We start from the raw sequence: 54,775 nt of genomic DNA on the forward strand, positions 1-54,775 counted from the left end.
GTGGTCGGTCGCCAGGCCCACGACGTCGACCTCGGTCACCCCGCGGTCGTTGAGCCAGTCACCGAGCGGTGTGCCGGACTCGTTCGCGCTCGCGCCCTCGAACCCGGAGTAGGCGCTGGTGTAGGCGCCCTTGTCGAAGACGCACTCGATCGGCGCCACGTCCAGGGCCGGGTGGAACGAGGCCCCCGGGGTTCCGGCCCGGCAGTGCGGCGGCCAGGAGTCGACGAAGTCCGGGGTGTCGGAGAAGTGCGGGCCCGGGTCGACGTGGACGTCGCGGGTGGCGACGACGTGGTCGTAGCCCGTCCCGGCCAGAGCCCCGATCCCGGCCGCGACGGCCGCGCCGCCCGTCACCGCGAGCGCCCCGCCCTCGCAGAAGTCGTTCTGGACGTCGACGACGATCAACGCGCGTGCCATGGCTCAGCTCCCGGTGAGGAAGGTGGTCGGGATCGCGGGCTCGCCGCGGGACAGCTTCAGCCCCTCCCACGGTACGGCGACCAGCGCCGTCCGCAGCCGCTCGCGGGCGGCCTGCAGGTCGGTGAGCGGCTCGTCGGCGACGACCTTGCCGTCGCGGACCAGCGGCACCGCCAGCACCCGGTCGTGCGGCCCGGCGACGGGGTCGGAGCCGTAGGGGTACACGACCTCCTCCACCGCGGTGCCGGTCGGCTTGAACCGGCGCAGCGCCGCCTTGCGCCCGCCGCGGGACTCCTTCGCGCTGGACCGCTTCGAGACCGGCCGCCCGTCGACCTCGACGAGCTTGTAGACCATCCCGGCCGTCGGCGCCCCGGACCCGGTGACCAGCGAGGTGCCCACCCCGTAGGAGTCGACCGGCTCGGCGCGCAGCGAGGCGATCGCGTACTCGTCGAGGTCGCCGGAGAGCACGATCCGGGTGCCGGTCGCACCGAGCGAGTCGAGCTGGTCGCGGGCCTGGCGGGCCAGCTCGCCGAGGTCGCCGGAGTCGATGCGCACCGCACCGAGGCCGGGACCCGCGGCGGCGACGGCGTGGTCGATGCCGCGGCGGATGTCGTACGTGTCGACCAGCAGCGTCGTGCCGGTGCCGAGCGCGGCGACCTGGCTGGCGAACGCGGCCGGCTCGTCGTCGTGCAGCAGCACCCAGGCGTGCGCGGCGGTGCCCGCGGTGGGGATGCCGTGCCGGGCGCCCGCCGCGAGGTTCGACGTCGTCGCGAACCCGGCCAGGTACGCGGCCCGCGCCGCGGCCACCGCGGCCTCCTCGTGGGTGCGCCGCGAGCCCATCTCGATCAGCGGCCGCCCGGCCGCCGCGGTCACCATCCGCGCCGCCGCCGACGCGATCGCGCAGTCGTGGTTGAAGATCGACAGCGCCAGGGTCTCGAGGACCACCGCGTCGGCGAACGAGCCGGTCACGGTGAGCACGGGGGAGCCGGGGAAGTACAGCTCGCCCTCGGGGTAGCCGTCGACGTCGCCGGTGAAGCGGTAGTCGCGCAGCCAGTCCAGCGTGGCGGGGTCGACCACGGGCGCGAGCGAGGCGAGGTCGTCGGCGGAGAAGCGGAAGCGCTCCAGCGCCTCCAGCAGCCGCCCCGTCCCGGCGACGACGCCGTAGCGGCGGCCGTCGGGGAGGCGGCGGGCGAACAGCTCGAACACGCAGTGCCGCTCGGCGGTGCCGTCGGCGAGGGCCGCCGCCACCATCGTCAGCTCGTAGCGGTCGGTCAGCAGGGCCGTGCCGGTCATGGGCGGGAGCCTACGGTGGTTGTGCCACCATGGGGCGCATGTCCGCGCCGTTCCCAGCGCCGTCCCCGTCGCCCACCGAACAGGCCGTCCCGGACCTCGACGAGGCGGCGAGCCCCGACACGCCCTGGCAGGCGATCGTCTGGAACGACCCGGTCAACCTGATGTCCTACGTCACCTACGTGCTGCAGAGGGTCTTCCACTACCCGGAGCCGAAGGCGACCGCGCTGATGCTCGACGTGCACCACAAGGGACGGGCCGCGGTGTCCTCGGGGGACAAGGACACCGTCGAGGGCCACGTCGCCCAGCTCCACGCGGCCGGCCTGTGGGCCACCATGCAGCAGGCGTGAGCGTGAACGGCTGGAAGCGCAGCGGGCGCGGCGACCGCGTCCGCTACACGTCCGGGTTCTCCGGCGAGGAGGCCGCCGTCCTGCGCGGGCTGTTCACCGAGGTCCGCCAGATGCTCGCGGGCCGCGCCGAGCTGGCCCCCACCGACGAGCTCGCCGAGCTGACCGGCATCCGCACCGGGCCGACGTCGCGGCCGACCGACCGGGTGCTCGCCCGGCTGCTGCCGGACTTCACCACCGAGGACTCCGACCTCGCCGGCGGGATGCGCTCGCTGCACGAGCCCGCGCTCATCGAGGCCAAGGACGCGGCCGCCGAGACCGTGCTCGACAGCCTGCCCGAGGCCGGCGGGCGCCTGGAGCTGACCGAGGCCCAGGCCGACGCCTGGCTCGCCGCGCTGAACGACGTACGGCTGGCCCTGGGCACGGCGCTCGACGTCTCCGAGGACATGCCCGAGCAGCTGCCCGACGACGACCCGCGCGCCCAGCACCTGGGTGTCTACCACTGGCTGACCTACGTGCAGGACTCCCTGGTCCGCGTCCGGGTGCGCGGGCTCTGAGTCCGCGCACCCGCCGGATCGGGCGCGCTCAGCGCCGCACGATCCGGTCGGTCGGCGGGGCCGTCAGGCCGGGGTGCGCGCCCAGGTAGGAGACGACGGCGTCGAGGTCGACCGGGCCGCCGACCAGCTCGGTCCCGGCGGTGAAGGTGTCGAAGCCGTCGCCGCCCGCGGACAGGAAGTTGTTCGTCGCCACCCGGTAGCGGCCGTCGTCGGTGACCGGGGTGCCGCCGATCGTGATCTCGCCGACCCGGTTCCCCGCCACCGTGTAGCGCAGGTTCGACGAGCTCTGCAGCACCGTCGGCCCGTCCTCGACGGTGAACTGCTGGTCGAGCACCGCGCGCAGCCCGGCGCCGGTCAGCGTCATCGTCTGCAGGATGTTGCCGAACGGCTGGACGGTGTAGACCTGGCCGTAGGTGACCCGCCCGCCCGCACCGGGGACGAGGTCCGCGCGCACCCCGCCGGGGTTGGTCAGCGCGAGCTGCGCGCCGTCGCCGCGCGAGGCCGCGAGCTGCGCGTCGGCGATCACGGTGCCCAGCGGCGAGAGCCCGGACGGGTCCGCCGCCCGCAGCAGCGGCGCGGCGACGGTGCCGACCGGGCGCTCGGCCAGCGGCCGCGACTGCGCCACGGCGCGGTCGACGAGCCGGGCGACCGCCGGGTCCGGCGCGACGTCGCGGGTGACGATCTCGTTGCGGGCCGTCGTCGCGGCGCGGTCCACGTCGCCGTCGCCGGTCACCGCCAGGTCGACCACCGACAGCAGCCGGCCGAAGGACAGGCCCTGCACCAGCGGGCGCGGGTTCCCGGCCGGGTCGGTCGCCGCGCAGGAGTACTGCTGGTGGGTGTGCGCGGAGAACACCGCGTCGACGTCGGGCGAGACCGCCGCGGCGATCCGCGAGGCGGGACCGCCCGGCTCGACGGAGCAGGCGTCGGGCCCGGCGTCGCCCGCGGTCTCGTCGCCCTGGTGCAGCAGCAGGACCTGGGCGCGCACGCCCTGCGCGGTCAGCGCGCGCGACGCGGCGTCGACGGCGGCGACCTCGTCGCCCACCTCCAGGCCGCGGATGCCGTCGGGGGAGACCAGGTCGGGCAGCTCCGACAGGGTGGCGCCGATCACGCCGACCCGGGTCCCGCCCGCCTCCACCACCGTCGACGCGGCCAGCGCCGGGTCCCCGCCCGCGGTCACGTTCGCCGACAGGATCGGGAAGGCCGCGCCGTCGTAGGACGGGGTGAAGCGGCAGCCGTCGGTGGGGTGGCAGCCGCCGCGCTGCACACGGCGCAGCTCGGCGATGCCCTCGTCGAACTCGTGGTTGCCCGCCGCCGACGCGGCCACCCCCATCGACTCCAGCACGGCGACGGTCGGCTCGTCGTGGAACAGCGCCGAGGCCAGCGGGGAGGCGCCCACGTTGTCGCCGGTGGAGAGCACGGCGCTCGCCGGGACCTCCTCGCGCAGCCGGCGCACGTGCGCCGCGACGAATGCCGCGCCGCCCGCCTCGACCTCGGCGCCCGCGTCGTCGGTGACCCGGCCCGAGGAACCCGAGGGCGGCTCCAGGTTCCCGTGCAGGTCGTTCAGCGCGATCAGCCGCACCGTCCCGCCCCCGCCGGACCCCGCCGACGGCCGTGACGACAGGGACTCCACGGTGACCCCGACGACGAGGACCAGGGCGAACAGGACGGCGAGGACGACGGCGGCACGACGACCGGAGGAGGACACGCCGGAAGTATGCGGTACACCCGTCCGGAGTACCGTGGTGCGGATCACAGAACGACGTGTCCGGTGCGTGAACGCCGGGTGCGGCCCCGGCACCGGTGCCCGCCACCGGTACGGCCGCGTATCCTGCCGACGTGCTCGTCCTCCGGTCCGACCTCGTCGACGCGATCGTCGCGCACGCCCGCCGTGACTTCCCGGTGGAGTCGTGCGGTCAGCTCGTCGGCCCCGAGGCCGCCGCGCACCCCGAGCGCTACGTGCCGATGACCAACGCCGACGAGGTGGCCAGCGACTTCGCGTTCGCCCCGGCCGAGGACATCCGCCTGGAGCGCGAGCTCGACGCCGCCGGCGAGCGCCGGATGCTGGTCGTCCACTCCCACACCCGGCTGCCGCGGCGCCCGGTCGCCCACACCGGCCTGCCGGAGGCGTACCCGTCGCCCAAGGACGTCGCCCAGATGGAGTGGACCCCCGACCAGCACTGGCTGATCGTGGGCCTCGCCACGGCCGACGCCGAGCCCGAGGTGCGCTCCTACCACCTGGCCGACGGCGAGGTCGTGGAGGACGATCTGCAGGTCGTGGAGTCCTACATGTTCTCCCACACCGGCTCGGACGACGTGCCCGACCGGGCCTGATCCACCTCCCGCGCACCCGCGCCGGAGGCAGCGCGGGAATGTCGCCGGACCCCGGCCGCGTTGCCGCGTGCAGTACACCGCGCAGTACGCACTGCCCGAGCGACCCCACCAGGAGTGATCACCGACATGGCCGTCTCCGTGTCCGTCCCCACCATCCTTCGCACCCACACCGGCGGCGAGAAGACCGTCGAGGCGAAGGGCGACACCGTCGCCGCGGTCATCGACGACCTGGAGTCGCGTCACAGCGGCATCAAGGAGCGTCTGATCACCGACGGCAAGCTGCACCGCTTCGTCAACATCTACGTCGACGACGAGGACATCCGCTTCGCCGGCGGCCTCGAGGCCCCCGTCGCGGAGTCCTCCACCTTCACGATCCTCCCGGCCGTGGCCGGCGGTCGCTGAGCCCGGACCGACCTCGGTGCCGGGCGGTCCCGCCGCCCGGCACCGGTGCCTGAGGAGAACCCGTGCGTTACGACTCGCTGCTGCACGCCGTGGGCGACACCCCGCTGGTCGGGCTGCCGTCGCTGTCGCCGTCGGAGGACGTGCGGCTGTGGGCGAAGCTGGAGGACCGCAACCCCACCGGCTCGATCAAGGACCGCCCCGCGCTGGCCATGATCGAGGACGCGGAGAAGCAGGGCCTGCTCACCCCCGGCTGCACCATCCTGGAGCCCACCTCGGGCAACACCGGCATCTCGCTGGCGATGGCCGCCAGGCTCAAGGGCTACGAGATCATCTGCGTGATGCCGGAGAACACCTCCTCCGAGCGCCGCCAGCTGCTCGCCATGTACGGCGCCCAGATCATCTCCTCGCCGGCGGCCGGCGGGTCCAACCAGGCCGTCGCCGTCGCCAAGCAGCTCGCGGCCGAGCACCCGGACTGGGTGATGCTCTACCAGTACGGCAACCCGGCCAACACCGACGCGCACTACCGCGGCACCGGCCCGGAGATCCTGCGCGACCTGCCCTCGATCACGCACTTCGTCGCGGGCCTCGGCACCACCGGCACCCTGGTCGGGGCCGGCCGCTACCTGCGCGAGCAGAAGCCCGACGTGCAGGTCGTCGCCGCCGAGCCGCGCTACGGCGAGCTCGTCTACGGCCTGCGCAACCTGTCCGAGGGCTTCGTCCCCGAGCTCTACGACGAGACCGTGCTCACCGGCCGGTTCTCCGTCGGCTCCTACGACGCGCTGCGCCGCACCCGCCAGCTCGTCGAGCAGGAGGGCATCTTCGCCGGCATCTCCTCCGGCGCGATCCTGCACGCCGCGCTCGGGGTGGCGAACAAGGCGCTCGACGCCGGGCGGCGCGCGGACGTCGTCATGATCGTCTGTGACGGCGGCTGGAAGTACCTGTCCACCGGCGCCTACTCGGGCGACCTGGGTACCGCCGCGCAGGGCATCGACGGCCACCTCTGGGCCTGACCGCTCCGCACGCCGCCCGAAACGGGCATATCCGGCGGGTCGGCCGGTACCCTGGGGGCATGACCGCGCTCCCGGACGGCCGTCCCGCCCGCGTGCTGCCGCCCGCGCCCGGCCGCGCCGCGGTGATCATGCTGCTGTTCACCGCCGCCCTCTGGGCGATCGAGACCCTGGACCAGGCCTCCGGCGGCATGATCGACGCCGCCGGGGCGATCTACCCCCGCGACACCGGCGGGCTGGCCGGGATCCTCACCGCGCCGCTGCTGCACGGCGACTTCGTGCACCTCGCCGCGAACAGCGTCCCGTTCCTGGTCTTCGGGTTCCTCGCGATGTCCGGCGGGCCGGTGCAGTGGTTCGCCGTCACCGCGACCATCTGGCTGGTCAGCGGGCTCGGGGTGTGGCTCACCTCGCCGTCGCCGGTGCTGGGCGCGTCCGGGATCGTGTTCGGCTGGTTCCTGTTCCTGCTCACCCGCGGCTTCTACGCCCGCAACGGCCGCCAGATCCTGCTCGCCGTCGTGCTGTTCCTGTTCTACGGCTCGCTGCTCTGGGGCGTGCTGCCGACCGACCCGCGGGTGTCCTGGCAGGGACACCTGTTCGGGGCGATCGGCGGGGTCGTCGCCGCCTACTGGGTCGCGAAGGCCGACCGCCTACCCTCGGGGGCGTGACGACACCCGCCCTCGACGCCCCGATCGGCATCTTCGACTCCGGCGTCGGCGGGCTCACCGTCGCCCGCTCGGTCATCGACCTGCTGCCCGCCGAGCAGATCGTCTACGTCGGCGACACCGCGCACAGCCCGTACGGGCCGCGCTCGCTCGCCGACATCCGCCGCCTCGCGCTCGGCATCGGCGACGAGCTCGTCGGATCCGGGGTGAAGGCGCTGGTCATCGCCTGCAACTCCGCCTCGGCGGCGTGCCTCGCCGACTTCCGGGAGCGCTACCCGGTGCCGGTCGTCGAGGTCGTGCGGCCCGCCGTCCGGCGCGCCGTGGCCACCACCCGCAACGGGCGCATCGGGGTCATCGGCACCGCCGCCACCATCGCCTCCGGCGCCTACGCCGACGCCTTCGACGCCGCCCCCGCCGTCGAGGTCACCTCGGCCGCCTGCCCCCGCTTCGTGGACTTCGTCGAGCGCGGCACCACCAGCGGCCGTCAGGTGCTCGGCGTGGCCCAGGCCTACCTGGAGCCGCTGCAGCGCGCCGACGTCGACACCGTCGTGCTCGGCTGCACCCACTACCCCCTGCTGTCCGGGGTCCTGGAGATCGTCCTCGGCCCCGACGTGACGCTGGTGTCCTCGGCCGACGAGACCGCCCGCACGCTCGTGCGCACCCTGCACTCCCGCGGGCTCCTGCGCGACGACACCGCACCCCCCGCGCCGCACCGCTTCCTCGCCACCGGCGATCCGGAGCCCTTCCGGCGGCTCGGCCGCCGCTTCCTCGGACCCGAGATCGGCGACGTCGTCGGGCGCGCCGGAGCCGGTGCCGTGCCGTCCGCGAGCACCGGGGTAACGTCCGCGCCGTGATCGGAACGCTGGTCCTGGTGATCACCGTGGCGCTGTCGGCGACCGCGCTGTTCGGGCTGGTCACGACGGTGCTGAACCGCCCGCCGAGCCGGGTCCACACCGTCGCCGTCGGGATCTGCGTCGCGCTGGTCGTCGTACAGGCCGCCGTCGCCGCCTACCAGCTGTTCGTCGGCGGGGTCACGCTGCCGGAGCAGACCACGTTCCTCATCTACCTCGCCGTCGCGATCTGCGTGCCGGTGATCGCGCTGCAGTTCGCCACCGCCGAGCCGAGCCGCTGGGGCGGCGCGGTGATCGCCGTCGGCGCGGTCGCGACCCTGGTCGCCGTGCTGCGGCTGCAGGGGCTCTGGGTGGTCCCCGGTGCCTGAGCCGCGCGCGACGGCGACCGGCCCCGGCCGGATCCTCATCGCGGTCTACGGCGTCTTCGCGCTGTCCGCATCGGCCCGCGCCGGGGTGCAGATCGCCGAACGCTTCGGCGAGGCCCCGCTCGCCTACTCGCTGTCCGCGCTGGCCGGGTTCGTCTACGTCCTGGCCACCGTCGGGCTCGCCGGCACCGGCCCGGGCTTCCGCCGACTCGCCTGGTCGGCCGTGGTGTTCGAGCTGGTCGGCGTGCTCGTCGTCGGCGCGTTCACCACGTTCGTCCCCGCCGACTTCCCCCGCGACACCGTCTGGTCCCACTTCGGCATCGGCTACGGACTCGTCCCGCTCGTGCTGCCGTTCGCCGGGCTCTGGTGGCTGCGCCGCACCTCACGAAAGGGTTAGGGTCGCCCATGCGGCTGATCGTCCTCGGGTGCTCCGGCAGCGGCCCCGGCCCCGAGTCCCCGGCGTCCGGCTACCTCGTCGAGGCCGGCGCCACCCGCCTGACCCTCGACCTCGGCAACGGGACCCTCGGCGCGCTGCAGCGCCACGCCGACCCGTTCGCACTCGACGCCGCCCTGTTCAGCCATCTGCACCCCGACCACTGCTCGGACTTCCCGTCGCTGGTCGTGCACCGCCGCTACCACCCGCGGCCCCCGTTCGACGCGACCGTGCACCGGCTGCCCGTGCACGCCCCGGCCGGGGCGCACACCCGCTTCGCCCGCGCCGACGCCGTCACCGAGGCCGACTACGCGCGCGCCGACCTCACCGACGTCTTCTCCTTCCACGACCTCGTCGCCGGTGCCCCGTTCACCGTCGGCGCCGGCGAGGACACCGTGACCGTCACCGCGTACGAGGTCGTGCACGTCTGCCCCTCCTACGCACTGCGCCTCGAGCACCGCGGCCGGGTCCTGACCTACTCCGGCGACACCGCCGCCTGCGCCGGGCTCGTCGAGGCCGCCCGCGACGCCGACCTGCTGCTCTGCGAGGCCAGCTGGCCGCACGACGAGGCGGGCCCGCCCGGGATCCACCTGTCCGGCCGGGAGGCCGGCGAGCACGCCGCGGCCGCCGGGGCGCAGCGCCTCGTCGTCACCCACGTGCCCGCCTGGTACGACCGCGAACGCATCGGCGCCGAGGCCAAGGCCGCCTTCGGCGGGGCCGTCGAGCTCGCCCGGCCCGACGCGGTGTTCGACGTCTGAACCCGGTTCCTACGATGGCCGGGTGACACGAGCAGAGACCAGGGCGGACGGCCGGACCGACGACGAGCTGCGGCCGGTGCGGATCACCCGCGGCTTCCAGAAGCACCCGGCCGGATCGGTGCTGGTGGAGTTCGGGGACACGAAGGTCCTCTGCGCCGCCAGCGTCACCGAGGGCGTGCCGCGCTGGCGCAAGGGCTCCGGGCTCGGCTGGGTGACCGCCGAGTACGCCATGCTGCCCTCGGCCACCGACACCCGCTCCTCGCGGGAGTCGGTGAAGGGCCGGATCGGCGGGCGCACCCACGAGATCTCCCGGCTCATCGGGCGCTCGCTGCGCGCCTGCATCGACCTGCGCGCCCTCGGCGAGAACACCATCGCGATCGACTGCGACGTGCTGCAGGCCGACGGCGGCACCCGCACCGCGGCCATCACCGGCGCCTACGTCGCGCTGTGCGACGCCGTGACCTGGCTCGGCGAGCACGGCAGGCTGACCGACCCCAAGCCGATCTCCTGCCAGGTCGCCGCCGTGTCGGTCGGCGTGGTCGACGGCCGCGTCCGGCTGGACCTGCCCTACTCCGAGGACTCGCGGGCCGAGGTGGACACGAACGTCGTCGCCACCGAGACCGGCACGCTCATCGAGGTCCAGGGCACCGGCGAGGGCGCCACGTTCTCCCGCTCCACCCTCGACGCGATGCTCGACTCCGCGCTCGCCGGGATCACCGAGCTCGCCCGCCTGCAGGTCGAGGTGCTCGCCGCCCCGCACCCGAAGCTCGCCGCCGAGCAGGCCGACGAGCAGGGCGCGGGGGAGGAGGAGCAGTGAGGATCCTGCTCGCCACCCGCAACGCCAAGAAGCTCGTCGAGCTGCGCCGCATCACCGCCGCGGCCGGCCTCGACGGCGTCGAGATCCTCGGCCTCGCCGACGTCCCCGAGTTCCCGGAGGCCCCCGAGACCGGCGCCACGTTCGCCGCGAACGCGCTGGCCAAGGCCCGCGACGCCGCCGCCGCGACCGGGCTGCCCGCCGTCGCCGACGACTCGGGCATCACCGTCGACGCGCTGAACGGGATGCCCGGGATCTTCTCGGCCCGCTGGTCCGGGCGCCACGGCGAGGACGAGGCCAACCTGCAGCTGCTGCTCGGCCAGACCGCCGACGTGCCCGACGGGCGCCGCGGCGCCGCGTTCGTCTGCGCCGCCGCGCTCGTCACCCCGGACGCCGCCGCCGACGCCGCGTTCGACGGCGAGGGCGACGTGCCCGGCCGCACCGTCGTGCACGGCACCTGGCGCGGCACCCTGCTGCGCGCCCCGCGCGGGGCCAACGGCTTCGGCTACGACCCGGTCTTCGCTCCGGAGGGCTCCGACCGCTCCTCGGCCGAGCTCTCCGCCGAGGAGAAGGACGCCGCGTCGCACCGCGGTCTCGCGCTGCGCGCGCTCGTCCCGCACCTGCAGGCGCTGGCCGCCCGGGGCTGAGCCCACGCCCCCGGGGGAGCCGCGGCCCCGGGGGAGCCGCTACTCGGGGGCGGGCTCGGCGAGGACGCGCTGCGCGATCCGGAACGCGGAGTTCGCCGCCGGGACCCCGCAGTAGATCGCGGTCTGCAGCAGGATCTCCACGATCTCGTCGTGGTCGAGCCCGTTGCGCCGCGCGGCGCGGACGTGCAGCTCGAACTCCTCCCAGTGCCCGTGCGCGACGAGCGCGGTCAGCGTCACCGCCGAACGCATGCGCCGGTCGAGACCGGGGCGGGTCCAGATCTCGTTCCAGGCGTAGCGGGTGATCAGCTTCTGGAACTCGGCGGTGGTCGGGGTGACGCGGTCCAGGGCCGCGTCCACGTAGCCGGAGCCGAGCACCTGGCGGCGCACCGCGAGGCCGTCGGCGTCGAGCTCGGCGGGGTCGATACCGGGGTCGCTCATGGGGCGCAGCCTCTCACGGCGCCCGGCCCGGCGAGATCGCTCACGACCACGGGGAGGCGCCGCCGGCGCCGCGGACGATCTCGGTACGGTGGGCGCGTGCGGTGGTGGCGTGTGCTCCTGGGCTGCCTCGGGCTGGTGCTCGTGGCCGCACTCGTCGTCCTCGTCGCGCGGTCGCTGGGTCTGCCCGTCGTCCCGCGCTTCGGTGACCTGCGCCGCACCGTCGAGCTCGCCGGCGCCTGGGGCCCGGTGGTGTTCGTGCTCCTGCAGGTCGCACTCAACGTGCCGCCGTTCCCGCGCACGGTGTTCACCGTCTCCGCCGGGCTGCTGTTCGGCGCCGTCGGCGGGGCCGCGCTCGCGCTGCTCGCGACGGCGCTGTCCGCGGTCGTCGCGTTCGCCCTGGTCCGGGTCACCGGCGGGCGGATGGTCGCCCGCTACGCCGAGCACCCCCGGGCGGTGTGGGTGCGCCGGCGCCTGGACCACCACGGCGTGCTCGCGGTGACCTCGCTGCGGCTCATCCCGATGGTGCCGTTCGCGGCGATGAACTACCTCGCCGGACTGTCCCAGGTGCGGTTCTGGCCGTACCTGGTCGGGACGGTCGTCGGGTCGGCGCCGAGCACGATCGCCATCGTCGCCCTGGGCGACGCGGTGACCGGGCACGTGTCGCCCGCGCTGCTCACCGTCTCGCTGGTGTGCGGGGTGCTCGGGCTCGGCGGGGTGCTGGTCGCCGCCCGGCGGCCACTGCCCGACGAGGCGGACGAGCGGGCCGGCGCGTCGCCCACCGCCTGAGACGGCGGGCGACGCGGAGGTGCCGGCGGCGGGATTCGAACCCGCACTCGTGGCCACCTAAAGACCATGCCTCTGCCGTTGGGCTACGCCGGCCGACCTTTTCGGGAACACCACGTCGGCGTCTGCGCGTGGCAGTTCGGGCACAGGATACGGAGGTTCTCCAGCCGGTTGTCGGTGTGGTCGCCGTTCACGTGGTCCAGGTGCAGCGGGAGGGGGCGCTCCCGCCACCGGTCGATCCCGCAGATCTCGCACCGGGGCTCCTTCAGTCCGGCGGACACGAGCCGCTTGCGGAGATGTCCGGTGTTGCGCATCGGCGAGTCGCGGACCAGGACCTCCGACAGGGGGCGCACGGTCCGGGTGGCCGTCGGCCGCCCGCGGGACCAGGCCCGGCCGCGGAAGTGCGCGGTGTCCAGGCCGAGACGGCGGATGTGGCCGAGCAGGAGGCGGTGCATGCCGCCGCTCGGCGCGTAGCCCAGCCGGCGCAGGACCGCCGACACCGACTCCGAGTCCCGGACCGCCGCGGCCAGGTCCTCGTCGGTCCAGTGGTTCCGGCGCCGCTGGGCCCCCGGCCCCGGCAGATGGCGCGCGTCCGCTCCCACCCGCGCGATGTGGGCCCGCAGCCAGTCGTAGCGGCCCGGCCGCAGCCCGAGCGCGCGGCACACCTGCGCGAGCGTCGCCGACGACGCCACCGCCGCGACGAGTTGCTCGTCGGTCCAGCCGCGGGCGCGGGGCACGTCTCACCCCGCGCCCGCCGGCCGGGACGGCATCAGACCTTCCAGTCCCGCCGCAGCTTCGCCACGTGCCCGGTCGCCTTCACGTTGTACTGCGCGTCGGCGATCGTGCCCTTCTCGTCGACCAGGAACGTCGAGCGGATCACGCCGGTGACGGTCTTGCCGTAGAGCTTCTTCTCCCCGAAGGCGCCCCAGGCGGTGAGGACCTCGCGGCCGGGGTCGGACAGCAGCGGGAAGGTGAGCTGCTCGGCGTCGCGGAAGGTGGCGAGCTTCGCCGGCTTGTCCGGGGAGACGCCCAGGACGTCGATGCCGGCCTCGTTCAGCTCGGCCAGGTTGTCGCGGAAGTCGCAGGCCTCCTTGGTGCAGCCCGGCGTGCTCGCCGCCGGGTAGAAGTAGACGACGACCTTGCGGCCGCGGAAGTCCGCGAGCGAGACGGGCGTGCCGTCGGCGTCGTCGAGGGTGAAGTCGGGGGCGGGGTCGCCCGCCTGCAGCCGTGTGCTCATGCCGGTCAGCGTGCCACCCGTGGCACCGGCCGCCGCCACGAGTGCGTGGCCTGTGGACGGCACGGCCGGTCGTGGACGGGCGGGGGCTCAGGACCCGCCTGCGAGCCGTTCCAGCCGGCGCAGCTGCCCGTCCAGGTAGGGGCGGGCCCGGCGCTGCCCGCCCCGCTCGGCGATCGCGGCGGCGAGCGACCGCAGGGTGCCGAGCACGGCGTCGAGGTCGGGGTCCCAGCCGCGCCGGACGCACTCGGCGAACCAGTCGGCGGGGCTCGTGTGGCCGCGGTGGCGGTTGCAGCGGCCGCAGGCCACGACCTCGTTCTCCAGCCACGACGGGCCGCCCTTGACCTTCGGCACCAGGTGGTCGGTGGTCGCGCGGACCCGTCCGGTGCAGTCGCGCCGGCACCAGACGCAGTGCCCGCCGTCGCGCCGGGCGGCCCGGCGGAGGCGGTCGGCCCGGCCGGGCTGCGCGGCGGTCACGGGCGGGCCGGGGACGACCGTTCCCTGCACACCCCGCCAGTCTCCCGGTCCTGCGCCGATCCCGCCCGCGGACGCCGGATCCGCGGCGCGCCGGTGACCGGGGCGCGCGGACGCCGGGTCCGGTGGCTACGGTGTGTGCCACGCCGCTCGCGGTGCCCGGACACCGTCGTCCGGCGCCGGCGGGCGCGAGCAGCAGGAGTCCCGGGTGCCGAAGGCGTCCCGGCCGAGTCGGAGGTGGACGTGGTGGCCCGCGACCCCGAGAGCATCCAGCGCGAGATCGAGAAGACCCGGGACGCGCTGGCCGAGAGCCTGGACGCACTGGCCGACCGGGCGAACCCGAAGAACCTGATCGAGGGCGGCAAGGAGCAGATCGCCGAGCGCCTTGCCGACCCGAAGATCAAGTACTCGCTGATCGCGGTCGGCACCCTGGTCGGGCTGGCGATCGTCCGCTCGATCTTCCGGTAGTCCCGTTCCCGCACGACGCCCGGCCGGTGGACCCACCGGCCGGGCGTCGTCGTGTGCGGGACCGGGTCAGGACAGCTGGTCGCGCAGCTCCAGCGTGGCGGCGCGGTCGGCGCCCTCGGCCAGCGGCCTGCGGTAGCGGGCCACCAGGCGCGCGGCCCCGAACCCGGCGACGGCCACGAGCTCGTCGCCGCGCAGGTAGCCGAGCACGGTGCCCTTGACCGGCCCGCCGTCGAGCCCCTCGCCGTGCAGCGCCAGCAGCGAGTCCGCCCGGTCGGGCCGCCCGACGAGCTGGATCTTGAGCCCGAACTGGTCGGACCAGAAGAACGGCACCGCGGCCGGCGGGAGGTCGGAGCCGGTGATGTCCGCGGCGACGGCGGCGGCCTGGTCACTCGCCGAGGTCCAGTGCTCCAGCCGGGTCCGCGTCCCGGTGTCCGGATCGGCCCAGGCGGCCGCGTCGCCGGCCGCCCAGACGCCGGGCAGGCCGTCGACCCGGCCGCGGTGGTCGCACGGGACGCCGTCGGTGACGTCGACGCCGGCGGCCTCCAGCCAGCCCAGGTCGAGCATCCCGCCCACGCCGACGACGATCTCGTCGGCGCGCACGGTCGTCCCGTCCGACAGCGTGGCCCCGCCGGCGTCCATCGACGACACCGACACCCCGGTGCGCAGGTCGACCCCGGCGTCGGTCATGAGGCGGGCGACCAGGGCCCCGGCCTGCTCGCCGAGCAGCCGCGCCATCGGCACCGTCCCGGACTCGACGACGGTGACGGCGACGCCGCGGTCGCGCGCGGTGCTCGCGACCTCGGCCCCGATGAACCCGGCACCCACCACGAGCAGCGACGACGCCTGCGCGAGCGCGTCGCGCAGCGCCGCGGACTCGTCGACCGCGCGCAGCAGGTGCGCCGAGTCGGGCTGGTCGTCGAGCACCCGGGAGGTCACCCCCACGGCGAGGACGACGGCGTCGGCGTGCAGCACGGTGCCGTCGTCGAGCTCGACCTCGGAGCCGTCGTCGCCGGGGCGCAGCGCCGTCGCGGCGCGGCCCAGGTGGGTGCGGACGCCGAGCTCCTCGAGGTCCTCGGCGGTGCACAGGTCGACCTTGGTGCGCTCCCAGTCCCCGGCCAGGAACTGCTTGGACAGCGGCGGCCGGTCGTAGGGCAGGTGCTCCTCGGCGCCGACCAGGCTGATGCGCCCCTCGTAGCCGTCGCGGCGCAGGTTCTCCACCGTGCGCAGCCCGGCGAGCCCGGCCCCCACCACCAGCACGTGTTCCGGCACGCTCATCGTCTCCCTCCGATCCGCGGACGCGGGTGTCGCCGCGTCCCGCGCCGATCCTCGCCGAGAGGGGACGCGGGCGCCCGGCGACCGGCCGTCAGAAGCTGCGGTCGTCGGGGTCGAGCCGGTTGCGCAGCCGGGACAGGGTCTGGGCGAGCAGCCGCGAGACGTGCATCTGGGAGATGCCGACCTCACCGGCGATCTGGGTCTGGGTGCGGTTGCCGAAGAACCGCAGCATGACGATGGTGCGCTCGCGCGGCGCGAGCTCGGCGAGCAGCGGGCGCAGCGACTCGCGGTAGTCGACGCGGTCGAGCTCGGCGTCGGCGTCGCCGACCAGCTCGCCGACCGTGGCGCTGCCGTCCTCCGACGACAGCATCTCGTCGAGCGAGGAGCTGCGGTAGGCCTCGGCGGCCTCCAGCCCCTCCAGGACCTCGGAGACGGGCAGGTCGAGGTGGTCGGCGATCTCCGACGGCCGGGGCGCGCGGCCCAGGGTCTGCGACAGCTCCGACACCGCGCCGTTGATCGAGACGTGCATGTCCTTGAGCCGGCGGGGCACCCGCATCGACCAGCTCTGGTCGCGGAAGTGCCGCCGGACCTCGCCGGAGATGGTGGGCACGGCGAAGGAGAAGAACTCGCCGCCCTTGCCGGGGTCGAACCGGTCGATGGCGTTGATGAGGCCGACGGTGGCGACCTGGACGAGGTCGTCGAGCGGTTCGCCGCGGTGGTTGAAGCGGCGCGCGATGTGCTGGGCGACCGGGAGGTAGCCGGTGACGAGCTGCTCGCGGAGCCGTTCGCGGCGGGGGTCGCCCGCGTCGAGGCCCGCGTACTCCTCGAGCAGCGGGGTGAGGTGGGCGTACTGGGGGTCCGCCGTCACGTCACAGCCCGTGGCCCGCGAGTTTGTGCAGGCGGATGGTGAGGGCGGGGCGCCCGCCGTCCTCCTCACCGGTCTCGACGGCGACCTGGTCGGCCAGGGTCTGCAGCACCCGCCAGCCGAAGCTGTCGGTCGGCAGCTGGGCACCGGTGCCGGTCTCGACCCGGGCCGCGACGTCGATCCGCTCGTCGCCGACGGCGAAGGTGCACCGCAGCGAGGCGCCGGGGGCGGCCATCGCGACGAGCGTCGCGCAGGCCTCGTCGACGGCCATCCGCAGGTCGGAGATCGCGTCCAGGTCGAAGTCGGCCCGGGCGGCGAGGTCGGAGGCCACCGCGCGGACCGTGGGGATCAGCGCGGGACGGGCCGCGGTCCTGATCTCGACGGTGTTGTCGGTGCCGGCGCCGTGCACCGTGCCTGCCACGTCCTCCTGGGCCACGCTGGCGAGTCCTTTCGTGCGATCGGGGGTGTCGGGCCGGATCATGTCGTCTCCGGCGGTGCGGTGCAGGTCCGGGTGCCGCTCACGGCCCGGGAACACCGTCCCGGCCGGGGATGGCGTCCTGGTCGGCCAGCACGGTGAACAGCTGGGCGGACCCGGTGACCTCCAGCGGGCGCAGCACGGCCCGGTTGGTGGCGACCACGTAGAGCCGCCGGTCGTCACGGGAGGCGCGGCGGGCGGTGTGGATGAGGACGCCGAGGCCGCTGGAGGCGAGGAACGTGACGCCCTCGAGGTCGACGGCGAGGTCGCGGCCCTCGCCGTCGGGGGCGAGTGCGAGCAGCTCGTCGAGGGCGACCTCGAGGCGCGGGGCGGTGAGGGTGTCGACCTCGCCGCACACGGTGAGCACGGTCAGACCGGTGCGCGGTGAGGAGAACCGGACCCCGAGGTGGGCGGAGTCGGCGCCGTCGAGCTCGGCGTCGCCGTCCCCGCGGGACGGGTGCGCCGGCGCGGATCCGGGCAGAGGGATCACCTCCGTGTCGGGCGCCGGTCGGCGCGATGCGGTGCGGGCGCCGCCGTGCTCTCGACGGGCAGTACGGGTCGGACCGTGCCCGGCGCACCGGGCCGGGGGCGGGCCGCCGTGGCCCGACCGGGGTCCGGTCCACCTGCGACAGGAGACCGCGCCCGACGATACCGGCCGGGTTGGGCGGGCCGGTCACGGCGCCTGCCCTTAGGCTCGCCGGGGTGACCCGGTACTCCGACCTCGGTCCGGCAGGCCCCGCCGGACCTCCCGGCGACGCCGTGGACCGGGCCGTCGACCAGGCGGTCGCGACGTCCGTGCAGTCGCTCGGCGAGCAGCCCAGCACCCCGGCCATGCCGCACGTGCGCGGGGGCGCGCAGGTCGCCGTCCTGATGATCGACATCGAGGACCGCCGGATCGTCTACGCGAACACGACCGCGCTGGAGCTGGCGGGGGAGCGGCCGGTGCGGCTGCCGATCGGCGTGCGGGAGTGGAGCGAGGCCGTCCGGCTCACCGACCTCGACGGGCGGCCCCACACCGGGGAGAGTTCGCCGCTGGGCCGGATCGCGGCCGGTGAGGCCGTCTCCGGCGAGCCGGTGGCGCTGCACGGGCCGGGCCTGATGCCCGACCGCGACGGGCGGCCCGTCCCCGGCGACGGCGCCACGGCCAGCAGCACGCTGGTCTGGGTGACCGGGTTCGCGCTGGCCGACCCGAACGAGCAGGCTCGGGGCACGTTCGCGCAGGCGAGCGGGACCGGGCCCGGCCGGGCGCTGGCCGTACTGCTGCCGCTGGCGGACTCCCAGGCCGGATCCGGCGACGGCGACCGGGACCGCCTGGGCTTCCTGCGCGACCGCGCGGTGCTGGCGACCGAGATGTCGTTCACGATCTCCGACCCGAAGACCGAGGACGACCCGCTGGCCTGGGTGAACCCGTCGTTCGAGCGGCTGACGGGGTACCCGCTGGACGAGGTCGTCGGCCGCAACTGCCGGTTCCTGCAGGGGCCCAACACTGACCGGTCCGCGGTGCGCCGGGTGCGCGAGGCGCTCAACGACCGCCGCCCGATCACCGAGGTGCTGCTCAACTACCGTCGCGACGGCACCGCGTTCTGGAACCAGGTGTCGATCTCGCCGGTGCACGACGGCGACGGCGAGCTCGTCAACTTCGTCGGGGTGCAGAGCGACGTCACCGAGCGGGTCGTCGTCGAGCAGGAGCGGCGGGCCGCGCTGGCCGACGCCGAGGCCGCCCGCGCCCAGCTGCGGCTGCTCGCCGAGGCGACCACCCAGATGACCTCGGCGCTCGACGTCGCCGACGCGTGCCGGCGCTTCGCCCGGATCGTGGTGCCCGAGCTGGCCGACCTGTGCACGGTGGACCTGCTCGACACCCCCGACGGCGCGGCGCGCGAGCGGCTGGCCGTCGCCGCCCGCGACGACGAGGATGAGGCGCTGCTGTCACGCTCGGGCCCGCTGCGGACCTCCCGGATCGAGCAGCAGGCCGAGGTCGCGGTGCGCACCGGCAAGCCGTACCTGGTGCAGGAGCTGCCCGAGGACGGCGCCGAGGTGTACCCGGACGACCCGGCGGCCGCCGAGACCTACGAGCGGCTGCGGCTGCGCTCGGCGATGGTGGTGCCGCTGCTCGGCCGCGGCCGGGTGCTCGGGCTGGTCACGCTGTCCACCCAGTTCCCCTACGGCCGCCGCTGGACCCAGCGCGACCTGCACCTGGCCTCCGACCTGGCCGGGCGGGCCGGGCTCGCGGTGGACAACGCCCGGCTCTACGAGGTGGAGCGGGCGGCGGCGGCGACCCTGCAGCACAGCCTGCTGCCGGCCCTGCCGACCGTGCCGGGGATGCGGGTCGCGGCCCGCTACCTCGTCGGCGCGGACGGCAACCAGGTCGGCGGGGACTGGTACGACGTGCTGCCGATGCCCGACGGGTCGGTCGGCGCGGCGGTCGGCGACGTCGTCGGGCACGACCTGTCCGCGGCCGCGGCGATGGGCCAGCTGCGCGGTGTGCTGCGTTCCTACGCCTGGGGCGGCGACGCCCCGGGCTCGGTCCTGGACCGCTGCGACCAGCTGGTGCAGGGGCTCGACATCGCCGCGATGGCGACCGCGGTCTACGCCCGGTTCGGCCCGGCCGGCCCGGACGGCGCCCGCACCCTGACCTACGCCAACGCCGGGCACCCCGCCCCGCTGCTGCGCGACCCGCAGGGCCGGCTGCACCGCCTCGACGCGCACCACTCGCCGATGCTGGGCGCGGTGCCGGAGTTCGGGCGGGCCGGCGGCGCGCACCGCGACGAGGCGAGCACCCCGTGCACGGCCGGGTCGCTGCTGGTCTTCTACACCGACGGCCTCACCGACATCATCGGCGAGGACGCGGACGCCCGCACCGAGCTGATCGAGCGGACGCTGGCCGGCCTGCCGTCCGACGCCGACCCGGAACGGGTGGTGGAGCGGCTGCTCGAGGTGTGCCTGCCCGAGCGGCTCGACGACGACATCGCGCTGCTCGCGGTGCGGCTCGACCGCCCCGCCTGACCCCGCGACCCCGGCGCGGCCGGCCGGGGTGCGTGCCGCGGGAGCGACGCCGCGCGACGGCCGTCCGGCGGGGCGGCCGTGCCGCTCGACCGTCCGGCCCGCGCGGTCGACCGGCGGGCGGAACGGCCCCGCGGAGGCGGTGTCCTGCACCACGTCCGCGGGCCCGCCGGACCGGACGACACTCCGTTCGCGGCGCGGGTGACCCCACTCGTCCGTTCGGTGGCGAATTCGGCGCGCGAGCGGCGGATGCGGACGTTGTACTCGTCGGAGCAGGCAGGTGCGGGACGGGGGCAGTGGTGGGGCAGGGGACGACGCGGCCGCGGAGGCTGGTCGCCGTGGCGCTGACCGCGGCCGAGTCCGAGCGGGCCGGGAGCTCGCTGGTGGCGCTGTCGGGCGAGGCCGGGCGGACCGACCTGCTCGTGGTGCGCGACGAGCCGGCCCGGACGCGGCGCCCGCTGAGCCCGGCCGAGGCGCTCGAGCTCCTGGCGGCCGAGGACGACGGGGACGACGACACGGGGCCCGAGGGGCTCGACGTGCGGGACCCGCGGGTGCACGTGCACCGGCTCGGGCTGCGCTGGACCGTCGACGACGCCGACGAGGCCGATCTCGTCGCGGCGCTGTCGGAGCTGGTCGGGTTCGACCCCGACGACGACACCTGGTGCGTCGCCCCGGCCGGCGGCGGTGCGGTCGCCGACCCGGAGATCGCGGTCGTCCGGCGTGCGGTGCGCCGGGTCGCGCGGGTGTACGGGCTGCCGGTGCTGCCCTACCGGGCGCCGGGGACCGAGGTCGGGCCCGTCGTCGCGGCGCTGACGCCGACCGGCTGAGCGCACCCGGGTACGGGAACGGCCCGCCCGCAGCGGGCGGGCCGTGACGGACGGGGTCAGACGACGGCGGCGAGGCCCGGGGTCTCGGCGGCGATGCGGTCGGCGTCGCGGCGCTCGAGGATCGCGCGACGCTCGGACTCGCCCAGCCCGCCCCAGACGCCGAACGGCTCACGGCTGGCGAGGGCGAAGCGGCGGCACTCCTGCAGCACCGGGCAGCCCCGGCAGACCTGCTTGGCCCGCTCGGTGCGACGCGACCGCGAGGGGTTGCGCTCACCGTCGGGGTGGAAGAACACGGCGCTGTCCATGCCGCGGCACGCACCCAGACGCTGCCACTGCCACACGTCGTCCATCGGGCCGGGAAGCCGGGAAACGTCGCTCACGCGCTCACCTCGTCGATCGGGACCCGGGTGGACCGGGTTGGCTGTCCACCCGGTTCCCGACGGGCTCCGCGATCAAACCTGAGCGGATCCGCGGTGGACGCCCACGCGGCCGTGCCGTCCGCCGCCGCGGGGTGCCGGACGCCCGCGCGGACGTCCGGTCCGGGACCATCGGCCCTGTTCACGCCGTCGCAGGTGGCGCGAGGCACACTCCGGACGAATCGCGTCGCTCCGACACGAAACAATCGCGGGTTGTGACCCGGATCACAAGCGCTCAGGATTCGAGCGCGGCCCGGACGTCGTCGTGGATGTCGAACAGGTGGTGCAGCCCGGCGATGCCGATCGGGCGCAGCACCCGGCGCTCGGTGCAGGCCAGCCGCAGCTCGACCCCCGAGCGGTGGGCCTGCTCGCGCAGCTCGATCAGCGCGGCGAGACCGGAGGTGCCCAGGAAGCGCACGCCGTCGAGGTCGAGCACCACGAGCGAGGCGGCGGCGATCCGCTCGGCGACGGCGTGGCGCAGCTCCGGCGCGGTCAGCATGTCCAGCTCACCGGTCACCGCGACCACGGTGACCCCGGCGGACGGCTCGGAGGTCTCCAGCCGCAGCCCGTCGCAGGTGTCGGTGACCTCCGGGGACGTCCCGCCGGGGATGCCGTCGGAGGTGCCGGCGGCGGGCGGGCGGGAGTCGGTCATTGGGCCGACGGTAGGCACCGCGGCAGCCCGACGCCACTCGGGACCGGGCGCCGCGGCGCTCAGCGGACCCGGTGGGTGCCGTCCGGGGTCCGGACCGTCAGTCCCCTGCGGGCCAGCAGTTCCAGCAGCGGCACGACGACCCGGCGGCTGCTGCCCAGCGCCTGCCGTGCGGCGGCGACGGTGAACTCGTCGCCGAGCCCGCCGAGGACCGCGACCGCCCGCTCCGGGGCGTCCGGGGCGAGGACGACCTCGGGGGTGACCCGCAGCAGCTCCCCGGCCCGTTCGAGGACGGCGAGCTCGCGCGGCCCGAGGCCGAGCTCGGTCAGGCGCGCCGCCTCCGGGGCGGCGAACGGGGCGGCGTCGAGGTCCGCGCGCAGCCGGCGGGCGGCGGCGAGCAGCGCCTCCGGCGGCCCGGCGTCGGCGGCGGCGCGCACCCGGCCCCCGCGCAGGACCGGCCCCCCGGCGGGACCGCCCGCGGCGAGGACCACCCCGACCAGGGCGGCGTCCGGGAGCCCGGCGGCGCGGCGGGCGGCGGCCAGGGGGAGGCCCGGGTCCAGCGGGTCCGCCGCGTCGTGCGCGGCGACGGCCTCGGCGAGCGCGGCGCCGGCCCGGGCCGCGGTGGCCGGGTGCAGCAGCCATCCGGCGGCGCCGGGCACCCGCGCCGCGAGGTCCCGGACCTCGGGCCCGGGCACGCCCCAGCGCAGGAGGTCCTCCGCGCGCACGGCGCCGCGGCGGGCCAGCTCGCCCGCCGCGTCCGGGACCGCGCCCGCGTCCGCCAGCGCCGCGGCCCGGCGGCGGGCCGCGCCGCGGCGGCGCAGCGCGGGCGGCGCCGGGTCGAGCACGGTCACCCCGGCCACGATCCGGCCCGCCCCGGGGTCGCGCAGCACCGCGCGGTCGCCGATGCGCAGCGGGAGCGGGCGGGCCGGGTGCAGCCGCACCAGGGGCCCGCCCGGTGCGCCGGCGTCGAGCGGCCGGAGGCGGACCGGGACGGCCGCCGAGCCGACGTGCAGCGTCAGCCCGACCGGCGAGGACGGCACCTCCACCGGCCCGCCGACGCCGTGCAGCCGGACGTCGGCGTCCGCCGTCGCGGGCCAGGCACCGGGCCCGAGCAGCGCGTCCCCGCGCTCGACGCGCTCGCGCGGCACCCCGCGCAGGTTCAGCGCGACGCGGGCGAGCGCGCTGGCGGACCCGACCGGCTCGCCGAGCTCCTGCACCCCGCGCACGGTCACCGGGACGCGGCCGTCGGCGCCGTCGAGCTCCAGGGTGTCGCCGGGGCGCACGGTGCCGCTGCGCAGGGTCCCGGTGACGACCGTCCCGGCGCCGCGGACGGTGAACGCCCGGTCCACCCACAGCCGGACCGGGCCGGCCGGGTCGGGCGCGGGCAGCCGCCCGCACAGCGCGACGAGCGCCACGCGCAGCGCGTCGAGTCCGGCGCCGGTGCGCGCGGAGACGGCGACCGCGGGCCAGCCGCCGAGCCCGCGGGCGTCGAGCGCGGCGCGGGCGTCGTCGAGGGCCAGCTCGGGGTCGAGCAGGTCGGCGCGGGTGACGACGAGGAGCCCGTCGGTCACCCCGGCGGCGGCCAGTGCGTCGGCGTGCTCACCGGACTGCGGCATCCAGCCCTCGTCGGCGGCGACGACGAACACCGCCGCCGGCACGGGACCGGCCCCGGCGAGCATGGTCGCGACGAACCGTTCGTGCCCCGGCACGTCGACGAACGCGACCGTCCCGGCCCCGGGCAGCTCGGTCCAGGCGAACCCGAGGTCGAGGGTCATGCCGCGGCGCCGCTCCTCGGCGAAGCGGTCCGGCTCCATCCCGGTCAGGGCCCGGACCAGCGTGGACTTGCCGTGGTCGACGTGCCCGGCGGTGCACAGCACGTGCACCGCTCAGGCCTCCCGTCCGGCGGCCCCGGCGACGGAGCGGACGGCGCGGGCCAGCTCGGCGTCGGCGGCGGGCGGCAGCGCGCGCAGGTCGAGCAGGCAGCGGCCCTCGGCGGTCCGGCCGAGCACCGGCGGGTCGGCGTCGCGCAGTGCGGCGGCGTAGTGCTGCGGGAGCGCGACGGCCGCGCTGGGCAACGCCACCCCGGGGGCCCCGCCCCCGCCGACCCCGGCGACGGTGTCGGTGGCGACGGCGTCGATCCCGTCGGCGGCGAGGCCGGCCGCCAGCTGCGCGGCGCGGGCGCGCAGCGCAGCGGGGTCGGCGTCGAGGAACTCCCGCACCGGCGGCACCGGCCCGGCGACGGTGGCCTCCAGCGCGGCCAGGGTCAGCTTGTCGACGCGCATCGCGCGGGCCAGCGGGAACCGGCGCACCCGTTCCACCAGCGCGGTGCCGCGCTCGCCGCCGCCCAGCAGCAGACCGGCCTGCGGGCCGCCGAGCAGCTTGTCCGCCGACGCGGTGACGAGGTCGGCGCCGGCGGCGAGGGTGCCGGCGGCGTCGGGCTCGTCGGGCAGCAGCGGGTGCGCGGTGAGCAGCCCGGAGCCGATGTCGGCGACCACCGGCGGCCCGAGCCCGGACAGCTCGCGCACCCCGACCGCCGAGACGAACCCGGACACCACGAAGTTCGACGGGTGCACCACCAGCAGGAACGCGGTGTCCGGGCCGATCGCGTCGGCGTAGTCGCGCAGGTGGGTGCGGTTGGTCGTGCCGACCGGGCGCAGCCGGGCCCCGGTGGACTCGATGAGCTCGGGGATGCGGAAGCCGTCGCCGATCTCGACGAGCTGCCCGCGGGAGACGACGATCTCGCCTCCGGTCCCGGCGAGCGCGGCGCAGACCAGGGCCAGCGCCGCGGCGCCGTTGTTCGCGATCCAGGCCGCCCCGGCGCCGGGGACGGCGTCGCGCAGCGCGGCGACCGCCCCCGCGCCGCGGGTGCCGCGCCGCCCGGTGGCCAGGTCCAGCTCGACGTCGCAGGTCCCGGCGGCGACGCCGAGCGCCTCGACGGCCGCGGCCGACAGCGGCGCCCGGCCCAGGTTGGTGTGCAGCAGCACCCCGCTGGCGTTGAGGACCGGACGGATGCCGGTCGCGGCGGCCGGCAGCGCGGCGCGGGCCGCGGCGGCCACGTCCTCCGGTGCGATGCGGCCCTCGCGGGCGGCCTGCTGTGCGGCGATGACGGCCCGCTTGACCCGGTCGCGGCCCAGCCGGGCCGCCGCCCCGGCGAGGGCGGGGTCGGCGAGCACGGCGTCGGTCCGGGGCACGCGCCGGCGCGGGTCGGCATCCGCGGTGGTCACCGGGGCACGGTAACGCGGTGCCGGGGCGGGCGCGCCGCCCCGGCGGCGGGTCAGGACGTGCGGGCCCCGTCGTCCCCGGCGGGGGCGGCGCCGTCGGGATCGGGCTCGGTGTCGCGCTGCTCGGGCAGGCTGACCACGGGCAGCGGGGCGGGACCGGTGTCCGTGCCGTCCGGTCCGGTCCCGGCCGGGCGGGCGTCCTCCCGGGGGGCGGCGCCGTCGCCGCGCAGGGCGTGCGCGGGTCCGGCGGCCGGGCGCGGCACCCGGTCGGTGTCGGCGTCCGGGCGGGGCGCGCGGGGGTCCTCGGGCCGGGGCGCGCGGGTGCGGGCGACGGGCGCGTCGAGCCGGCCCAGCTCGGTGCCCAGCAGGGCGTGCAGCCGGGCGATCTCCTCGCGCACCGAGCCGCGCAGCGCGGACACGTGGGCGTGCATGGACGCGGCGGTGTCGGCGACGAGCTCGCTGTCCCGGCGCGCGGTGACCCCGGCCGCGCGCAGCCGGTCGACCTCCCCGCGGGCGTCGGCGACGATCCGGTCCGCCTCCGCGCGGGCGGCGTCGAGGACCCCCGCGGCGTCGGCCTCGGCGGCCCGGCGGCGCTGGGCCGCCTCGTGCTCGGCCATGCGCAGGACCTTGTCGGCCCGCATGCCGAAGGTCTCCGCGGGGCGGGAGCGGGCGTCGTCCAGGGCCGCGGCCAGTGCGTCGGCCCGCTGCTCGGCGGCGTCGCGGGCCCGCTCGGCGGCGGCCAGCCGGCCGAGCAGGTCCTCGACCGTCGCGTCGCCGGCGCTGCGCGCGCCGTCACCGCCGCGCGGGGCCCGCTGCGGCAGCCCGGACGACGTCCGCGGGGCCGGGACGCCGTCACCGGTGCGGGTCGTCTCGTCGTCGCGCACGTCCTCGGCCGTCATGTCGGCCCCGGCCTCCGTGACACCGTCGGTCACCTCGTCGTCCGTCCCCCCGTGCCGCCCCGGTACGGGGCCCGTGCTGCGTTCACGGTGCGTCAGTCTCCGTGTCCCCGGCGCGACCCGACAGCCCCCGTTCGGCGGACGGCTGCGACCCGGCGTCCGACGGTGCGTCACCGGACCGGCGCAGCGGGCGTCGCCGCGCGGGTGGCGGCGATCACGCTGCGCCGCTGCGAGGATGGCGGCATGGCCGACCCCGTCACCGCCCGCCGCCTCACCGAGTTCAGCCACGGGGCGGGGTGCGGGTGCAAGCTCGGGCCCGCGCAGCTGGGCGAGGTCCTCGCGGCGGTGACCCCGCCGTCGCACCCGGACCTGGTCGTGGGCACCGACACCGGCGACGACGCCGCCGTCTGGCGGCTGTCGCCCGACCGCGCGCTCGTCGCGACGACCGACTTCTTCACCCCGATCGTCGACGACCCCGCGACCTGGGGCGCCATCGCCGCCACGAACGCCGTCTCCGACGTCTACGCGATGGGCGGCCGCCCGCTGTTCGCGCTGAACCTGGTGTGCTGGCCGTCGGACCAGCTCGGCCCGGACGTGCTGGCCGCGGTCCTGGAGGGCGGCGCGGGGGTGGGCCGGGCCTGCGGGTTCGCCGTCGTCGGCGGGCACACCATCGACGACCCCGAGCCGAAGTACGGCCTCGCCGTGGTGGGGGAGGTGCACCCGGACGCGGTCCTGACCAACGCGGGGCTGCGTCCCGGCGACGAGCTGGTGCTGACCAAGCCGCTCGGGATCGGCGTCACCACCACCGCGGTGAAGCGGGGTGTCCCGGCCGACGTCGACGCCGCCGTCGCGGTGATGACCACCCCCAACGCCGACGCCGCCGCGGCCGCCCGCGAGGCCGGCGCCACCGGGTGCACCGACGTCACCGGCTACGGCCTGCTCGGCCACCTCACCAAGATGACCGTGGCCTCCGGGGTGGACGCGCACGTCGACGTCGCCGCCGTCCCGGTGCTCGACGGCGTGCGCGGCCTGGTCGCCGACGGCGTCGTCCCGGGCGGCACGCTGCGCAACCGGGCCTGGATCGAGGACCGCGTCGTCGCCGGCGCCGCGACCGAGGACGACCTGCTGGTCCTGTCCGACGCCCAGACCTCCGGCGGGCTGCTGTTCGGCGCCGCCCCCGGCCGCGGCGACGCGGCGGTGGCGTCGCTGCGCGCCCGCGGGCACCGCGCGGCCCGGATCGGCGGCGTCACCGAGGGGACCGGCCTGGTCCGGCTGTGAGCCCGTTCTAGGGTCTCGGGCGTGCAGCCCGTCGACCGTTCCTGTGCCCGTACCCGCGCCTGGGTCGACGAGGCGGTGCGCCGCGTCCAGGCCGACGCCAACCGCTCGGCCGACACCCACCTGCACGTGCTGGACCTGCCGGCCGGCTGGGGCGTGCAGGTCTACCTCAAGGACGAGTCGGTGCACCCCACGGGCAGCCTGAAGCACCGGCTGGCCCGCTCGCTGTTCCTCTACGCGCTCGCCTCGGGCTGGATCACCGAGGGCACGACGGTGGTGGAGGCCAGCTCCGGCTCGACCGCGGTGTCCGAGGCGTACTTCGCCCGGCTGATCGGGGTGCCGTTCGTGGCGGTCATGCCCCGCTCGACCAGCCCGGAGAAGGTCGCGCTGATCGAGCGCGAGGGCGGGCGCTGCCACTTCGTCGAGCACGGGCCCGACGTCTACGCCGAGGCCGAGCAGCTCGCCGCGCGCACCGGCGGGCACTACCTCGACCAGTTCACCTACGCCGAGCGCGCCACGGACTGGCGGGGCAACAACAACATCGCCGAGTCGATCCTCGCCCAGCTCGCCGAGGAGCCGCACCCGGTCCCGGAGTGGGTCGTGGTCGGCGCCGGGACCGGCGGCACGTCGGCCACCATCGGCCGCTACCTGCGCTACCGGCGGCTCGCGACGCGGCTGGCCGTCGTCGACCCGGAGGGCTCGGCGTTCCTGCCCGGCTGGACCGCGGGCGACCCGGGGTACGCGACCGGGGCGGCGTCGCGGATCGAGGGGATCGGGCGGCCGCGGATGGAGCCCAGCTTCGTGCCGTCGGTGATCGACCGGATGATCCCGGTGCCCGACGCGGCCAGCGTGGCCGCCGCCCGCCACCTGCGCGAACGCACGGGGCGCTGGGCCGGCGGGTCGACCGGCACCAACCTGTGGGGGGTCTACCAGGTCGTCGCGGAGATGCTGCGCGCCGGGCGCACCGGCAGCGTGGTGACCCTGCTCTGCGACGGCGGCGAGCGCTACCGCCACAGCTACTACGACGACGGCTGGGTCGCCGCGCAGGGCATGGACCTCGCGCCGTACACCGCGACGCTGGAGCGGTTCGTCGAGACCGGCCGCTTCGACCCGCCGGCCCAGCCGTCCGGTCCGGACGCCTAGCCCGGTCGGTCCCCGGCCAGCAGGACGGCGGTGGCGAGCAGCCGCCGTTCCGAGCCCGGGCGCCCGACCAGCTGCACGCAGCCGTGCTCGCCGGGGCGGTGCACCGGTGCGACCAGCGATGGCAGCCCGGCCAGGTTCCACGCGGCCAGCCCGGTGGTGCCCGCCCCGGCCGGGCCGGCGGGGGCGGGCAGCAGCCCGGCCTCGGCACCGGCGTCGTCGAGCCAGGCGACCATCCGCTGGCGCCACGACGCCGGGGTCGCCGGGCGCAGCCCGCCGAGGCGCCGGACCCGGCGGCCCCGCCGGACCAGCGTGCGCGCGCCCCGCGGCAGCCCACCGGGGTCGATGCCCAGGTCCTCCACGGTGCGGGCGAGCCCGGCCTGGCGGCGGCGCGCGGCGTGCACCCCCAGCACCGCCCGGTACGGCGGGTCGGCGGCGACCAGCCCGGCCCCGGACTCCTGCAGCAGCCGGATCGCGGCGTGCACGGCGCCGGCGGCGTCCGGGCCGGCGAGCCGGGTGCGGCCGGTGCGCAGCGACGCCGCGAGCGATCCCACGGGCACGGGCGGGCGGGGCGCGGCGTCCGGGCCGGCCGGGCGCAGCACCGACGACGGCGCGGGCGGCCCCGGTGCCGCGCTGGCGGACAGCGCGTCGAGCACCGCGGCGAGGTCGTGCGCGTGCCGGGCGACCAGGGTCGGCTCGGCCAGCCCGCTCCAGCGCCGCTCCGCCCCGGCGGGCACCGGCAGGACCCGGCGGCCGGGCTTGAGCGCGGCGAGCCCGTGCGCGGCGGCCGCGGCACGCAGCGCGCCGTCGCCGTCGAGGCCCAGACCCAGCGGGACGGCGCCCGAGGCGACCAGCGCGGCGGTGGCCCGCCCGCCCGGGGTGCCGTCGGAGCCGACGCCGTGCTCGGCCGTGCGGGCCCGGCCCGCGACGAGCGCGCCCGCGGCCCGCAGCCGCCGCACGACGTCGTCACCGCGGCCGGCGACGGAGATGCCGTCCTCGACCACGAGCGGGACGCCCGCCAGCGGCAGGGCGAACCGGTCGGTGCGCCGGTCGAGGGCGGCGGCCGCGAGACGCAGCGGCTCCGGGTCGACGACGGCCCGGCTGCCCGCGGGGTCCGCGGCGGCCAGCGCCGCGAGGAGCTCCTCGGCCACGGAGGCGGCGCTGCGCACGCCCTCGCGCACGGCCGCGGCGAGATCCGGCACGCCGGACGGGCCGTCGCCGGGTGCGGGGGACGGCTCGTCCAGGTGCAGGGTGCTCATCGCGGTGCGGTGCGTCGTCCCGGTCGTCGGGGGTGGTCGGCGGAGGCGGACGGGAATCGAACCCGCCTGGCCGAGATGCTCGGCCACGTCGGTGTTGAAGACCGCGGGGGCCACCAGGCACCCATACGCCTCCAGGTCCTCAGGCCGTGCGGAGCGCCTCCGGCACGCCGTCGGCCACGTCGAACAGGGACATCAGGTTCGTCGCCTCGAGCGCTCGGGTGACCGCGTGCGAGCCGCAGACCAGCCGCAGCCGGCCACCGGTCGTCCCGATCCGCTCCTTGGCCTCGACGAGCGCGGCCAGGCCGGCCGACCCGAGGAAGGTGACCCGGGACAGGTCGACCACGAGCAGGTCGGTGGAGCCGATCCGCTCGGCCAGCCGCTCGCTCAGCACGGGCGCGGTCATCGTGTCGATCTCGCCGTGCACGTGGACGACGACGGCGCCGTCACCGTGCTCGGCCACCTCGAAGCGGACGACCTCGCCGACGTCGGGGCCCTGGTCGTCCCCCACCCCGGTGGGCGTCTCACTGCTCATGTGTCGTGCTCCCTCGAGAGTCGTCGCCGTCGGCGACGCGCCGCGTGCCGGCCCGGACGGGGCCCACGCCGCGCATCACCGTGAGTGACAACCGGCCGCCGTTTCTTGACGGACCGCTCGTTCTGCCTCCGCCCCAGCCTAGTCCGCGCGGACGCCCACCCTACGACCGCGGTCGACGGTGGCACAAACCGTCCGCACCGCCCCGCGGCGCGGCTGCCGTACCGGCCGTCCGGGGCTGGCAGGGTGGGGGACATGAGCGCCGTGCCACCCCCGCCGTTCCGGGTCCGGATCGGGGTCCGCAGCTACGAGATGGACGTGAACGGGCACGTCAACCACGCCGTCTACCACCAGTACGGCGAGCACGCCCGGATGGAGCACTTCCGTGCGGCGGGGCTGTCCCAGCACGCGCTGGGGGCGCACGGGCTGACGATCGTCCTGCTGTCGACGACCGTCCACTTCCGGGCCGAGCTGCGTGCCGGCGACGAGCTGGAGATCGACTCCGTGATCGATTTCTCGGAGCGGAAGCCGTTCACGATGAGTCACCGGATCGTGCGGGTGGCGGCGGGCGACGGCACCCGCACGGACGATCTGTCCGCGGAGGTGCAGTGCACCCTCGGCGTGCTCGACACGACCACCCGGCGGCTCGCCGGAGGGCCGTACGGACGGCTGCGCGCCGCCGCGTCGGACCCGTCGCTGCTCGGACCGGGCCCGCGCGACGCGCTGCTCGGCCGCCCGTCGGACTAGGTCAGGCCCGGACGGCCGGGTCCCCGGCGCGGTCCGGCCGGCCCGCGGGGGTCTCGGCCGGGTGGGTGCCGGGTGCGCGGACGCCGGCGGGCGCGACCGCCGGGTGGCCGCCGGTCGACAGCACCCGGTGCGGGGCCGTGGTGCCCGCGCGGGTCGGCCCGATCAGCGGCGGCACCGCTCCACCGGCCCGCCGCACCTGCCGGCGCGAGCGGAGGTAGGCGCGGGGGCCGTTCAGCAGACCGCGGGTGCGCGTCTGGTCGGCGTCGGCGGGCATCGCCTCGCCGGCGCCGGACTCGCGCTCGGAGATGTGGCGCAGCCGTGCCATCGCCGCGGGCAGCCGGCGCAGCGCGACCGCGCGGCCCTGGGGCGAGAGCGCGACCTTGGCCAGGAAGCTGCCCAGCCCGACGGCGTAGCCCTCGAGCTGCGTGCGCAGGGCGGCCTGGTCGGGGCGGTGGTGGTGCCAGAGGTAGGCGCCGGGGGCGTAGCCCAGGACGTGTCCGGCCAGGATCATGCGGACGAGGAACTCGCAGTCCTCGCCGCCGTGGGTGGGGGTGCCGGGGCCCATGGCCTCGTCGAAGCCGCCGACGGCGCGGGCGGCGGCGGCGCGGACGGCGAGGTTGGCGCCGATGCCGAACAGGCCGGGGGCGAAGGGGAAGATCGGGGAGTCCGCGGGGGGCTCGGCGAGGGTGAAGCGGCGGGGGGTGAAGCCCTTGTTCCAGGCCAGGGCGATGTCGGCGGCGCGTTCCTCGGGGCTGGCGAGGCGGGCGGCGAGGACGGGGCCGGAGACGCAGGCGAGGTCGGGGTCGCCTGCGAAGGCGCCGGCGATGCGGGAGGCCCAGGCGGGGTCGACCTCGGTGTCGTCGTCGGTGAAGGCGACGAGCGCGGTGCGGGCCTCGGCCAGGCCGCGGTTGCGGCCCACGGACGCGCCGCGGCGGGGCTCGCGGACGTAGCGCACCCGCGGCGAGCCCGTGGCCAGCACGGCCTCACGGGTCAGCTCGTCGGTCGGGTCGTTGTCGACCACGACGACCGACAGCGCGGGGTGGTCGGAGGCCAGCACGGCGCGCAGGCAGCGGGCCAGGGAGTCCGGACGGCCCCGCGTCGCGACGACGACCGTGATCGGCTCGGTGCCGACCGGTGCCGGGGCGACCCGCTCGGGCGGCCCGAGCGTGATGAGCGCGGAGCGCAGGTCGGCGACGGTGGCCCGGCCCGCGCGCAGCGGCACGGTGACCTGGCCCTGCGGGGTGCCCCCGACGGTGACGAGCAGGCGGGCCGCGTGGAACCCGGGCCCGACCCGCAGGTCGCGCAGCGGAGCGAGCCGGTCCAGCTCACCCACCCAGATGGCGGCGTCGTCCGGCGCAGACTTCCCTGACATGGGACACAGTGTCGGACACCGGCGCCCGGGAAGCACGGAGAGTGCCGGGTCGCCGCGAAACGGACACGCTGTGTGTGGGACACCACGCAATTCACCGGATGCGGTGCGTATCCCCGGCGTCGCCGCAGGTCGGACCGGGCCCGCGCACCGCGGGTCCGCACGGACGACCGGCGTGCCGCCGGCCCGCCGGTTGCCCGGCACCCGGACGGACGACGACGAACGGCGCCGGACGTGCGGCGACACGCCGGGTCCGTCCGGTTCCGGGCGTGTCGGACGCCACGACCACCTGATCGGGTGACCGTGTCCACTGCGGACGGGCGGCGCGACCCCCGGGCCTGCACCGACGGTGGCCGGAACCGGAACGGGTGCGCACCGCCCCCGCGCGGGTAGGTTCGGATCATGAGCGAGCCCCGTCCCACCGCGTCGGTCCTGGTCACCGGCAGCGAGCTGCTGACCGGCCACGTCGCCGACGCCAACGGTCCCTTCGTCGCCCGCTCGCTGGGTGAGCTCGGCTTCGCCGTGTCGCGGGTCCTGCTGGTCGGGGACCGGCCGGAGGACCTGCGCTCGGCGCTGGAGTTCGTCGCCTCCGACGACCTCGTCGTCACCTCCGGCGGGCTCGGGCCGACCGCCGACGACCTCACCGCCGAGGTCGTCGCCGGGTTCGCCGGCGCGGCGATGGAGGTCGACACCGCGCTGCAGGGCCGGATCCACGACCGGGTGGCCGGGTGGGCGAGCCGCGCCGGGTGGGCCGGGCCCGCCCTCGACGCGGCGACGGCCAAGCAGGCGCGCGTGCCGCGCGGGGCGGCCGTGCTCGAACCGGTCGGCACCGCGCCGGGCCTGGCCGTGCGACGGCCGGGCGGGCCGCTGGTCGTCGTGCTGCCGGGGCCGCCCCGCGAGCTGCAGGGCATGTGGCCGGCCGCCCTCGAGGCACCGCCGGTGGCCGAGCTGCTGGCCCGGGTGCCGCGGGCGGAGGCGGTGCTGCTGCGCTTCGCGGGGCTGCCGGAGTCGGAGATCGCCGAGACCCTGCGCGACCTCGGCGCCGAGCTGGACCTGTCCGCGGTGGAGGTGACGACCTGCCTGCGCCGCTCGGAGCTGGAGGTCGACCTGCACCCGCTGCCCGGCGCCGAGCCGGTCGCCCGCGACCTCGCGGAGCGGATCGTGCAGCGGCACCGCCGCTCGCTGATCAGCGACGACGGCAGCAGCACCGACGAGCTGCTCGCCCGTGCGCTGACCGGGCTCGGCTGGACGGTCGCGACCGGGGAGTCGTGCACCGGCGGGCTGCTCGCCGGGCGCCTGGTGGACCGGGCCGGGTCCTCGGACTACGTGGCCGGCGGCGTCGTCGCGTACTCGAACGGGGCCAAGACCGCGCTGCTCGACGTGCCCGCCGCGCTGATCGAGCAGCACGGTGCGGTCTCGCCGGAGGTGGCCCGCGCGCTGGCCGACGGGGCGCGCGCCCGGTTCGGTGCGGACGTCGGCGTCGGCATCACCGGCGTCGCCGGCCCCGGCGGCGGCACCGAGGCCAAGCCCGTCGGCTACGTCTGCTTCTGCGTCACCACCGCCGACGGTCAGGTCGTCGCCCGCGACCCGCAGCTGCCCGGCGGGCGGGCCGACGTGCGCGAGCGCTCGGTGGACCTCGCGATGCACCTGCTGCTGCGCGCCACCGGGGTCACCGGTCCCGGGGCGCACCGCTGACACGCCCGCGCCCCGCCCGGACGGGTCCGGACGGGGCGCGGGTGCGGTGGCGACCGCGGGTGCCGGGTTCAGCCCTTCGCGGCGGCGAGGCGCTCGGCGGCGTCCGCCCAGTTCACGACGTTCCACCAGGCCTTCACGTAGTCCGGCTTCACGTTCTTGTACTGCAGGTAGAACGCGTGCTCCCACATGTCGAGCAGCACGATCGGGGTCTGCCCGGCGGGGAGCTGGGACTGCTGGTCGTAGAGCTGGTGGACCAGCAGGCGGTCCCCGAGCTGGTCGTAGCCGAGGATCGCCCAGCCGGAGCCCTGGATCGTGGTGGCGGCGGCGGTGAAGTGCGCCTGGAACGCGTCGAACGAGCCGAAGTCGGCGTCGATCGCGGCGGCGAGGTCACCGGTCGGCTTGTCGCCGCCGTCCGGGGACAGGTTCTTCCAGAACGCGGAGTGGTTGACGTGGCCGCCCAGGTTGAAGGCGAGCGTCTTCTCCAGGCCGACGATGGCGCCGAAGTCGTTCTTCTCCCGCGCCTCCGCCAGCTTCTCCAGCGTGCCGTTGAGGCCCTGGACGTAGGTGTTGTGGTGCTTGGAGTGGTGCAGCTCCATGATCTCCGGCGCGATGTGCGGGGCGAGCGCGGAGTAGTCGTAGGGCAGGTCCGGGAGCGTGTACTCGGCCATGGTCCTCTCCTGGGTCGGGGCGTGCGGCCCGACGCCGCACGTGATCACTTGCCAGTATCTCGCAACAGCCGCGTACCCGCGACGGGCGACGCGCACGCATGGACGGATCGATTCGCCAGGAGTAGCCTTCTGCAAGTCACTTGCAGCAGAGCTGTGGTGGCGGTGGTGATCGTTCTGGCAGCTCGACACCGACCGCCGACGGCGCCGCGCCCCACCGGGTCCGCGGCGCCGTCGTGCGCGCTCAGCCCAGCAGGTCGCGCAGCTTCAGCACGGTGGCCCAGTTGCGGGCGGTCCCGCCCTCGTCGGCGGCCCGGGTCCGCGCGGACAGCCGCGCGCCGAGCTCGCTGCGCCCGATCCCGCCGGGCAGGTGCAGGTAGACCACCCGTCCGACGACGGCGGCCTCGCCCGCCCCGCCCTTCGCCCGCTCCGCGGCCACGGCGGCGTCGATCCGGGCGCGCTCGTCGTCGCCGGGCGGGGCGGCCCGGAACACGGCGTGCAGCTCCTTGGGCTCGGTGACCTGCGGGAACGGGTTGGCGTCGACCGCGGCGGCGTACTCGTCGCGGCCGAGGACGACGACCGGGCGCGGCACCGCGAACCCGGTGCGCAGCACCTCGGCGACCGTCGTGGCGACCGTCCCGTCGTCGCGGTCGGTGCTCAGGACGACGTTGCCGGACGCGATGTAGGTGGCGACGTCGTCGAACTCCTCGCCCAGCAGGCGCCGGAGCTCGGCCATCGGGACCTTCCCCGACCCGCCGACGTTGATCCCGCGCAGCAGCGCGACGTGGGTGCGCACCCGGGCATCCTGCCGAACCGGGCGCGCCCCGTCACCCCTGCCCGGACATGCGACGGCGCCGGCCGCGGGGACGCGCCCCGCGACCGGCGCCGCCGGTGGCCCGAGGTCAGGCAGCCTGCTTGGTCTCCCAGAAGATCTTGTCGATCTGGGCGATGTAGTCGAGCAGCTCCTGGCCGGTGGCCGGGTCGTTCGAGCCCTTGGTGCCCGACGCGCCGGCGGCCTTGGTGGCCTTGTTGAACAGCTCGTGCAGCTCCGGGTACTTCTCGAAGTGCGGCGGCTTGAAGTAGTCGGTCCAGAGCACCCACAGGTGGTGCTTGACCAGGTCGGAGCGCTGCTCCTTGATCTCGATGGCGCGGGCGCGGAAGTCCGCGTCGTCGTTGCCCTGGTACTTCTCCTGGATCGCCTTGACCGACTCGGCCTCGATCCGGGCCTGGGCCGGGTCGTACACGCCGCAGGGGAGGTCGCAGTGCGCGGTGGCCTCCAGTCGCGGACGGAGAATGCGGGACAGCCGCATGGAATCCTCCCTGGTGGGTGATCGTTCTGGCACCGGCGACCCTACCCCCGCCACGGGGGCCGGGCAGGTCGGGCGGGACCGGGAGATCCACACTGGAGGGAGCGGTGATGCGGGTGCGCAGGGTGACGGTCCGGGGGCCGTCGATGTCGCCGGCGCTGGCCGACGGCGACGTCGTCCTGGCCCGGTTCGGCGCGCCCGTCCGGGCCGGTGACGTGGTGCTCGTGACCTGGGACGCCCGCCCCGGGCAGCTCTCGGTCAAGCGGGCGGTGCACCCCGACGGCGACGGCTGGCACGTGCGCGGCGACAACCCGTTCGGCTCGACGGACTCGGCCACCCTCGGGCCCGCGCGGGTCCACGCCGTCGCCCGGCACCGGCTCTGGCCCCGCCCCGGGCGCGTCCCGCCGCCCCGGCGGTGACGCGACCCGCTGCGGGCGGCGCGGAGCCCGGCGCTGACGTAGCGTCCCCGGGGTCCGGGCGCGGCGGGGCCGCCCCGCCGAACCCCGGGGAGCGTGCGATGGCCGAGACCCGGGTCGGCGACGGGCTCGCCGTCGGACCGGACCTGACCGGCGCCGCGGAGGTCGCGACCGGCCAGGCGCTGACCGCGCTCGGCGCGGTCCCGGACCTGGTCGTGTTCTTCGTCTGCCCGGGTGCCGGGCCGGTGCTCCCGGCCGAGGAGGTCGAGGCGGCCGGGCTGCGGGTGATGGAGCTCGCCGGCCCCGGCGCGGCGATCGGCACGACCGCGCACGGCGTGATCGCCGACGGCCGCGGCGTCGAGGGCGAGCCCGCCGTCGCGGTGTGGGCGGCCACGCTGCCGGGCGCACGGGTCCGCACGCTGTTCCCCGTCGCCGAGCGGCGTCCCGGGGCCGGTCCCGACGGGCGCGACGCGATCGGCGTGCGCGGGCTCGTCGCCCCGGACGCGGACGACCGCGCCGCCGTGCTGCTCGCCGACCCGTTCGCGTTCCCGGTCGGCGGCGTCCTGGACCGCATCGCCGCGGCCCACCCCGGCTTCCCCGTGATCGGCGGGCTGGCCGGCACGCCCGGCGGGCCCGGGGCGAACCGGCTGTTCGCCGGCGGCACCGTGCACCACGGCGGCGCGGTCGGCGTGCTGCTCGGGGGCGCGGTCGCCCCGCGCGTCGTCGTCAGCCAGGGGTGCCGTCCGATCGGCCCGCCGATGGTCGTGACCCGCGCCGAGGGGAACCGGATCGCCGAGCTCGCCGGCCGCCCGGCGGCCGAACGGCTGCGCGAGATCGTCACCGGGCTGCCGCCGGAGGAGCAGCAGCAGGCGCTCACCGGGCTGCACCTGGGCGTCGCCGTCGACGAGTACGCCGAGACCCACGACCGCGGCGACTTCCTGGTCCGCGCGGTGCTGGCCGTCGACGTCGGGGACGGCGCCGTCGTCGCGGGCGACCTGGTCGAGGTCGGCACCACGGTGCGCTTCCAGGTCCGTGACGCCGCCGGCGCCGCGCAGGACCTGCACGAGCTGCTCGCCCCGGTGCGCCGCTCCGGACCGGCCGCCGGGGCGCTGCTGTTCTCCTGCAACGGCCGCGGCGCGGCCATGTTCGGCGACGCCGACCACGACGTGCGCGCGGTCCGTGTGGGGCTCGACCCCGCCCGCACCGGCGAGACCGGGCCGCGGGTGGCCGGGTTCTTCGCCGCGGGGGAGATCGGCCCGGTCGGGCCGGGCAACCACCTGCACGCGTTCACCGCGTCGGTGCTGGTCGTCTGAGGTCGCGGGCTACCGCAGGGTCCGGAAGAAGCCCCGCACCTCGTCGACGAAGGACTCCGGCTGCTCCAGCGAGGCGAAGTGGCCGCCGACGTCGGGCCGGGTGAACCAGCGCAGGTCGGTGTAGCGGCGCTCCAGCCAGGAGCGGGGGAGCTTGACCATCTCGTGCGGGAACTGCGAGACGCCGGTGGGGACCTCGACGTCGTCGAGGCGGCGGCGGGCGAAGCTCTCCCAGTAGATCCGTGCCGAGGACGCCCCCGCCGCGCCGAGCCAGTACTGCATGACGTTGTCCAGCAGGCGGTCCCGGCTGATCACGTTCTCCGGGTGCCCGGCCGAGTCCGTCCAGTCCCAGAACTTCTCCACGATCCACGCGCACTGGGCGGCGGGGGAGTCGACGAGGCCGTACCCGACGGTCTGCGGGCGGGTGGACTGCTCGGCGGAGTAGCCGCTGCCGTACTGCTGGAACCGCTTGGAGAAGGCGATGTCGGCCTTCTCCTGCGCCGACAGCGGGCCGGCGTCGTCCGGCTTCGGGGCCAGCGCCATCGTCAGGTGGATGCCGTGCAGCATCTCCGGTGCCGCCGTCCCCAGCGCGGAGGTGATCATCGAGCCCCAGTCGCCGCCCTGCGCGGCGAAGCGCTCGTAGCCGAGCCGGTCCATCAGCTGCGCCCAGGCCACCGCGATCCGCTCGACGCCCCAGCCGGACCGGGTGGGCTTGCCGGAGAAGCCGAACCCGGGCAGCGTCGGGACGACGACGTGGAAGGCGTCCGCCGGGTCCTCGGGGTCGGTCAGCGCGGGCAGGACGTCGAGGAACTCCACCAGCGAGCCCGGCCAGCCGTGCGTGAGCAGCAGCGGCATCGCGCCGGCGTGCGGGGACCGGGCGTGCAGTACGTGGATCTCGACCGAGTCGTCGCCGCCGCCGTCGAGGTCGGTGCGGTACTGCGGCCAGGCGTTGATCTCGGCCTCGACGCGGCGCCAGTCGTAGCGGGTGCGCCAGTAGTCGCAGAGCTCGCGCGTGTAGTCCAGCGGGACGCCCTGGGTCCAGCCCTCGACCGTCGCCGGGTCGGGCCAGCGGGTCCGGGCCAGCCGCTCGCGCAGGTCGTCGAGCTCGGCGTCGGGGATCTCGATGCGGAAGTCGCGCACGGCGCCACGGTGGCACGGATGGGTGCGCGCCGGGGCACCGGCCACGGCATCGGAGTGATCACGATGTGGCGAGGGCGCGGCTGATGCCGCGGGCCGCCGCCCGGACCGCCGGGACCAGCACGTGCGGGTTCGTCCCCGCCGGGACGACGATCGACAGCGCCGCGACGACCGGCCCGTCGCCGCCGCGCACCGGCGCCGCCACCGACATCGACACCTCCTCGATCTGGCGGTCCGACACCACGAACCCCGTCGAGCGCACCTGCCCGAGCAGCGCCCGCACGCCCTCGGGCCGGCAGACGGTGAACGGGGTGAACCGCCGGATCGGCCGCGCGAGCACGGCGTCCACGGCGGCCGGGTCGGCGTGCGCGAGCAGCACCAGCCCCACCCCGGTGGCCGTCGAGGGCAGCCGCGAGCCGGTCCGCGTGACGATCGAGACGGCGTCGCGGCTGGACAGCCGCTCCACGTAGACGACCTCGCACGGGTCCTCGGGGTCGAGGACGGCGAGCTGCACGTTGTGCCGGGTCACCTCGTGCAGGTCCTCCAGGAACGGCATCGCCGCCTCCCGCAGCCCGTGGCTGGCCGGGGCCAGGTGCGCGATCTCCCACAGCCGCAGCCCGATGCGGTAGCGGCCGTCGTCGCCCCGGTCGAGCGCGCCGCCCGCGGCGAGCTCCCCGGCGATGCGGTGCACCGTCGTCAGCGGCAGGCCGGTGCGCCGCGCGATGTCGGTCAGCCCCAGCGCGGGGGTCTTCGCGGTGAACGCGCCGAGCACGTCCAGGACCCGCGCGGTGACCCCGGAGCGGACGGGACGCGTCGTCATGACCGGGAAGTATTCCGTAGAGCGGAAGCCGGGTCGAGTGCCGGCCGCGGGCGCGGGAGGGTAGGCCCATGACGCAGCGACGCGAGGCCCGGACGACGGTCGGCATCATCGGCGCGGGTCCCGCCGGGCTCGTGCTCGCGACCCTGCTCGACCGGGCCGGGATCGACGCGGTCGTGCTCGAGGCCCGCGACCGCGACTACGTCGAGGCCCGCGTCCGGGCCGGGGTGCTGGAGGCGCCGACCGTCGAGCTGCTGCGCGAGCTGGGCGTCGCGGGCCGGCTGGACCGCGAGGGCATGGGCCACACCGGCATCTCCCTGCGCTTCGCCGAGGCGCCCGGCGCGCCCGCCCGGGACCACCGCATCGACTTCGCCGACCTCGTCGGCACCGGCATCACCGTCTACGGCCAGCAGGAGGTCGTGAAGGACCTGCTCGCCGACCGGATCGACGAGCGCGGCCTGCCCGTCGAGTTCGGCGTCTCCGACGTCGCCGTGCACGACGTCGAGACCGACGCCCCGTCGATCACCTGGACCGCGGCCGACGGCACCGGGCACGTCCTGCGCTGCGACGTGATCGCCGGCTGCGACGGCTTCCACGGGGTGTCCCGGCCCGTCGTCGCCCCCGAGGTCGCCGAGCGGGTGTACCCCTTCGCGTGGCTCGGCGTCCTGGCGAAGGCCGCCCCCACCACCGACGAGCTCGTCTACGCCCACCACGACGACGGCTTCGCCCTCTACTCGATGCGCAGCCCCGAGGTGACCCGGCTCTACCTGCAGGTCCCGACCGACACCGACCCGGCCGACTGGTCCGACGCCCGCATCTGGGACGGCCTGCACACCCGCCTGGCCTGCGACGGGTTCACCCTCCACGAGGGCGAGTTCCTCGAGAAGCCGTCGGTGACCCCGATGCGCAGCATGGTCGCCACGCCGATGCGCCGCGGGCGGCTGTTCCTCGCCGGCGACGCCGCGCACATCGTGCCGCCCACCGGCGCCAAGGGCATGAACCTCGCCATTGCCGACGTCCGGGTGCTGGCCGAGGCGGTCGAGCGCGCGCTGCGCGGGGGCGACGAGAGCGGCTTCGACGCCTACTCGGCCACCTGCCTGCGGCGGATCTGGCGCGCCGAGCACTTCTCCTGGTTCATGACCTCGATGCTGCACCGCTTCGACCCCGCCACCGAGGCCGGCGACGCGTTCGGCGTCGGGCTGCAGCGCTCCCAGCTGCGCTACGCCGTCACGTCCCGGGCCGCCGCGACCAGCCTCGCCGAGAACTACGTCGGCCTGCCGCACGGCGCCGTCTGACCCACCACCCACGAGAGAGGCACGCCGATGCAGGGCTACGCCGCCGTCCCGGCCGGGACGCACCCGCCGCTGCTGTCCCCGGACTACCGCAGCACCACGCTGCGGGCGCCGTCGGAGCAGCCGGTGATCCTGCCGCACAGGCTGACCGAGGTCACCGGCCCGCTGCTGACCGGCCCGGTCCGCCCCGGTGACGACGACCTCACCGTCGGCGCGCACGGCGAGGCGGTCGGGCAGCGCATCGTCGTCTCCGGCCGGGTCCTGGACTCCGACGGCCGGCCCGTGCCGGACACCCTCGTCGAGATCTGGCAGGCCAACGCGGCCGGGCGCTACGCCCACCGCTGGGACAACTGGCCCGCGCCGCTCGACCCGAACTTCACCGGCGGCGGCCGGGTGCTGACCGACTCGCTCGGGAACTACTCGTTCACCACCATCAAGCCGGGCGCCTACCCGTGGGGCAACCACCACAACGCCTGGCGGCCCGCCCACATCCACTTCTCGCTGTTCGGCCGGGCCTTCACCCAGCGCCTGGTCACCCAGATGTACTTCCCGGACGACCCGCTGTTCGGCCAGGACCCGATCTACAACGCGACCCCCGAGGACGCCCGGCCGCGGCTGGTGTCGGCGTTCGACCTCGACGCGACGCGGCCCGAGTGGGCGCTGGCGTTCCGGTTCGACATCGTGCTGCGCGGCCACGGCGCGACCCCGTTCGAGGAGGCCCACGCATGAGCCTGCCGCTCACCCCGTCCCAGACCGTCGGGCCGTACCTGGCGCTCGGGCTGCCCTGGCCGGACGGCCCGGACGTCGTGCCCGAGGGCACCCCCGGAGCGGTGCTCGTCGGTGGCACCGTGTTCGACGGGAACGGCGCGATCGTCCCCGACGCGCTGGTCGAGACCTGGCAGGCCGACCCGGACGGCCGGTTCGACCACCCCGACGACCCGCGCGGCGCGGCGACGCCGCCGGTCGCGGGATTCCGCGGCTTCGGCCGCTGCCCCACCGGCGACGACGGCCGCTGGGAGATCCGCACGCTGCTGCCCGGCGCGCTGCCCGGGCAGGCCCCGCACGTGGACGTCTCGGTGTTCGCCCGCGGCCTGCTCGACCGGGTCGTCACGCGCATCTACTTCCCCGACCACGCCGACGCCCACGGCGCCGACCCGCTGCTCGCGTCGGTGCCCGGGGCGCGGCGGCACACCCTGCTCGCCGTGGCCGACGGCCCGGGCCGCTACCGGTTCGACATCCGGCTGCGCGGCGAGGGGGAGACGGTGTTTCTGGCGGTGTGACCGCCGGACGGCGCCGGGCCGACCGCCCGTCCGTCGCCGGGATGTGACGCGACCGGTTGATTCCGGGTGATCCGGCCGGGGTACTCCTGCGAAGATCTCATCAGGAGGGCGGGAGGTCCGGTGGACGCAGCACACATCCCGGCGCACACGTCGTTCGCGGGCGCCGCACCGAGCGGGGTCCGGCCGGGCGGCCGGCTCGCCGGGGCCGTGGCGGTGCTGTCGCGCACCCACCCGCTCGTGGCGCAGCTGGCGCGCTACGCCGTGGTCGGCGGGGGCGCGACCGCGCTGAACGCGGCGCTGTTCCTGCTGTTCCGCCCGGTGCTGCCGCTGTTCAGCGCGAACCTGCTCGCGCTCGTGCTGACCACCGCCGTCAGCACCGAGGCCAGCCGCAGGCTCGCCTTCGACTCCGCACCCGCGCACCGGCTGCGCGGGTGGGTGCAGGACGCGGGGACGGTCGCGTTCTACGCGACCTACACCTCCGCGGTCCTGCTGGTGCTGCACGCCGTCACCACCGACGCCACGCCCGGGCAGGAGGCGGCCGTCGTCGCGGCCGCCAGCCTCGCCGGCGGGCTGCTGCGGTTCGCGGTCCTGCGGTTCTGGGTGTTCGACGTGGCCCGTCCCGCCCGGGGCGGGGCCCCGGCCGGTGAGTGAGGACCGCACGGTGCCCGAGGCGTTCACCCCCTTCGACCTGCCCGTCGGCGACCCCGCGGACGGGGTGACGATCCACGGCGTACGCGGCGGCGACGGCCCTCCGGTGCTGCTGCTGCACGGCTTCCCGCAGTCCCACGCGATGTGGGGCCCGCTGGCCGCCGACCTGGCCCGCGACCACACCGTCGTCGCGACCGACCTGCGCGGCTACGGCGAGTCCGCGCGCCCCGCCGACGGCGAGAACCACGCCGGCTACGCGTTCCGCGCGATGGCCGCCGACCAGGCCGAGGTCATGACGAGCCTCGGGTTCGACACGTTCGCCGTGGTCGGGCACGACCGCGGCGCCCGGGTCACCCACCGGATGCTGCTCGACCACCCCGCGCGCGTGACCCGCGCGGCGCTGCTCGACATCCTCCCGACCGCCTACGTCTACGACCACGTCGACCGGGCGCTCGCCACGGCGTACTACCACTGGTTCTTCTTCATCCAGCCCGCGGACCTGCCCGAGCGGCTCATCGCCGGGGACCCGGTCGGCTACCTGCACTCGCTGCTCGGCGGCTGGGGCTCCGGCCTGGACGCCCATCCCGCCGAGGCGCTCGCGGGCTACGAGCGGGCGTTCGCCGACCCCGCCGCGCGGCACGCGATGATGGAGGACTACCGCGCCGGGGCGTCGATCGACCTGGAGCACGACGCCGCCTCCGCCGCGGCGGGGGAGCGTATCGCCGTGCCCACCCTGGTGCTGTGGGGCGGGCGGGGCGTCGTCGGCGCGAACGCCGAGAGCCCGCTGGAGGTGTGGCGGCGCGCGGCGGCCGACCCCGCGCTGGTCACCGGGCGGGCGCTGGAGGGGGCCGGGCACTTCCTGGTCGACGAGCAGCCCGGGGTGACGACCGCCGCGGTGCGGGAGTTCCTCGACGGCTGACCGGAGAATCCGGAACACTCGGACGTATGCGACGAACAACTCCCGGCCGGGTCCTGCTCGGCTCCCTCGCGGCCCTCGCCCTCGTCCTGACCACCGCGGCCTCGTGCGGCGGCGCGGCCCCGGCCGGCGGACCCGCTCCCGCACCCGCCACGCAGCAGCAGGACGGCGACGACCAGGACGACCAGGACCAGGACGACGACCGCGACGACCAGGACGGCGACGACGACAACTGAGCGGGCTCCCGCCGCCGGCCGGCCCGCACACCGCGGGCCGGCCGGCGCGCGTCAGCCCCGGACGGCGTGCACGATCCCCCAGGTCAGCTTCCCGGCGGTGCCGCCGTCGACCCAGTGCTGAAGACCCGTCTTCATGTTCGCCAGGTAGGTCGTCGAGATCGACGACGCCAGCTCCTCCTCGTGGGCGACCAGCTCCTCGTGCACCCGGCGGTAGTGCGTCGGCAGCTGGCCGGTGTGGTCGTCGAAGCGCACCCCGTCGAAACCGCGCCGCTGCAGCCCGCCGGTGTAGAAACCGGGCGTGGCCATCGTCGAGAGCGCGATCCGGTCGAGGATCGGCTGGATCGAGGACTGGTCGAGCCCGTCGACGGCCATCGGGTCGGTGAACACGACCCGCCCGCCCGGGCGCAGCACCCGCGCCACCTCGTCCAGCACCGCGTCGCGGTCACCGGAGTGCAGGAACGCGTCCTGCGACCACACGACGTCGACCGACGCGTCCTCGACCGGCACGTCCTCGTAGCTCCCGGTCGCGACGGTGACGAGCTCGTCGAGGCCCTGCTCGGCGGTGAGCCGGGCGTTGCGCTCGTTCTCCACCGGCGACAGGTTCAGGCAGTGCACCGCGGCGCCGGTCCGGTGGGCGAGCTGGCGGGCCGCGCCGCCGTAGCCCGCGCCGAGGTCGAGCACCCGGGTACCCGTGCCGACCTGCGCGATCTCGGCCATCCGGGCGACCGTGCGCCGGCTGGCCGCGGCGATCTCCTCGTCGGGGCTCTCGTAGAGCCCGACGTGGATGTCCTCGCCGCCCCACACCCGGGAGTAGAACGTGTCGGCGTCGGCGGAGTCGTAGTACGACCGTGCGGTGTGCTCGGCGGCCTGCCGCAGGTCCGGCTGCGTGCGCGTCACGCCGTCACCTCCCCGTCGAGGGCCTCCTCGAGGTACGCCTTCTCCGCGATGTGGACGAAGAAGTCCGGCTCGCCCTCGGCGTAGCTGGACTGGAAGTCGCCGTAGGTCTCGATGCGCTGGAAACCGACCTCGTGCATGAGCCGGCGGGTGTAGTCCTTGCGCAGCGGGAACATGTTCAGGTGGTACTCCGAGCCGTCGGAGAACCGGTAGCGGAAGCGGGCCAGGCCGTCGTCGACGTACTCGGGCTCGGCCACGACACCGTCGCCGCAGTAGTAGTAGCGGTGCGTCGAGCTGAACCCGGTGTCGAGGATCGCGTCGTAGTTGCGCTGGTCCAGGATCAGCACGCCGTCGTGGGAGAGCATCGCGTAGAACTCGGCGAGCGCCTTGCGCCGGTCGCGCTCGGAGAACAGGTGGGTGAAGGAGTTCCCGAGGCAGATGATCGCGTCGTACTCGCCGTGGACGTCGCGGTTGAGCCAGCGCCAGTCCGCCTGCACCACCCGCAGGATGTGCCCGCCGAACTTCATGCCGTTGTCGAACGCCTTCGCGAGCATCTCCGCGCTGCCGTCGGCGGAGACCACGGTGTCGAAGCCCTCCTCCAGCAGCCGGACCGAGTGGAACCCGGTCCCGGTCGCGACGTCGAGGACGCTGCGGACCCCGCGCCTGCGGAGCTGCTCGACGAAGAAGCGGCCCTCGCTCTCGTAGCGGGCCCGCCAGTCGATCAGCTCGTCCCACTTGTCGACGAAGGTCTGCACGTACTCGTGCTTGTAGTGGGTGGACTCCCGGACCTCGGTCGGGGTGTCGCCGAACTCCTGCACGGTCCTGCCCAGCTCGGGCAGCCCGCTGTCGGTGCGATGGTCGGCCGTCATGTACCGCGCCTCCTCGGCGAAGGTGTCGGGTGCGGGGCGGGCCGACCGTAGATCGGGGGCGCGCCCCCCGTCCGGTTCGTGGCGGGGGGCCTGGATCGGTTCGGAGTGTTGTGTTATACGCAACGACTGCCCCGTCCGGGGGAACGCGGAGGCGGTGCGGGACCGCCGTCCGGGGGGACCCGGTGGGCCGCCGGGGGAGCGCTCCGACCAGCCGCGTCGGTCCGGGCGTCACCGGCCGCCGTTCCGGTGTGGACGGCGGGTGCGCACCGTGGCGTCACGCACCGTTCCCGGGCGTGTCGCGACGGGGCCACGCATACTCACCGCGTGATGTGTCGTCGGTCACAGCACGGATCCGGATTCACCCGGTCGTCGCAGTCACTCCGCCCAGAGCGCGTCGAGGGCGCGACGGCGTTCGGCGCGTCCGAGGCCGCGCAGGTCCGCGGTCCCGCGGTCGGTGACGACCACGTCGACGTCGTGCGACGGCGTCGTCACCGGCCCGCCGAGCCGGTCGACGAGCGTCGGCCGCCCGCGGTGCGCCGAGGCCAGCGCGATCACCGACAGCCCCGGCCCGCGGGCCGCCGCGGCCGCGAAGTCCGGGTGCCCGCCGATCATCCCGGCCGCCGACCCGGCGACGCCCTCGACGTTCACCTGGCCGTCTCGGTCGATCTCCAGGGCGGTGTTCAGCGCGACCAGCGGGCCCGGGTCGGTGCTCAGCCGTGACACGTCGTGGGTGTGCTCGACGGGGCGGACCGTCCCGCGCCCGGCGCGGCCGAGCCGGTCGGCCCAGTCGTAGAGGCGGGGGCTGCCGTAGAGCGCCGTCGACGACGGCGTCCCGCGCAGCAGGCCCCGCGCGTCGAGGTCGACGACGGGGTCGGCGAGCAGCCCGGAGTCGACGGCCACCGGAACCTCCAGGGCGGCGACCAGCGCCGCGGCCAGCCGGCCGGGGCCGAACTGGATGCGCGCCCCCGCCGGGACCAGCGCGGCCACCGCCGCCGCGACCGCCCGGTCGGCCGCCGTCGGCTCCGGGGTGCGCACCGTGAACGGCGACCCGGCCGGGCCCTCGACCTCGGCGAGCACGCTCACCCCGGTCAGCGGGGGGCCGGCGTCGGCGTGCGGGGCCGACGCCGAGACGACCCCGGCGACGGGCACCCCCGCGTCGTGCAGGCCGCGCATCCAGGACACCTCCGCGCCGAAGCGCAGGCCGCCGTCGCCGCCGCGGACCAGGGTGGCGAGCAGCAGGTCCGGGCGCAGCGGCCCGGCGAGCAGCGCCGGGGTGGCCGAGAGCCGGGCGGGGACCCGGTGCGCGTGGCCGGACTCGATCAGCGCGCGCAGGCCCGGCCCGCCGACGACCGTGCGGATGTCGGCGAAGGCGTCCGGGTCGATCGCCGGGGCGGGGCCCGGCACCCAGCCCAGGACCAGCCGGACGCCCCCGGCGCGGGCGGCGACCCGCGACAGCGGCGCGGCCAGGACGGCGGGTGGGCCGCAGCCGTCGGCCAGCGCGATCCGGGCCCCGGGCCGCACCAGCTCCGCCAGACCGTGCTCGATGTCGCCGCTCATTCCCCCATCCGACCACGACGGCGGGCGGCGCACCGTCGGCGGCGCTAGCGTCGCCGTCATGGGGACCGACCAGGGCAGCGGCGAGTTCGTGCGCGAGGCGCTCGGCGTCGCCGAGCGGATCACGGCCGACGGGTCCTCGCCGTGGCCGGTCGAGGCGGGGCGGTACCGCCTGGTCGCGGCGCGGGCCTGTCCGTGGGCGAACCGCGTGATCATCACGCGGCGCCTGCTCGGCCTCGAGGACGCCATCGGGATGGGCGTCGCCGGCCCGCTGCACGACGAGCGGAGCTGGCGCTTCCACCTCGACCCCGGCGACGTCGACCCGGTCCTGGGCATCGAGTACCTGCGCGAGGCCTACGAGAAGGCCGTCCCCGGCTACGACGAGGGCGTCACCGTCCCGGCGATGGTCGAGATCTCCTCCGGCAAGGTCGTCACCAACGAGTACGCGCTGCTCGAACGCGACCTGTCGACGCAGTGGCGGGAGTTCCACCGCGACGGCGCCCCGGACCTGTGGCCCGACCCCGACGCCATCGAGGCCGTCGGGGAGGGGATCTTCCACGACGTCAACAACGGCGTCTACAAGTGCGGCTTCGCCTCCACCCAGCAGGCCTACGAGCGCGCCTACGACGCGCTGTGGTCCCGCCTCGACGAACTGTCCGAGCACCTGGCGACCCGGCGCTACCTGGTCGGGGACACCATCACCCAGGCCGACATCCGGCTGTGGGTGACCCTCGTCCGCTTCGACGCGGCCTACCACGGCCACTTCAAGGCCAACCGGCACAAGCTCACCGAGATGCCGGTGCTGTGGGCCTACGCGCGCGACCTGTTCCAGACCCCGGGCTTCGGCGACACCATCGACTTCGACCAGGTCAAGCAGCACTACTACGGGGTGCACCGCTCCGTGAACCCGAGCGGGGTCGTGCCGAAGGGCCCGGATCTCGCGGGCTGGTCCGTCCCGCACGGCCGCGACGACCTCGGCGGGCGCCCGTTCGGCGACGGCACCCCGCCCGGCCCGCCGCCCGAGGGTGAGCGGGTCCCCGCACCGTCCTGACCCCGGCGGCCGCCGCGGCCGCCTCCGGTCCACGGCCGGCCCGGGCGCGGGACGGTGCGTGTCGCCGTTCCTCGCCGTGTCGCCGTGTCGCGGCTGCTCGGAACCACGTCCCCGCCGCGTTCGCGCGCAGGATCTCCCTTCGCGCGCGCTGCAGCGCGCGCGGGGAACGACCGCGCGTGCGAGGACCGACCGTGCGCGGGGAGCGACTCGGCGCGCGAGGACCGACAGCGCCCGAGCAGCGCACCTGCGCGGACCCGGCGCCCGCGGCGCGCCGACCCGGACACGAACGGCGGGCGCGGGCCCGGGTGCGCGGGGCGGCGGCGCGCCGGGGGAGCCCGGGCGGCGCGGCCCTGTCACGATGGTCGGGATGCCGCACCTGCCCCGACGCCCCCACCCCGTGGTCCGCCAGCGACGCCGTCGCAGCACCGGACTGCTCACCGCCGCCGTCGTGGGCGCGCTGACCGCGGGCCTGGTCGCCGTGGCCGGTCCCCAGCTGACGGCGACCACGACCCCGGCACCGGGAGCGCAGCCGCAGGCCGCGGACGCCGCGCCGGCCACACCGGCCGACACCTGCGCGCCGCGGGTCGCGGCGCTGTCCGTGCGCGACCGGCTCGCGCAGCGGCTCATGGTGGGCGTCGACGCGTCCGACCCGGCCGGCGCGACCGCGATCGTGCGGGGCTCCCGGGTCGGCGGGGTGTTCCTCGGCGGCAACGCCACCGCGCTGCTGCAGCAGAACCGGCTCGACGCGCTGCAGAAGGCCTCGCCGACCCCGCTCGCCGTCGCCGTCGACGAGGAGGGCGGGCGGGTCCAGCGCATCGACGAGCTCGACGGCGACGTCCCCAGCGCGCGCGAGATGGCCGCGTCGAGGACCCCGGAGCAGGTCACCGCGACCGCGCGCGAGCGGGCCGGGCAGCTGAGGGCCCGCGGCGTCACCTGGAACCTCGCGCCGTCGGTGGACGTCTCCGACCAGCCGGCGTCCTCGGTGATCGGTGACCGCTCGTTCTCGAACGACCCGGACACCGTCACCCGCTACGCCGCGGCGTGGGCCGAGGGCCAGCAGGCCGGCGGCGTGTACGGCGTCCTCAAGCACTTCCCCGGCCACGGCCACAGCTCCGGCGACTCGCACAAGGGCTCGGTGAGCACGCCGTCGCTGCAGGAGCTGTGGGCCTCGGACCTGAAGCCCTATGCGGCCCTGGTCGGCCCCGGCAAGCCGCTCGACGGGCGGGTCGGGGTCATGCTCGGCCACCTGGACGTCCCCGGGCTGACCAGCGACGTCCCGTCCAGCATCGACCCGGCCGCGTACCGGTTGCTGCGTACCGACTACGGCTTCGACGGCCTCGCGATGACCGACGACCTCGGCGCGATGAAGGCGATCACCGACCGGTTCGGTCTGGCCGAGGCCACGACGCGGGCCCTGGCGGCGGGTGCGGACGTCGCGCTGTCCTCCAACGTCACCCCGGTCGCCCCGCTGCTCGACGCCGCGGAGAAGGCCCTCGCCGACGGCCGCATCACCGCCGCGGGCAACGACACCGCCGTCGCCCGGGTGCTGGAGGCCAAGGGTCTCTGCCGCCGCGGCTGACCGCCCCGGAACGGCACGAGGGCCCCGCACACCCTTGTGCGAGGCCCTCGGCTTCCGCCGGAACGCCGGTCAGGAACCCATGTCCAGACCACCGTTCACGCTGATCACCGAACCGGTCACGTAGCCGGCCCGGTCGTCGACGAGGAACTGCACCGCGCGGGCGATCTCGTCGGCCTGGCCGAGACGGCCGACCGGGATCTTCGCGAGGATCTTCTCCATCGCCTTCTCCGGCACCGCGGCGACCATCTCGGTCTCGATGAAGCCCGGCGCCACGCAGTTGACGGTGACGCCCTTCTTCGCGACCTCCTGGGCCAGCGACTTCGAGAACCCGATCAGACCGGCCTTGGACGAGGCGTAGTTCGCCTGGCCGATGGAGCCGATCTGGCCGATCACCGAGGAGATGTTCACGATCCGGCCGAACTCGTTGCCGGTCATGTGCTCCAGCACGGCCTTGGTCATGTAGAAGGCGCCGGACAGGTTGATGCGCAGCACGGCGTGCCAGTCGTCGACCGTCAGCTTGCGGACGGTCTTGTCGACGGTGATGCCGGCGTTGTTGATCAGGTAGTCGACGCGGCCCTTCTGCTCCAGGACCTCGGAGACCACGCGCTGGCAGTCGTCGGGCGAGCCGACGTTGCCCTGGTGGACCGACACCGACGCGCCCTCGGCGCCCAGCTTCTCCCGCAGGTCCTCGGCGGCCTTCGAGTTCGACGAGTACCCGGCGGCGACGTGCACGCCCGAGCGGGCGAGCGCCGTGGTGATGGCCGCGCCGATCCCGCGCGCACCCCCGGTGACGATGGCGACGCGCTGCTCCGGGTGGGTGTCGGTGATCGCGGTCATGCGTTTCCTCCAAGGGTGTCGAGAGTGCGCTTCATGCCCCGCTGGACCGCGTCGGCCAGGTACGGCCGGAGCTGGTCGGGGGTGACGATCCGGTGCACCGAGCCGACGGACTGCGCCCGCTCGATGGAGTGCTTGGTGTCGAACTCGTCCGCGACCTGGCCGAGCTTCTCGGAGCGGACGTCCGGACGGAGGGTGGCGAGCTCGCCGCGCAGGCGGGCCGCGGTGGCGTCGTCGCCGTCCTCCACGGCCTGGGAGATGCGGGCCTCCAGGTCGGTGACCCGCTCGTCCTTCGCGGTGCGGTCGTTGACCTCGCCGGCGAACACGACGGCCGCGGCGGGCGCGCCGCCGAGCACCGAGGCGTAGGAGCCGGTGACCGCGGCGATCTCCATGTTGTCGTTGAGCGTCCCGGAGAACACCACGAACGCGCCGCCGTGGTAGCGGGAGACGACGCAGAACACGATCGGGCCGTCGAAGTTGACGATGGCCCGGCCGATCTCGGCGCCGTTCTCCAGCTGCAGCCCGCGCAGCGACTCCGGCGAGCCGTCGAACCCGGACAGGTTCGCCAGCACCACCAGCGGCCGGTTGCCCGACGCGGCGTTGATGGCCCGCGCGCACTTGCGCGACGAGCGCGGGAACAGCGTGCCCGCGGTGAACTGCGACGGGCCGTCGACCGGGCTCGGCCCGCGCCGCGGGATCGGCCGCGACTCGATGCCGACCATCGCGACCGGCTGGCCGCCGAGGTGCGCGTCGAGCGCGACGACCGACTCGGCGTCGTGCATGTCGGCCCACCGCTCCGACGTCGGGTGGTCGGCGTCGGCGACGCCGCGCAGCACCGAGCGGATGTCGAAGGGCTTCTTGCGCTCGCGGTTGGTCTCCGGCGCCCAGATCTCGCCGAGCGTGGTGAACTCGCAGTTCGGCCCGGAGTGCGGCGCCGTCGTGACGTCGCGCGAGACCGGGTCGGTGGTCGGCGCGGGCCGCGGGAACCGCTCGCCCGGCTGGGTCCAGGTGTGGGCGTAGTGCGCCAGCAGCACCTGCACCGCACCGCCCAGGTCGGGCGCCCAGTACTGCGCCTGCCCGTTCGGGCCCATGATCCGGTCGTAGCCGCCGATGCCGAAGTTGTCCTCGGCCGAGACGCCGCCGGAGAAGTCCAGCGAGTGCTTGCCGGTCAGCACCATCGCCGAGTCCGGCGTCATCACCAGGATGCCCTTGGTGTGCATGAGCATCGTGGCCTCGGCGTTCCAGTAGGGCTGGGCGCCGACGTTGATGCCGGTGACGACGACGTTGAGCTCGCCGCCGTCCTGGGTGAACTCGATGATCCCGCGCAGCACCCGGGAGATCCAGTCCATGTTCTCGGTGCCGGAGTCCATCGCGATCTTCGCGCCGGCCGAGACGGCGAACCACTCGATCGGCACGTCCAGCTCGCGGGCCAGGTGGATCGCGGCCATCACGCGGCGGCACTCGGGCTCGGCGATCGCGCCGAGCGCTCGGGTCGGGTCGCCCAGCAGCACGACGCGCTTCATGCCGTCGGGGTAGCGCCGCGTCGGCACGGAGACGACGCCGAGCACCAGGTTGGCCTTGTTGCCGCCCGGCGCGCGGTCGACCGGCACCGGCAGGGCCGGGTCGTCCGGGTCGACGAGGTCGTACTCCTGCCAGGTGCCCTGACCGGCGTCGATCGGGGCGGTGAGCAGGGGGACGATCTCGTACGGGTAGACGGCGCCGCGGCGGCGGGCCTTGAGCACCTTCTGGTCGTAGGCGTCGAGCTCGCGCATCGGCTCGGTCGGCGGCTGGTCCAGCTTGACCTGCAGCCCCGCGCCCGGCGGGCGCGACATGCGCAGCAGCATCGACCGCGGCCCGCCCTGCCCGCCGGTCACGGCCGGGTCGGCCGTGCGGAACTCGACCAGGACCTGCTCCAGGCCCAGGTTCGCGGTGCGCGGCGCGAGCCGGCGCACCACCGAGTCCAGCTCGGCGAGCGGGACGTCGACCTCGGGCCACACGTAGAGCGCGATCCGGTTCCACGACATCCGGGCCAGGGTGCGGTCCCCGGCGCGGGCGGCGCGCAGCGAGTTGATGCAGGCGTCGAGCGCCCGCTCGAACTGCGGCAGCGAGCGGACCGCGCCGGTCTCCTCGTCGCGCAGCACGGTCAGCTCGCGCACGTCGGCCATCGCGACCAGGCGGTCGTCGGCGGTGACCTCGCGGCCGGTGGCGCGGAACAGGTGGACGTCGGTGGCCGCGGGCAGCCGGTCCAGCTCGAAGTCGCGGAAGCGCCACAGCCGCAGCCGGTCCGCGACCAGCGGGTGCATGCCGCGCAGGGTGCGGTCCTCGACCAGCTCGCCGGTCTCGTCCGGGCGGAAGGTGAACCAGGTCGGGGCCTCGGCCTGCTCGCTCGGGGTGCCCTCGGCGCGCGGGTTCGGCCGGACGGCGACGGCGACCCGGTGCAGGTGCGCCGGGACCTTGCCCAGCGCGGCGCGGACCCGCTCGGCGCGGGCGTCGGGGTCGCCCCCGTCGTCGGCCTTGGTGGAGGTGACGTAGAGGTCGACCAGGGCGGTGCGGTCGCCCTCGAGCGCGTCGATGCGCCGGCGCAGCTCCTCGGCGACGGCGCGGCCGGCGGCCGGGTCGTTGTTGTCGATCACCGAGGAGAACACCGTGCGGTCGCGGCCCAGGTGCTGGTAGCGCGCGGTCAGCAGCGGCTTGCCCGCGTGCTCGGTCAGCTCCAGGTCGCGCAGCACCCGCACCCGGTAGTAGCGGCGGGTCATGACCTCGAGCAGGACGGCGTCGTGGCGCTCGCCGAACACGCCCAGGATCGGCTCGGAGGAGCCGACGAGCGCGTCGATGCGCCGCGCCCGGTCGTCGGTGCCGGGGTTCTCGGCCAGCACGTCGAGGCTCTCGCGGACCTCGGTCAGCGCGCGGTCCCGCTCGGTGGCGACGACCGGTGCGTCGAACGCGCGGTAGCGGACCAGCCGGGCGGTGTCGCCGACGACGGGGTGGCGCAGCTGGGTGGCGACCACGACCTCGTCGAGGGTGCGCAGGTAGTCCTCGCGCGCGGCGGCGGACAGGCCCGCGACCGACTCGGGGTGCTGCAGCCGCCAGTTCAGCAGGTCCAGCACGACCGGCACCTGCTGCGGCGCGCGGCGGTGGGCCAGGAACATCCGGTACAGCGCCGGGCCGAGCTCGTCGGCGCGGCCGGAGCCGCCGTCGATCTCGGTGACGCCGTAGTGGGCCAGCGCGCGGCGCAGCTTGGCCTGGAACGACTCGGGCAGGCCCTCGTTCTCGGCGTCGCGGCTGCGCAGGTAGGCGTAGAGGTACTCCTGCGGGTTGCGCTCGGTCTCGCCGGTCTCGTCGTCGGTCTCGGACCGGTTGCGCGAGAGCTGGCAGAGGTCGGCGAAGATCTGCAGGACGGCGGTCTCGCCGGCCAGCACGGCCGGGTCGTCCGCGGCGAGCTCGGTGCGCGCACCGGCCAGGCGGCGCAGCTGCGGGCGGGCCTGGCTCTCGTCGACGTCGAAGCCGAGGACCTGGAAGCGCAGCGCGGACAGGGCGTCCGCGGCGGTCGCGGCGGCGACGGTGTCGGCGCCGGCGGCGGCGAACGCGGAGAGGTCGGCGCGGTCGGAGGTGACCGCGGCCGCGGTGTCGGCGTCGGCCGAGGGCTCCAGGCGCACGAGCTTCGTGCCGCCGTCGACCTGGGTGTTGGCCGGGACGAGGATCTCGGCGACGGTGCCGTCGAACGGCGCCCGCAGCGAGGTCTCCAGCTTCATCGACTCGACGATCGCGAGCGTGTCGCCCTCGGCGACGGTCTGGCCCGCCGTGACCGGCAGCGCCACGACCATGGCCGGGGCGGGGGCGCGGACGATGCCCGCCTCGCCGCCGGAGATGCGGTGCACCGCGCCGTCGACCTCGACCAGGTAGTCCGACTCCTGCGCGACCGACAGCACGGTCCAGGAGGCGTCGCCGACGGTGAGGCGGCGCTCGTAGGCGCCGTTGCGCTCGACGTCGACGTCGACGGCCACGCCGTCGAGCTCGACGCGGTAGCGCCCGGCGCGGGTGCGGGCGACCTTCAGCTTGTAGG

General features: G+C 76.0%; 59 protein-coding genes and 2 tRNA genes (2 of these 61 cut by a window edge). 30 read left to right on the forward strand and 31 right to left on the reverse strand.

The window, feature by feature from the left end; genetic code table 11:
• Together WJX68_RS06700 and WJX68_RS06705 are read right to left on the reverse strand one after the other, a co-directional pair.
• Positions 1-414, reverse strand: partial view of an isochorismatase family protein gene (locus WJX68_RS06700; protein WP_340287080.1) — the 5' portion only. The gene continues 147 nt to the left of window position 1, outside the view; 414 of the gene's 561 nt are visible here — the first part of the coding sequence; the start codon lies at positions 412-414; the stop codon falls past the left edge of the window.
• Positions 415-417: 3 nt separating this feature from the next.
• Complete coding sequence (locus WJX68_RS06705) at positions 418-1,704, reverse strand: nicotinate phosphoribosyltransferase (RefSeq protein WP_340287082.1); 1,287 nt, start codon at positions 1,702-1,704, stop codon at positions 418-420.
• Positions 1,705-1,742: 38 nt separating this feature from the next.
• Between WJX68_RS06705 and clpS the strand changes: the two genes are divergently transcribed.
• On the forward strand, positions 1,743-2,051 hold the full coding sequence (clpS, locus tag WJX68_RS06710; protein ID WP_340287084.1) for an ATP-dependent Clp protease adapter ClpS: 309 nt from the start codon (positions 1,743-1,745) through the stop codon (positions 2,049-2,051).
• Between the two features lie 2 nt (positions 2,052-2,053).
• Positions 2,054-2,605, forward strand: a complete 552-nt coding sequence (locus WJX68_RS06715) for a DUF2017 domain-containing protein (protein ID WP_340287248.1) — start codon at positions 2,054-2,056, stop codon at positions 2,603-2,605.
• Between the two features lie 28 nt (positions 2,606-2,633).
• On the opposite strand, the gene WJX68_RS06720 is transcribed toward WJX68_RS06715, so the two are convergent.
• Positions 2,634-4,310: a bifunctional metallophosphatase/5'-nucleotidase gene (locus tag WJX68_RS06720; protein ID WP_340287086.1), complete on the reverse strand. Its 1,677-nt coding sequence runs from the start codon at positions 4,308-4,310 to the stop codon at positions 2,634-2,636.
• A gap of 131 nt (positions 4,311-4,441) precedes the next feature.
• On the opposite strand from WJX68_RS06720, the gene WJX68_RS06725 reads away from it, so the two are divergent.
• From WJX68_RS06725 to WJX68_RS06770, 10 genes are all read left to right on the forward strand, one after another.
• Positions 4,442-4,936 (forward strand): M67 family metallopeptidase, encoded by a 495-nt coding sequence (locus WJX68_RS06725; RefSeq protein WP_340287088.1) that lies wholly within the window; start codon positions 4,442-4,444, stop codon positions 4,934-4,936.
• 126 nt (positions 4,937-5,062) lie between these two features.
• The gene (locus tag WJX68_RS06730) at positions 5,063-5,338 is read left to right on the forward strand and encodes a MoaD/ThiS family protein (RefSeq protein WP_340287090.1); all 276 of its coding nucleotides are present in this window, start codon (positions 5,063-5,065) and stop codon (positions 5,336-5,338) included.
• A gap of 62 nt (positions 5,339-5,400) precedes the next feature.
• Positions 5,401-6,348 carry a PLP-dependent cysteine synthase family protein gene (locus tag WJX68_RS06735; RefSeq protein ID WP_340287092.1) on the forward strand — a complete coding sequence of 316 codons (948 nt, stop codon included), beginning with the start codon at positions 5,401-5,403 and terminating at the stop codon, positions 6,346-6,348.
• Between the two features lie 59 nt (positions 6,349-6,407).
• Entirely contained in the window at positions 6,408-7,010 is a 603-nt protein-coding gene (locus WJX68_RS06740) for a rhomboid family intramembrane serine protease (protein ID WP_340287094.1), read from the forward strand.
• Complete coding sequence (gene murI, locus WJX68_RS06745) at positions 7,007-7,861, forward strand: glutamate racemase (RefSeq protein ID WP_340287096.1); 855 nt, start codon at positions 7,007-7,009, stop codon at positions 7,859-7,861. Before WJX68_RS06740 ends, murI begins: the two co-directional genes overlap by 4 nt.
• Positions 7,858-8,226, forward strand: a complete 369-nt coding sequence (locus WJX68_RS06750) for a hypothetical protein (RefSeq protein WP_340287098.1) — start codon at positions 7,858-7,860, stop codon at positions 8,224-8,226. Before murI ends, WJX68_RS06750 begins: the two co-directional genes overlap by 4 nt.
• Positions 8,219-8,620 (forward strand): hypothetical protein, encoded by a 402-nt coding sequence (locus WJX68_RS06755; RefSeq protein ID WP_340287099.1) that lies wholly within the window; start codon positions 8,219-8,221, stop codon positions 8,618-8,620. The genes WJX68_RS06750 and WJX68_RS06755 overlap by 8 nt, the downstream gene beginning before the upstream one ends.
• Positions 8,621-8,628: 8 nt before the next feature.
• Entirely contained in the window at positions 8,629-9,414 is a 786-nt protein-coding gene (locus WJX68_RS06760; RefSeq protein WP_340287101.1) for an MBL fold metallo-hydrolase, read from the forward strand.
• A gap of 22 nt (positions 9,415-9,436) precedes the next feature.
• Entirely contained in the window at positions 9,437-10,231 is a 795-nt protein-coding gene (rph, locus tag WJX68_RS06765) for a ribonuclease PH (RefSeq protein WP_340287103.1), read from the forward strand.
• Positions 10,228-10,875 carry a non-canonical purine NTP pyrophosphatase gene (locus WJX68_RS06770; protein ID WP_340287105.1) on the forward strand — a complete coding sequence of 216 codons (648 nt, stop codon included), beginning with the start codon at positions 10,228-10,230 and terminating at the stop codon, positions 10,873-10,875. The genes rph and WJX68_RS06770 overlap by 4 nt, the downstream gene beginning before the upstream one ends.
• 39 nt (positions 10,876-10,914) lie before the next feature.
• Here WJX68_RS06770 and WJX68_RS06775 read toward each other — a convergent pair whose 3' ends face one another.
• Positions 10,915-11,313 carry a carboxymuconolactone decarboxylase family protein gene (locus tag WJX68_RS06775; RefSeq protein ID WP_340287106.1) on the reverse strand — a complete coding sequence of 133 codons (399 nt, stop codon included), beginning with the start codon at positions 11,311-11,313 and terminating at the stop codon, positions 10,915-10,917.
• 96 nt (positions 11,314-11,409) lie between these two features.
• On the opposite strand from WJX68_RS06775, the gene WJX68_RS06780 reads away from it, so the two are divergent.
• Positions 11,410-12,099 carry a TVP38/TMEM64 family protein gene (locus WJX68_RS06780; protein ID WP_340287107.1) on the forward strand — a complete coding sequence of 230 codons (690 nt, stop codon included), beginning with the start codon at positions 11,410-11,412 and terminating at the stop codon, positions 12,097-12,099.
• A gap of 20 nt (positions 12,100-12,119) precedes the next feature.
• Here WJX68_RS06780 and WJX68_RS06785 read toward each other — a convergent pair.
• The 4 genes from WJX68_RS06785 to WJX68_RS06800 form a co-directional block, all read right to left on the reverse strand.
• Positions 12,120-12,192: transfer RNA gene (locus WJX68_RS06785), tRNA-Leu, on the reverse strand.
• Positions 12,183-12,833, reverse strand: a complete 651-nt coding sequence (locus WJX68_RS06790; protein WP_340287109.1) for an HNH endonuclease signature motif containing protein — start codon at positions 12,831-12,833, stop codon at positions 12,183-12,185. The genes WJX68_RS06785 and WJX68_RS06790 overlap by 10 nt, the downstream gene beginning before the upstream one ends.
• 32 nt (positions 12,834-12,865) lie before the next feature.
• Positions 12,866-13,333 (reverse strand): thioredoxin-dependent thiol peroxidase, encoded by a 468-nt coding sequence (bcp, locus tag WJX68_RS06795; protein ID WP_340287111.1) that lies wholly within the window; start codon positions 13,331-13,333, stop codon positions 12,866-12,868.
• An 87-nt stretch (positions 13,334-13,420) separates the two neighbouring features.
• Positions 13,421-13,837 (reverse strand): HNH endonuclease, encoded by a 417-nt coding sequence (locus WJX68_RS06800; RefSeq protein WP_340287113.1) that lies wholly within the window; start codon positions 13,835-13,837, stop codon positions 13,421-13,423.
• Between the two features lie 213 nt (positions 13,838-14,050).
• On the opposite strand from WJX68_RS06800, the gene WJX68_RS06805 reads away from it, so the two are divergent.
• Positions 14,051-14,272, forward strand: coding sequence for a DUF3618 domain-containing protein (locus tag WJX68_RS06805; RefSeq protein WP_340287115.1), 222 nt, complete (start codon positions 14,051-14,053; stop codon positions 14,270-14,272).
• 66 nt (positions 14,273-14,338) lie between these two features.
• Here WJX68_RS06805 and WJX68_RS06810 read toward each other — a convergent pair whose 3' ends face one another.
• The 4 genes from WJX68_RS06810 to WJX68_RS06825 form a co-directional block, all read right to left on the reverse strand.
• Positions 14,339-15,547, reverse strand: coding sequence for an NAD(P)/FAD-dependent oxidoreductase (locus WJX68_RS06810; RefSeq protein ID WP_340287117.1), 1,209 nt, complete (start codon positions 15,545-15,547; stop codon positions 14,339-14,341).
• A gap of 88 nt (positions 15,548-15,635) precedes the next feature.
• Positions 15,636-16,412: a SigB/SigF/SigG family RNA polymerase sigma factor gene (locus WJX68_RS06815; RefSeq protein ID WP_340287119.1), complete on the reverse strand. Its 777-nt coding sequence runs from the start codon at positions 16,410-16,412 to the stop codon at positions 15,636-15,638.
• A gap of 1 nt (position 16,413) precedes the next feature.
• A complete protein-coding gene (locus WJX68_RS06820; protein WP_340287120.1) occupies positions 16,414-16,845 on the reverse strand; it encodes an ATP-binding protein in 432 nt (143 codons plus the stop codon).
• A gap of 82 nt (positions 16,846-16,927) precedes the next feature.
• Positions 16,928-17,374, reverse strand: a complete 447-nt coding sequence (locus WJX68_RS06825; RefSeq protein WP_340287121.1) for an STAS domain-containing protein — start codon at positions 17,372-17,374, stop codon at positions 16,928-16,930.
• A 212-nt stretch (positions 17,375-17,586) separates the two neighbouring features.
• Here WJX68_RS06825 and WJX68_RS06830 point away from each other — a divergent pair, with 212 nt between their 5' ends.
• Together WJX68_RS06830 and WJX68_RS06835 are read left to right on the forward strand one after the other, a co-directional pair.
• Positions 17,587-19,887 (forward strand): SpoIIE family protein phosphatase, encoded by a 2,301-nt coding sequence (locus WJX68_RS06830; protein ID WP_340287123.1) that lies wholly within the window; start codon positions 17,587-17,589, stop codon positions 19,885-19,887.
• A 335-nt stretch (positions 19,888-20,222) separates the two neighbouring features.
• Positions 20,223-20,711 carry a hypothetical protein gene (locus tag WJX68_RS06835; protein ID WP_340287125.1) on the forward strand — a complete coding sequence of 163 codons (489 nt, stop codon included), beginning with the start codon at positions 20,223-20,225 and terminating at the stop codon, positions 20,709-20,711.
• 56 nt (positions 20,712-20,767) lie between these two features.
• Here WJX68_RS06835 and WJX68_RS06840 read toward each other — a convergent pair whose 3' ends face one another.
• The 5 genes from WJX68_RS06840 to WJX68_RS06860 form a co-directional block, all read right to left on the reverse strand.
• Positions 20,768-21,091 carry a WhiB family transcriptional regulator gene (locus WJX68_RS06840; protein ID WP_340287127.1) on the reverse strand — a complete coding sequence of 108 codons (324 nt, stop codon included), beginning with the start codon at positions 21,089-21,091 and terminating at the stop codon, positions 20,768-20,770.
• A 271-nt stretch (positions 21,092-21,362) separates the two neighbouring features.
• Positions 21,363-21,779 (reverse strand): STAS domain-containing protein, encoded by a 417-nt coding sequence (locus WJX68_RS06845; RefSeq protein ID WP_340287129.1) that lies wholly within the window; start codon positions 21,777-21,779, stop codon positions 21,363-21,365.
• 59 nt (positions 21,780-21,838) lie between these two features.
• Entirely contained in the window at positions 21,839-23,659 is a 1,821-nt protein-coding gene (locus WJX68_RS06850) for a SelB domain-containing protein (protein WP_340287131.1), read from the reverse strand.
• 3 nt (positions 23,660-23,662) lie between these two features.
• Positions 23,663-25,000 (reverse strand): L-seryl-tRNA(Sec) selenium transferase, encoded by a 1,338-nt coding sequence (gene selA, locus WJX68_RS06855; RefSeq protein ID WP_340287133.1) that lies wholly within the window; start codon positions 24,998-25,000, stop codon positions 23,663-23,665.
• Between the two features lie 50 nt (positions 25,001-25,050).
• The gene (locus WJX68_RS06860) at positions 25,051-25,929 is read right to left on the reverse strand and encodes a hypothetical protein (RefSeq protein ID WP_340287135.1); all 879 of its coding nucleotides are present in this window, start codon (positions 25,927-25,929) and stop codon (positions 25,051-25,053) included.
• A 207-nt stretch (positions 25,930-26,136) separates the two neighbouring features.
• Between WJX68_RS06860 and selD the strand changes: the two genes are divergently transcribed.
• On the forward strand, positions 26,137-27,171 hold the full coding sequence (gene selD, locus WJX68_RS06865; protein ID WP_340287137.1) for a selenide, water dikinase SelD: 1,035 nt from the start codon (positions 26,137-26,139) through the stop codon (positions 27,169-27,171).
• Positions 27,172-27,192: 21 nt separating this feature from the next.
• Positions 27,193-28,311, forward strand: coding sequence for an L-cysteine desulfhydrase Cds1 (gene cds1, locus WJX68_RS06870; RefSeq protein ID WP_340287139.1), 1,119 nt, complete (start codon positions 27,193-27,195; stop codon positions 28,309-28,311).
• Here cds1 and WJX68_RS06875 read toward each other — a convergent pair.
• From WJX68_RS06875 to WJX68_RS06885, 3 genes are all read right to left on the reverse strand, one after another.
• Positions 28,308-29,567 carry an amidase family protein gene (locus WJX68_RS06875; RefSeq protein WP_340287141.1) on the reverse strand — a complete coding sequence of 420 codons (1,260 nt, stop codon included), beginning with the start codon at positions 29,565-29,567 and terminating at the stop codon, positions 28,308-28,310. The genes cds1 and WJX68_RS06875 overlap by 4 nt on opposite strands.
• Positions 29,568-29,607: 40 nt before the next feature.
• Positions 29,608-29,700, reverse strand: a tRNA-Sec gene (locus WJX68_RS06880).
• 6 nt (positions 29,701-29,706) lie between these two features.
• Entirely contained in the window at positions 29,707-30,099 is a 393-nt protein-coding gene (locus WJX68_RS06885; RefSeq protein WP_340287143.1) for an STAS domain-containing protein, read from the reverse strand.
• A gap of 252 nt (positions 30,100-30,351) precedes the next feature.
• Between WJX68_RS06885 and WJX68_RS06890 the strand changes: the two genes are divergently transcribed.
• The gene (locus tag WJX68_RS06890) at positions 30,352-30,843 is read left to right on the forward strand and encodes an acyl-CoA thioesterase (RefSeq protein WP_340287145.1); all 492 of its coding nucleotides are present in this window, start codon (positions 30,352-30,354) and stop codon (positions 30,841-30,843) included.
• A gap of 1 nt (position 30,844) precedes the next feature.
• Here the strand turns inward: WJX68_RS06890 and WJX68_RS06895 are convergent, their stop codons facing one another.
• Positions 30,845-32,215, reverse strand: a complete 1,371-nt coding sequence (locus WJX68_RS06895; RefSeq protein ID WP_340287147.1) for a glycosyltransferase family 2 protein — start codon at positions 32,213-32,215, stop codon at positions 30,845-30,847.
• Positions 32,216-32,614: 399 nt separating this feature from the next.
• On the opposite strand from WJX68_RS06895, the gene WJX68_RS06900 reads away from it, so the two are divergent.
• Positions 32,615-33,907: a competence/damage-inducible protein A gene (locus WJX68_RS06900; RefSeq protein ID WP_340287149.1), complete on the forward strand. Its 1,293-nt coding sequence runs from the start codon at positions 32,615-32,617 to the stop codon at positions 33,905-33,907.
• Positions 33,908-33,975: 68 nt separating this feature from the next.
• On the opposite strand, the gene WJX68_RS06905 is transcribed toward WJX68_RS06900, so the two are convergent.
• The 3 genes from WJX68_RS06905 to sodN form a co-directional block, all read right to left on the reverse strand.
• A complete protein-coding gene (locus WJX68_RS06905) occupies positions 33,976-34,575 on the reverse strand; it encodes a superoxide dismutase (RefSeq protein WP_340287151.1) in 600 nt (199 codons plus the stop codon).
• A gap of 241 nt (positions 34,576-34,816) precedes the next feature.
• On the reverse strand, positions 34,817-35,368 hold the full coding sequence (locus tag WJX68_RS06910; protein WP_340287153.1) for a DUF1697 domain-containing protein: 552 nt from the start codon (positions 35,366-35,368) through the stop codon (positions 34,817-34,819).
• A 106-nt stretch (positions 35,369-35,474) separates the two neighbouring features.
• Positions 35,475-35,882 (reverse strand): superoxide dismutase, Ni, encoded by a 408-nt coding sequence (sodN, locus tag WJX68_RS06915; protein WP_340287154.1) that lies wholly within the window; start codon positions 35,880-35,882, stop codon positions 35,475-35,477.
• Between the two features lie 107 nt (positions 35,883-35,989).
• Here sodN and WJX68_RS06920 point away from each other — a divergent pair, with 107 nt between their 5' ends.
• Together WJX68_RS06920 and WJX68_RS06925 are read left to right on the forward strand one after the other, a co-directional pair.
• A complete protein-coding gene (locus tag WJX68_RS06920) occupies positions 35,990-36,298 on the forward strand; it encodes a S26 family signal peptidase (RefSeq protein ID WP_340287156.1) in 309 nt (102 codons plus the stop codon).
• Between the two features lie 98 nt (positions 36,299-36,396).
• Positions 36,397-37,608: an FIST signal transduction protein gene (locus WJX68_RS06925; RefSeq protein ID WP_340287158.1), complete on the forward strand. Its 1,212-nt coding sequence runs from the start codon at positions 36,397-36,399 to the stop codon at positions 37,606-37,608.
• Between the two features lie 9 nt (positions 37,609-37,617).
• Here the strand turns inward: WJX68_RS06925 and WJX68_RS06930 are convergent, their stop codons facing one another.
• On the reverse strand, positions 37,618-38,745 hold the full coding sequence (locus WJX68_RS06930; RefSeq protein ID WP_340287160.1) for an epoxide hydrolase family protein: 1,128 nt from the start codon (positions 38,743-38,745) through the stop codon (positions 37,618-37,620).
• 58 nt (positions 38,746-38,803) lie between these two features.
• Positions 38,804-39,562: an IclR family transcriptional regulator gene (locus WJX68_RS06935; protein WP_340287162.1), complete on the reverse strand. Its 759-nt coding sequence runs from the start codon at positions 39,560-39,562 to the stop codon at positions 38,804-38,806.
• Between the two features lie 68 nt (positions 39,563-39,630).
• Here WJX68_RS06935 and WJX68_RS06940 point away from each other — a divergent pair, with 68 nt between their 5' ends.
• From WJX68_RS06940 to WJX68_RS06965, 6 genes are all read left to right on the forward strand, one after another.
• Positions 39,631-40,854: a 4-hydroxybenzoate 3-monooxygenase gene (locus tag WJX68_RS06940; RefSeq protein ID WP_340287164.1), complete on the forward strand. Its 1,224-nt coding sequence runs from the start codon at positions 39,631-39,633 to the stop codon at positions 40,852-40,854.
• A 27-nt stretch (positions 40,855-40,881) separates the two neighbouring features.
• Positions 40,882-41,580, forward strand: coding sequence for a protocatechuate 3,4-dioxygenase subunit beta (pcaH, locus tag WJX68_RS06945; protein WP_340287166.1), 699 nt, complete (start codon positions 40,882-40,884; stop codon positions 41,578-41,580).
• Positions 41,577-42,131, forward strand: coding sequence for a protocatechuate 3,4-dioxygenase subunit alpha (pcaG, locus tag WJX68_RS06950; protein WP_340287167.1), 555 nt, complete (start codon positions 41,577-41,579; stop codon positions 42,129-42,131). Before pcaH ends, pcaG begins: the two co-directional genes overlap by 4 nt.
• 120 nt (positions 42,132-42,251) lie before the next feature.
• Complete coding sequence (locus tag WJX68_RS06955) at positions 42,252-42,782, forward strand: GtrA family protein (RefSeq protein WP_340287168.1); 531 nt, start codon at positions 42,252-42,254, stop codon at positions 42,780-42,782.
• A gap of 10 nt (positions 42,783-42,792) precedes the next feature.
• Complete coding sequence (locus tag WJX68_RS06960) at positions 42,793-43,698, forward strand: alpha/beta fold hydrolase (RefSeq protein ID WP_340287169.1); 906 nt, start codon at positions 42,793-42,795, stop codon at positions 43,696-43,698.
• A gap of 26 nt (positions 43,699-43,724) precedes the next feature.
• Positions 43,725-43,931 carry a hypothetical protein gene (locus tag WJX68_RS06965; RefSeq protein ID WP_340287170.1) on the forward strand — a complete coding sequence of 69 codons (207 nt, stop codon included), beginning with the start codon at positions 43,725-43,727 and terminating at the stop codon, positions 43,929-43,931.
• A 51-nt stretch (positions 43,932-43,982) separates the two neighbouring features.
• On the opposite strand, the gene WJX68_RS06970 is transcribed toward WJX68_RS06965, so the two are convergent.
• The 3 genes from WJX68_RS06970 to WJX68_RS06980 all read right to left on the reverse strand — a co-directional run bounded on the left by WJX68_RS06970 (position 43,983) and on the right by WJX68_RS06980 (position 47,251).
• Positions 43,983-44,828 carry a methyltransferase domain-containing protein gene (locus WJX68_RS06970; RefSeq protein WP_340287171.1) on the reverse strand — a complete coding sequence of 282 codons (846 nt, stop codon included), beginning with the start codon at positions 44,826-44,828 and terminating at the stop codon, positions 43,983-43,985.
• Positions 44,825-45,694 (reverse strand): glycine/sarcosine N-methyltransferase, encoded by an 870-nt coding sequence (locus WJX68_RS06975; RefSeq protein ID WP_340287172.1) that lies wholly within the window; start codon positions 45,692-45,694, stop codon positions 44,825-44,827. Before WJX68_RS06975 ends, WJX68_RS06970 begins: the two co-directional genes overlap by 4 nt.
• Before the next feature lie 375 nt (positions 45,695-46,069).
• Complete coding sequence (locus WJX68_RS06980; protein ID WP_340287174.1) at positions 46,070-47,251, reverse strand: acetyl-CoA hydrolase/transferase C-terminal domain-containing protein; 1,182 nt, start codon at positions 47,249-47,251, stop codon at positions 46,070-46,072.
• 58 nt (positions 47,252-47,309) lie between these two features.
• Here WJX68_RS06980 and WJX68_RS06985 point away from each other — a divergent pair, with 58 nt between their 5' ends.
• A complete protein-coding gene (locus tag WJX68_RS06985; protein WP_340287175.1) occupies positions 47,310-48,299 on the forward strand; it encodes a glutathione S-transferase family protein in 990 nt (329 codons plus the stop codon).
• Positions 48,300-48,666: 367 nt separating this feature from the next.
• Entirely contained in the window at positions 48,667-49,878 is a 1,212-nt protein-coding gene (locus WJX68_RS06990; RefSeq protein WP_340287177.1) for a glycoside hydrolase family 3 N-terminal domain-containing protein, read from the forward strand.
• Between the two features lie 69 nt (positions 49,879-49,947).
• On the opposite strand, the gene WJX68_RS06995 is transcribed toward WJX68_RS06990, so the two are convergent.
• Both WJX68_RS06995 and WJX68_RS07000 read right to left on the reverse strand, forming a co-directional pair.
• A complete protein-coding gene (locus WJX68_RS06995; protein WP_340287179.1) occupies positions 49,948-50,715 on the reverse strand; it encodes a beta-ketoacyl-ACP reductase in 768 nt (255 codons plus the stop codon).
• Positions 50,712-54,775, reverse strand: partial view of an ATP-binding protein gene (locus WJX68_RS07000; protein ID WP_340287181.1) — the 3' portion only. 1,567 nt of this gene lie beyond the right edge of the window; 4,064 of the gene's 5,631 nt are visible here — the last part of the coding sequence; the start codon falls outside the window, past its right edge; it ends in the stop codon at positions 50,712-50,714. Before WJX68_RS07000 ends, WJX68_RS06995 begins: the two co-directional genes overlap by 4 nt.

This window comes from Pseudonocardia spirodelae (genome assembly GCF_037727765.1).
GTDB lineage: Bacteria > Actinomycetota > Actinomycetes > Mycobacteriales > Pseudonocardiaceae > Pseudonocardia > Pseudonocardia spirodelae.

What these genes read in the sequence shown, in the direction of transcription:
- WJX68_RS06705 (WP_340287082.1), bottom strand. Translation starts at nt 1,704, where the DNA reads ATGACCGGCACGGCCCTGCTGACCGACCGCTACGAGCTGACGATGGTG.
- clpS (WP_340287084.1), top strand. Translation starts at nt 1,743, where the DNA reads ATGTCCGCGCCGTTCCCAGCGCCGTCCCCGTCGCCCACCGAACAGGCC.
- WJX68_RS06730 (WP_340287090.1), top strand. Translation starts at nt 5,063, where the DNA reads ATGGCCGTCTCCGTGTCCGTCCCCACCATCCTTCGCACCCACACCGGC.
- WJX68_RS06740 (WP_340287094.1), top strand. Translation starts at nt 6,408, where the DNA reads ATGACCGCGCTCCCGGACGGCCGTCCCGCCCGCGTGCTGCCGCCCGCG.
- WJX68_RS06760 (WP_340287101.1), top strand. Translation starts at nt 8,629, where the DNA reads ATGCGGCTGATCGTCCTCGGGTGCTCCGGCAGCGGCCCCGGCCCCGAG.
- WJX68_RS06775 (WP_340287106.1), bottom strand. Translation starts at nt 11,313, where the DNA reads ATGAGCGACCCCGGTATCGACCCCGCCGAGCTCGACGCCGACGGCCTC.
- bcp (WP_340287111.1), bottom strand. Translation starts at nt 13,333, where the DNA reads ATGAGCACACGGCTGCAGGCGGGCGACCCCGCCCCCGACTTCACCCTC.
- WJX68_RS06810 (WP_340287117.1), bottom strand. Translation starts at nt 15,547, where the DNA reads ATGAGCGTGCCGGAACACGTGCTGGTGGTGGGGGCCGGGCTCGCCGGG.
- WJX68_RS06845 (WP_340287129.1), bottom strand. Translation starts at nt 21,779, where the DNA reads ATGACCGACTCCCGCCCGCCCGCCGCCGGCACCTCCGACGGCATCCCC.
- selD (WP_340287137.1), top strand. Translation starts at nt 26,137, where the DNA reads ATGGCCGACCCCGTCACCGCCCGCCGCCTCACCGAGTTCAGCCACGGG.
- WJX68_RS06875 (WP_340287141.1), bottom strand. Translation starts at nt 29,567, where the DNA reads ATGAGCACCCTGCACCTGGACGAGCCGTCCCCCGCACCCGGCGACGGC.
- WJX68_RS06885 (WP_340287143.1), bottom strand. Translation starts at nt 30,099, where the DNA reads ATGAGCAGTGAGACGCCCACCGGGGTGGGGGACGACCAGGGCCCCGAC.
- WJX68_RS06890 (WP_340287145.1), top strand. Translation starts at nt 30,352, where the DNA reads ATGAGCGCCGTGCCACCCCCGCCGTTCCGGGTCCGGATCGGGGTCCGC.
- WJX68_RS06895 (WP_340287147.1), bottom strand. Translation starts at nt 32,215, where the DNA reads ATGTCAGGGAAGTCTGCGCCGGACGACGCCGCCATCTGGGTGGGTGAG.
- WJX68_RS06900 (WP_340287149.1), top strand. Translation starts at nt 32,615, where the DNA reads ATGAGCGAGCCCCGTCCCACCGCGTCGGTCCTGGTCACCGGCAGCGAG.
- WJX68_RS06905 (WP_340287151.1), bottom strand. Translation starts at nt 34,575, where the DNA reads ATGGCCGAGTACACGCTCCCGGACCTGCCCTACGACTACTCCGCGCTC.
- sodN (WP_340287154.1), bottom strand. Translation starts at nt 35,882, where the DNA reads ATGCGGCTGTCCCGCATTCTCCGTCCGCGACTGGAGGCCACCGCGCAC.
- WJX68_RS06920 (WP_340287156.1), top strand. Translation starts at nt 35,990, where the DNA reads ATGCGGGTGCGCAGGGTGACGGTCCGGGGGCCGTCGATGTCGCCGGCG.
- WJX68_RS06925 (WP_340287158.1), top strand. Translation starts at nt 36,397, where the DNA reads ATGGCCGAGACCCGGGTCGGCGACGGGCTCGCCGTCGGACCGGACCTG.
- WJX68_RS06935 (WP_340287162.1), bottom strand. Translation starts at nt 39,562, where the DNA reads ATGACGACGCGTCCCGTCCGCTCCGGGGTCACCGCGCGGGTCCTGGAC.
- WJX68_RS06940 (WP_340287164.1), top strand. Translation starts at nt 39,631, where the DNA reads ATGACGCAGCGACGCGAGGCCCGGACGACGGTCGGCATCATCGGCGCG.
- pcaH (WP_340287166.1), top strand. Translation starts at nt 40,882, where the DNA reads ATGCAGGGCTACGCCGCCGTCCCGGCCGGGACGCACCCGCCGCTGCTG.
- pcaG (WP_340287167.1), top strand. Translation starts at nt 41,577, where the DNA reads ATGAGCCTGCCGCTCACCCCGTCCCAGACCGTCGGGCCGTACCTGGCG.
- WJX68_RS06965 (WP_340287170.1), top strand. Translation starts at nt 43,725, where the DNA reads ATGCGACGAACAACTCCCGGCCGGGTCCTGCTCGGCTCCCTCGCGGCC.
- WJX68_RS06975 (WP_340287172.1), bottom strand. Translation starts at nt 45,694, where the DNA reads ATGACGGCCGACCATCGCACCGACAGCGGGCTGCCCGAGCTGGGCAGG.
- WJX68_RS06980 (WP_340287174.1), bottom strand. Translation starts at nt 47,251, where the DNA reads ATGAGCGGCGACATCGAGCACGGTCTGGCGGAGCTGGTGCGGCCCGGG.
- WJX68_RS06985 (WP_340287175.1), top strand. Translation starts at nt 47,310, where the DNA reads ATGGGGACCGACCAGGGCAGCGGCGAGTTCGTGCGCGAGGCGCTCGGC.
- WJX68_RS06990 (WP_340287177.1), top strand. Translation starts at nt 48,667, where the DNA reads ATGCCGCACCTGCCCCGACGCCCCCACCCCGTGGTCCGCCAGCGACGC.
- WJX68_RS06995 (WP_340287179.1), bottom strand. Translation starts at nt 50,715, where the DNA reads ATGACCGCGATCACCGACACCCACCCGGAGCAGCGCGTCGCCATCGTC.